The 57407-nt window shown below is 55.6% G+C and carries 53 protein-coding genes and 1 tRNA gene (2 of these 54 running past the window's edge); 22 read left to right on the top strand and 32 right to left on the bottom strand.

Annotation, left to right across the window (positions count from 1 at the left end; translation table 11 throughout):
- The 7 genes in view from C2U54_RS09365 to nqrM are tightly spaced (at most 11 nt apart) and all read left to right on the top strand, a layout consistent with a single transcriptional unit that may run on beyond the window.
- Positions 1–690: the 3' portion of a Na(+)-translocating NADH-quinone reductase subunit A gene (locus C2U54_RS09365; RefSeq protein WP_103178376.1), read on the top strand. Its footprint begins 654 nt before the window's first position; the window shows 690 of its 1344 coding nt (coding positions 655–1344); its start codon lies beyond the left edge, outside the window; the stop codon is at positions 688–690.
- 3 nt (positions 691–693) lie between these two features.
- Positions 694–1932: an NADH:ubiquinone reductase (Na(+)-transporting) subunit B gene (locus tag C2U54_RS09370; protein ID WP_103178377.1), complete on the top strand. Its 1239-nt coding sequence runs from the start codon at positions 694–696 to the stop codon at positions 1930–1932.
- Positions 1925–2719 (top strand): Na(+)-translocating NADH-quinone reductase subunit C, encoded by a 795-nt coding sequence (locus C2U54_RS09375; RefSeq protein WP_103178378.1) that lies wholly within the window; start codon positions 1925–1927, stop codon positions 2717–2719. Before C2U54_RS09370 ends, C2U54_RS09375 begins: the two co-directional genes overlap by 8 nt.
- Complete coding sequence (locus C2U54_RS09380; RefSeq protein WP_103178379.1) at positions 2712–3350, top strand: NADH:ubiquinone reductase (Na(+)-transporting) subunit D; 639 nt, start codon at positions 2712–2714, stop codon at positions 3348–3350. Before C2U54_RS09375 ends, C2U54_RS09380 begins: the two co-directional genes overlap by 8 nt.
- A 6-nt stretch (positions 3351–3356) precedes the next feature.
- Positions 3357–3953: an NADH:ubiquinone reductase (Na(+)-transporting) subunit E gene (nqrE, locus tag C2U54_RS09385; protein ID WP_103178380.1), complete on the top strand. Its 597-nt coding sequence runs from the start codon at positions 3357–3359 to the stop codon at positions 3951–3953.
- A gap of 11 nt (positions 3954–3964) precedes the next feature.
- The gene (nqrF, locus tag C2U54_RS09390; protein WP_103178381.1) at positions 3965–5188 is read left to right on the top strand and encodes an NADH:ubiquinone reductase (Na(+)-transporting) subunit F; all 1224 of its coding nucleotides are present in this window, start codon (positions 3965–3967) and stop codon (positions 5186–5188) included.
- On the top strand, positions 5188–5403 hold the full coding sequence (nqrM, locus tag C2U54_RS09395; RefSeq protein WP_168192001.1) for a (Na+)-NQR maturation NqrM: 216 nt from the start codon (positions 5188–5190) through the stop codon (positions 5401–5403). Before nqrF ends, nqrM begins: the two co-directional genes overlap by 1 nt.
- A gap of 32 nt (positions 5404–5435) precedes the next feature.
- On the opposite strand, the gene C2U54_RS09400 is transcribed toward nqrM, so the two are convergent.
- Positions 5436–6281, bottom strand: coding sequence for a glycerophosphodiester phosphodiesterase family protein (locus C2U54_RS09400; protein ID WP_103178383.1), 846 nt, complete (start codon positions 6279–6281; stop codon positions 5436–5438).
- Between the two features lie 159 nt (positions 6282–6440).
- Between C2U54_RS09400 and dinB the strand changes: the two genes are divergently transcribed.
- Complete coding sequence (gene dinB / locus C2U54_RS09405) at positions 6441–7499, top strand: DNA polymerase IV (RefSeq protein ID WP_103178384.1); 1059 nt, start codon at positions 6441–6443, stop codon at positions 7497–7499.
- Between the two features lie 139 nt (positions 7500–7638).
- Here dinB and pepD read toward each other — a convergent pair whose 3' ends face one another.
- Positions 7639–9096, bottom strand: coding sequence for a cytosol nonspecific dipeptidase (pepD, locus tag C2U54_RS09410; RefSeq protein ID WP_103178385.1), 1458 nt, complete (start codon positions 9094–9096; stop codon positions 7639–7641).
- Between the two features lie 260 nt (positions 9097–9356).
- On the opposite strand from pepD, the gene gpt reads away from it, so the two are divergent.
- The 3 genes from gpt to crl all read left to right on the top strand — a co-directional run bounded on the left by gpt (position 9357) and on the right by crl (position 11617).
- A complete protein-coding gene (gpt, locus tag C2U54_RS09415; protein ID WP_032616685.1) occupies positions 9357–9815 on the top strand; it encodes a xanthine phosphoribosyltransferase in 459 nt (152 codons plus the stop codon).
- Positions 9816–9913: 98 nt separating this feature from the next.
- Entirely contained in the window at positions 9914–11158 is a 1245-nt protein-coding gene (gene frsA / locus C2U54_RS09420) for an esterase FrsA (protein WP_103178386.1), read from the top strand.
- A 57-nt stretch (positions 11159–11215) separates the two neighbouring features.
- Positions 11216–11617, top strand: a complete 402-nt coding sequence (crl, locus tag C2U54_RS09425) for a sigma factor-binding protein Crl (protein ID WP_103178387.1) — start codon at positions 11216–11218, stop codon at positions 11615–11617.
- A 62-nt stretch (positions 11618–11679) separates the two neighbouring features.
- On the opposite strand, the gene phoE is transcribed toward crl, so the two are convergent.
- Entirely contained in the window at positions 11680–12732 is a 1053-nt protein-coding gene (phoE, locus tag C2U54_RS09430) for a phosphoporin PhoE (RefSeq protein WP_103178388.1), read from the bottom strand.
- Between the two features lie 302 nt (positions 12733–13034).
- Here phoE and proB point away from each other — a divergent pair, with 302 nt between their 5' ends.
- Positions 13035–14138, top strand: coding sequence for a glutamate 5-kinase (proB, locus tag C2U54_RS09435; protein ID WP_103178389.1), 1104 nt, complete (start codon positions 13035–13037; stop codon positions 14136–14138).
- A 10-nt stretch (positions 14139–14148) separates the two neighbouring features.
- Positions 14149–15402, top strand: coding sequence for a glutamate-5-semialdehyde dehydrogenase (gene proA, locus C2U54_RS09440; protein WP_103178390.1), 1254 nt, complete (start codon positions 14149–14151; stop codon positions 15400–15402).
- A gap of 18 nt (positions 15403–15420) precedes the next feature.
- Here the strand turns inward: proA and C2U54_RS09445 are convergent, their stop codons facing one another.
- The gene (locus C2U54_RS09445; protein ID WP_327059516.1) at positions 15421–18069 is read right to left on the bottom strand and encodes a bifunctional diguanylate cyclase/phosphodiesterase; all 2649 of its coding nucleotides are present in this window, start codon (positions 18067–18069) and stop codon (positions 15421–15423) included.
- Between the two features lie 295 nt (positions 18070–18364).
- On the opposite strand from C2U54_RS09445, the gene C2U54_RS09450 reads away from it, so the two are divergent.
- Positions 18365–18440 (top strand) — tRNA-Thr (locus tag C2U54_RS09450).
- A 205-nt stretch (positions 18441–18645) separates the two neighbouring features.
- Here the strand turns inward: C2U54_RS09450 and C2U54_RS09455 are convergent.
- The 7 genes from C2U54_RS09455 to C2U54_RS09485 form a co-directional block, all read right to left on the bottom strand.
- The gene (locus tag C2U54_RS09455; RefSeq protein WP_103178391.1) at positions 18646–19752 is read right to left on the bottom strand and encodes a PTS fructose transporter subunit IIC; all 1107 of its coding nucleotides are present in this window, start codon (positions 19750–19752) and stop codon (positions 18646–18648) included.
- A gap of 41 nt (positions 19753–19793) precedes the next feature.
- Positions 19794–20105, bottom strand: coding sequence for a PTS fructose transporter subunit IIB (locus C2U54_RS09460; RefSeq protein WP_103178392.1), 312 nt, complete (start codon positions 20103–20105; stop codon positions 19794–19796).
- A gap of 71 nt (positions 20106–20176) precedes the next feature.
- Positions 20177–20647, bottom strand: a complete 471-nt coding sequence (locus C2U54_RS09465) for a PTS sugar transporter subunit IIA (RefSeq protein ID WP_103178393.1) — start codon at positions 20645–20647, stop codon at positions 20177–20179.
- Between the two features lie 190 nt (positions 20648–20837).
- Positions 20838–21515, bottom strand: coding sequence for a D-allulose 6-phosphate 3-epimerase (gene alsE, locus C2U54_RS09470; RefSeq protein WP_103178394.1), 678 nt, complete (start codon positions 21513–21515; stop codon positions 20838–20840).
- 21 nt (positions 21516–21536) lie between these two features.
- Entirely contained in the window at positions 21537–22799 is a 1263-nt protein-coding gene (locus tag C2U54_RS09475) for a PTS ascorbate transporter subunit IIC (RefSeq protein ID WP_103178395.1), read from the bottom strand.
- 31 nt (positions 22800–22830) lie between these two features.
- A complete protein-coding gene (locus C2U54_RS09480) occupies positions 22831–23097 on the bottom strand; it encodes a PTS sugar transporter subunit IIB (protein WP_103178396.1) in 267 nt (88 codons plus the stop codon).
- A gap of 10 nt (positions 23098–23107) precedes the next feature.
- On the bottom strand, positions 23108–23548 hold the full coding sequence (locus C2U54_RS09485) for a PTS sugar transporter subunit IIA (protein WP_103178397.1): 441 nt from the start codon (positions 23546–23548) through the stop codon (positions 23108–23110).
- 222 nt (positions 23549–23770) lie between these two features.
- Here C2U54_RS09485 and C2U54_RS09490 point away from each other — a divergent pair, with 222 nt between their 5' ends.
- A complete protein-coding gene (locus tag C2U54_RS09490; protein ID WP_103178398.1) occupies positions 23771–24823 on the top strand; it encodes a LacI family DNA-binding transcriptional regulator in 1053 nt (350 codons plus the stop codon).
- 116 nt (positions 24824–24939) lie between these two features.
- Here the strand turns inward: C2U54_RS09490 and C2U54_RS09495 are convergent, their stop codons facing one another.
- The 6 genes from C2U54_RS09495 to uxaC form a co-directional block, all read right to left on the bottom strand.
- A complete protein-coding gene (locus tag C2U54_RS09495) occupies positions 24940–25851 on the bottom strand; it encodes an XdhC family protein (RefSeq protein ID WP_103178399.1) in 912 nt (303 codons plus the stop codon).
- A 9-nt stretch (positions 25852–25860) separates the two neighbouring features.
- Entirely contained in the window at positions 25861–28059 is a 2199-nt protein-coding gene (gene paoC, locus C2U54_RS09500; RefSeq protein ID WP_103178400.1) for an aldehyde oxidoreductase molybdenum-binding subunit PaoC, read from the bottom strand.
- Positions 28056–29012, bottom strand: a complete 957-nt coding sequence (locus tag C2U54_RS09505) for an FAD binding domain-containing protein (protein ID WP_103178401.1) — start codon at positions 29010–29012, stop codon at positions 28056–28058. Before C2U54_RS09505 ends, paoC begins: the two co-directional genes overlap by 4 nt.
- A complete protein-coding gene (paoA, locus tag C2U54_RS09510) occupies positions 29009–29698 on the bottom strand; it encodes an aldehyde dehydrogenase iron-sulfur subunit PaoA (protein WP_103178402.1) in 690 nt (229 codons plus the stop codon). The genes C2U54_RS09505 and paoA overlap by 4 nt, the downstream gene beginning before the upstream one ends.
- A 180-nt stretch (positions 29699–29878) precedes the next feature.
- A complete protein-coding gene (locus C2U54_RS09515; RefSeq protein WP_103178403.1) occupies positions 29879–31426 on the bottom strand; it encodes an MFS transporter in 1548 nt (515 codons plus the stop codon).
- Between the two features lie 14 nt (positions 31427–31440).
- A complete protein-coding gene (gene uxaC / locus C2U54_RS09520) occupies positions 31441–32856 on the bottom strand; it encodes a glucuronate isomerase (RefSeq protein WP_103178404.1) in 1416 nt (471 codons plus the stop codon).
- A 463-nt stretch (positions 32857–33319) separates the two neighbouring features.
- Between uxaC and uxuA the strand changes: the two genes are divergently transcribed.
- Entirely contained in the window at positions 33320–34393 is a 1074-nt protein-coding gene (gene uxuA, locus C2U54_RS09525; protein WP_103178405.1) for a mannonate dehydratase, read from the top strand.
- Positions 34394–34503: 110 nt separating this feature from the next.
- Here the strand turns inward: uxuA and C2U54_RS09530 are convergent, their stop codons facing one another.
- Positions 34504–36327: a glycoside hydrolase family 15 protein gene (locus C2U54_RS09530; RefSeq protein ID WP_442786156.1), complete on the bottom strand. Its 1824-nt coding sequence runs from the start codon at positions 36325–36327 to the stop codon at positions 34504–34506.
- Positions 36328–36477: 150 nt separating this feature from the next.
- Positions 36478–36816 carry a DUF1294 domain-containing protein gene (locus C2U54_RS09535; protein WP_103178406.1) on the bottom strand — a complete coding sequence of 113 codons (339 nt, stop codon included), beginning with the start codon at positions 36814–36816 and terminating at the stop codon, positions 36478–36480.
- Between the two features lie 446 nt (positions 36817–37262).
- Here C2U54_RS09535 and C2U54_RS09540 point away from each other — a divergent pair, with 446 nt between their 5' ends.
- On the top strand, positions 37263–37535 hold the full coding sequence (locus C2U54_RS09540) for a hypothetical protein (protein WP_103181033.1): 273 nt from the start codon (positions 37263–37265) through the stop codon (positions 37533–37535).
- A gap of 110 nt (positions 37536–37645) precedes the next feature.
- Here the strand turns inward: C2U54_RS09540 and C2U54_RS09545 are convergent, their stop codons facing one another.
- The 3 genes from C2U54_RS09545 to C2U54_RS09555 form a co-directional block, all read right to left on the bottom strand.
- Positions 37646–39331, bottom strand: a complete 1686-nt coding sequence (locus C2U54_RS09545; RefSeq protein WP_103178407.1) for a DUF262 domain-containing protein — start codon at positions 39329–39331, stop codon at positions 37646–37648.
- Between the two features lie 171 nt (positions 39332–39502).
- Positions 39503–41287: a diguanylate cyclase gene (locus C2U54_RS09550; RefSeq protein WP_103178408.1), complete on the bottom strand. Its 1785-nt coding sequence runs from the start codon at positions 41285–41287 to the stop codon at positions 39503–39505.
- 14 nt (positions 41288–41301) lie between these two features.
- Positions 41302–42411 (bottom strand): AI-2E family transporter, encoded by a 1110-nt coding sequence (locus C2U54_RS09555; RefSeq protein WP_103178409.1) that lies wholly within the window; start codon positions 42409–42411, stop codon positions 41302–41304.
- Between the two features lie 475 nt (positions 42412–42886).
- On the opposite strand from C2U54_RS09555, the gene mmuP reads away from it, so the two are divergent.
- Complete coding sequence (mmuP, locus tag C2U54_RS09560; protein WP_103178410.1) at positions 42887–44284, top strand: S-methylmethionine permease; 1398 nt, start codon at positions 42887–42889, stop codon at positions 44282–44284.
- Positions 44271–45203 (top strand): homocysteine S-methyltransferase, encoded by a 933-nt coding sequence (mmuM, locus tag C2U54_RS09565; protein WP_103178411.1) that lies wholly within the window; start codon positions 44271–44273, stop codon positions 45201–45203. The genes mmuP and mmuM overlap by 14 nt, the downstream gene beginning before the upstream one ends.
- Before the next feature lie 274 nt (positions 45204–45477).
- On the opposite strand, the gene C2U54_RS09570 is transcribed toward mmuM, so the two are convergent.
- From C2U54_RS09570 to C2U54_RS09610, 10 genes are all read right to left on the bottom strand, one after another.
- On the bottom strand, positions 45478–45978 hold the full coding sequence (locus C2U54_RS09570; RefSeq protein WP_103178412.1) for an Hcp family type VI secretion system effector: 501 nt from the start codon (positions 45976–45978) through the stop codon (positions 45478–45480).
- Positions 45979–45980: 2 nt separating this feature from the next.
- Positions 45981–46313 (bottom strand): putative T6SS immunity periplasmic lipoprotein, encoded by a 333-nt coding sequence (locus C2U54_RS27200; RefSeq protein WP_139156319.1) that lies wholly within the window; start codon positions 46311–46313, stop codon positions 45981–45983.
- Positions 46310–46873: a type IV secretion protein Rhs gene (locus tag C2U54_RS09575; RefSeq protein WP_103178413.1), complete on the bottom strand. Its 564-nt coding sequence runs from the start codon at positions 46871–46873 to the stop codon at positions 46310–46312. Before C2U54_RS09575 ends, C2U54_RS27200 begins: the two co-directional genes overlap by 4 nt.
- A gap of 166 nt (positions 46874–47039) precedes the next feature.
- Positions 47040–47354: a hypothetical protein gene (locus tag C2U54_RS09580; protein WP_139156320.1), complete on the bottom strand. Its 315-nt coding sequence runs from the start codon at positions 47352–47354 to the stop codon at positions 47040–47042.
- Positions 47355–47365: 11 nt separating this feature from the next.
- Complete coding sequence (gene fbpC, locus C2U54_RS09585; RefSeq protein ID WP_103178415.1) at positions 47366–48412, bottom strand: ferric ABC transporter ATP-binding protein; 1047 nt, start codon at positions 48410–48412, stop codon at positions 47366–47368.
- Between the two features lie 4 nt (positions 48413–48416).
- A complete protein-coding gene (locus C2U54_RS09590) occupies positions 48417–50495 on the bottom strand; it encodes an ABC transporter permease (RefSeq protein ID WP_103178416.1) in 2079 nt (692 codons plus the stop codon).
- A gap of 63 nt (positions 50496–50558) precedes the next feature.
- Entirely contained in the window at positions 50559–51590 is a 1032-nt protein-coding gene (locus C2U54_RS09595; protein ID WP_032616757.1) for an ABC transporter substrate-binding protein, read from the bottom strand.
- A gap of 13 nt (positions 51591–51603) precedes the next feature.
- Positions 51604–52905, bottom strand: coding sequence for an MFS transporter family glucose-6-phosphate receptor UhpC (uhpC, locus tag C2U54_RS09600; RefSeq protein ID WP_103178417.1), 1302 nt, complete (start codon positions 52903–52905; stop codon positions 51604–51606).
- A gap of 85 nt (positions 52906–52990) precedes the next feature.
- Positions 52991–54532: an MASE1 domain-containing sensor histidine kinase gene (locus C2U54_RS09605; protein WP_103178418.1), complete on the bottom strand. Its 1542-nt coding sequence runs from the start codon at positions 54530–54532 to the stop codon at positions 52991–52993.
- Positions 54532–55161, bottom strand: coding sequence for a response regulator transcription factor (locus tag C2U54_RS09610; RefSeq protein WP_103178419.1), 630 nt, complete (start codon positions 55159–55161; stop codon positions 54532–54534). The genes C2U54_RS09605 and C2U54_RS09610 overlap by 1 nt, the downstream gene beginning before the upstream one ends.
- Positions 55162–55558: 397 nt before the next feature.
- Between C2U54_RS09610 and tauA the strand changes: the two genes are divergently transcribed.
- The 3 genes in view from tauA to tauC are tightly spaced (at most 10 nt apart) and all read left to right on the top strand, a layout consistent with a single transcriptional unit that may run on beyond the window.
- Positions 55559–56521, top strand: coding sequence for a taurine ABC transporter substrate-binding protein (gene tauA / locus C2U54_RS09615; RefSeq protein ID WP_103178420.1), 963 nt, complete (start codon positions 55559–55561; stop codon positions 56519–56521).
- Between the two features lie 10 nt (positions 56522–56531).
- Entirely contained in the window at positions 56532–57299 is a 768-nt protein-coding gene (gene tauB, locus C2U54_RS09620; RefSeq protein WP_103178421.1) for a taurine ABC transporter ATP-binding subunit, read from the top strand.
- Positions 57296–57407, top strand: the 5' portion of a protein-coding gene (gene tauC / locus C2U54_RS09625; protein WP_103178422.1) for a taurine ABC transporter permease TauC. It continues 716 nt past the right edge of the window; the window shows 112 of its 828 coding nt (coding positions 1–112); it begins with the start codon at positions 57296–57298; the stop codon falls past the right edge of the window. The genes tauB and tauC overlap by 4 nt, the downstream gene beginning before the upstream one ends.

The raw sequence follows: 57407 nt of genomic DNA on the forward strand, positions 1-57407 counted from the left end.
GGGCTTGTGGGTACGCACATCCATTTCCTGGAGGCGGTGAGCCTGACCAAACAGGTCTGGCATCTGAACTATCAGGACGTTATCGCTATCGGCAAGCTGTTCACTACCGGCCAGCTTTGCACCGAGCGGGTTATCGCCCTGGGCGGCCCGCAGATGCGCCATCCGCGCCTGGTACGCACCTGCCTTGGCGCAGACATCAACGAGCTGCTGGTGGACGAAACCCTGGAAGGTGAAAACCGTCATATTTCGGGTTCTGTACTGAGCGGCAGACATGCCGTCGGGGTGCAGGCGTACCTCGGGCGCTTCCATTTGCAGGTCAGCGTGGTGAAGGAAGGGCGTGAGAAAGAGCTCTTTGGCTGGGTGATGCCGGGCAAAGAGAAGTTCTCTGTCACCCGTACGACGCTGGGCCATTTCCTGCGCAACAAGCTGTTCAACTTCTCCACCGATACCAACGGCGGCGAGCGGGCGATGGTGCCTATCGGCAACTACGAACGGGTGATGCCGCTCGACATCCTGCCGACCGTGCTGCTGCGCGATCTGCTGGCGGGTGATACTGACGGTGCTCAGGCGCTGGGCTGTCTGGAGCTGGATGAAGAAGATCTGGCGCTCTGCACCTACGTTTGCCCCGGCAAATATGAATACGGACCGGTGTTGCGCGAGGTGTTAACCCGCATTGAGCAGGAAGGATAACTGATGGGCCTGAAACATCTCATTGAAAAACTGGAGCCGCATTTTACTCAAGGCGGCAAGCTGGAAAAGTACTACCCGCTTTTTGAAGCGACCGCGACGCTCCTGTATACGCAAGGGCAGGTGACGAAAGGGGCCGCGCACGTGCGCGACGCCATCGATCTCAAACGTATGATGATCCTCGTCTGGTTCGCTGTGTTCCCGGCGATGTTCTGGGGCATGTACAACGTCGGTCTGCAAACCATCCCCGCGCTTAACCATCTGTACGATGCGCAGCAACTTCAGCAGGTTATCGCTGGCGACTGGCACTACCGGCTGGCGCAGACGCTGGGCGTGAGCTTTGCGCCTGATGCCGGCTGGATCAGCATGATGACGCTGGGGGCGGTCTACTTCCTGCCCATTTACATGACGGTCTTTCTGGTCGGCGGCTTCTGGGAAGTGCTGTTTGCCATCGTGCGTAAGCATGAAATCAACGAAGGCTTCTTTGTCACCTCCATTCTGTTTGCCCTGATTGTGCCACCGACGTTGCCACTGTGGCAGGCGGCGCTGGGGATCACCTTTGGTGTGGTGATGGCGAAGGAGATCTTCGGCGGTACCGGACGTAACTTCCTTAACCCGGCCCTCGCCGGGCGCGCGTTCCTGTTCTTTGCTTATCCGGCGCAAATCTCCGGCGATCTGGTCTGGACCGCCGCCGACGGGTTTTCCGGCGCAACGCCACTCTCCCAGTGGGCCGCTCGCGGCGGTGAGGCGCTGGTCAACAACGCCACCGGACAGCCGGTTAGCTGGTTCGATGCCTTTATCGGTACCATTCCTGGGTCAGTCGGCGAAGTTTCCACGCTGATGATCCTGATTGGCGGAGCCATCATTCTCTTTGGCCGTGTCGCCTCCTGGCGCATTGTGGCAGGCGTCATGCTTGGCATGATCCTCACCGCGACGCTGTTTAACCTGATCGGTTCGGCGACGAATCCGATGTTCGCCATGCCGTGGTACTGGCATCTGGTGCTGGGCGGGTTCGCCTTCGGCATGATGTTTATGGCGACAGATCCGGTTTCAGCATCCTTTACCAATAAAGGAAAATGGTATTACGGGGCGCTTATTGGTGCGATGTGCGTCCTTATCCGCGTGGTGAACCCGGCCTATCCGGAAGGGATGATGCTGGCGATCCTGTTCGCCAACCTGTTTGCGCCGCTGTTCGATTACCTGGTGGTGCGTGCCAACATCAAACGGAGGAAGGCGCGTGGCTGAGATTAGAAATAATGACACTATCGGCAAGACGCTGATGGTGGTGGTGGTGCTTTGCCTGGTCTGCTCCATTGTGGTAGCAGGATCTGCGGTGGGTCTTAAATCCCGTCAGCAGGAGCAACGCGCCCTGGATAAACAACGTAACATCCTGGCCGTCGCCGGGCTGATGAACGGCGAAATGAGGGCTGAGGATGTGGCGCAGACCTTTGCTTCACGCATCACGCCACGTCTGGTGGATCTCAATACTGGCGAGCTGCTGGAGACCGATCCATCCACTTACAATCAGGCCCAGGCGCTGAAAGATCCGCAGCGCAGCACGGTACTGGAGGCCAGTCAGGATCCGGCAGGCATCAAACGCCGCAGCAATACGGCGGAGATTTATCTGGTACGCGATGAACAAAACCGTGTCCAGGAGCTGGTTCTGCCGGTCTATGGCAATGGTCTGTGGTCGATGATGTATGCCTTCGTGGCGCTCAACACCGATGGACGCACCGTCAAGGGCATCACTTACTACGATCAGGGCGAAACCCCGGGGCTGGGCGGCGAAGTCGAAAACCCAGCCTGGCGGGCGCAGTTTGTCGGCAAAAAAGTGCTGGATGATAACGGCCAGCCGGCGCTTAAAGTGGTGAAAGGCGGGGCGCGTCCGGGTGATGAGTACGCCGTCGATGGCCTGTCGGGCGCCACGCTGACCTCAAACGGTGTGCAGCATAGCTTTGATTTCTGGATGGGCGAGATGGGTTTTGGTCCTTTTCTCAAAAAGGTACGTGAAGGAGAGCTGAACAATGGCTGATGTGGGCGAACTGAAAGAAGTTAAACGGGTGCTTATTGGGCCGCTCATCGCCAACAACCCGATTACCCTGCAGGTACTGGGCGTCTGTTCGGCGCTGGCGGTCACCACAAAACTGGAGACCGCCGTGGTGATGACCCTGGCGGTAACGCTGGTGACGGCGTTTTCCAGCTTGTTTATCTCAATGATCCGCCACCACATCCCGAACAGCGTGCGCATTATCGTGCAGATGGCGATCATCGCCTCGCTGGTCATTGTGGTGGATCAGCTGCTGCGGGCATTTGCCTACGAAATCTCAAAACAGCTGTCGGTCTTTGTTGGCCTGATCATCACCAACTGCATCGTGATGGGACGTGCAGAAGCCTATGCGATGAAAATGCCGCCGCTGGCCAGCTTTATGGACGGTATCGGCAACGGTCTTGGCTATGGCGTGATCCTACTGACGGTCGGTTTCCTGCGCGAGCTTCTTGGCAGCGGCAAACTGTTTGGTATTCCTGTCCTTGAAACCGTACAAAACGGTGGCTGGTATCTGCCAAACGGCTTGTTCCTGCTGGCGCCCAGCGCGTTCTTCATTATCGGTTTGTTGATCTGGGCGGTGAGAACCTGGCGCCCTGAACAGCAGGAAAAGGAGTAACCGACAATGGCTCATTACATTAGCTTGTTTGTGCGCGCGGTGTTTGTCGAAAACATGGCGCTCGCGTTTTTCCTCGGGATGTGTACTTTCCTCGCGGTCTCCAAAAAGGTATCGACCGCCTTCGGGCTGGGCATTGCCGTCACGGTGGTGCTGGGGCTGTCAGTCCCGATCAACAACCTGGTATTTAACCTGGTGCTACGCGACAGCGCGCTGGTTGAGGGGATTGACCTGAGCTTCCTCAACTTTATCACCTTCATTGGGGTGATTGCGGCACTGGTTCAGATCCTCGAGATGATCCTCGATAAATACTTCCCGTCACTGTATACGGCGCTGGGCATCTTCCTGCCGCTGATTGCGGTGAACTGCGCCATCTTCGGTGGCGTATCGTTTATGGTTCAGCGTGATTACAACTTTACCGAGTCGATAGTGTACGGTTTCGGCTCTGGTATTGGCTGGATGCTGGCTATTGTGGCGTTGGCGGGTCTGCGTGAAAAAATGAAGTATGCCAACGTGCCGGCCGGTCTGCGCGGCTTAGGGATCACCTTTATCACCACTGGTCTGATGGCGCTGGGCTTTATGTCCTTCTCCGGTGTGCAGCTGTAAGGGCAAAATCTATGGAAATTATTCTTGGCGTAGTGATGTTCACGCTGATCGTGCTGGTGCTCTCGGGGCTGATTCTGGTGGCGCGCTCAAAGCTGGTCAATTCCGGCGATGTGATCATTGAGATAAACGATGAGGCAGATAAGCAGATCCTGACGCCTGCGGGCGACAAGCTGCTGAACACCCTCTCTGGCAATGGCATTTTTATCTCCTCTGCCTGCGGTGGCGGTGGCTCGTGCGGACAATGCCGCGTGACCGTCAAAGAGGGTGGCGGCGATATTCTGCCAACGGAGCTGTCGCACATCAGCAAGCGCGAGGCGAAAGAGGGCTGTCGTCTGGCTTGCCAGGTGGCGGTTCGCCAGAACATGAAGATCGAACTGCCGGAGGAGATCTTCGGCATTAAGAAGTGGCAGTGTGAAGTTATCTCCAACGATAACAAAGCCACCTTCATTAAAGAGCTGAAGCTGCGGGTTCCCGACGGGGAAGACGTGCCGTTCCGTGCGGGCGGATACATTCAGATTGAATGCCCGGAACATACTGTCGCGTATAAAGATTTTGATGTGCCTGAGAAGTACCGCGGTGACTGGGATAAATTCAACCTGTTCCGTTTTGTCTCTGAGGTAAAAGAGCCGACGCTGCGCGCCTATTCAATGGCTAACTACCCGGAAGAGAAGGGCATTATCATGCTCAACGTGCGTATTGCCACGCCGCCACCAAACGTGCCGGACGCACCGCCGGGGATCATGTCTTCTTATATCTGGTCGCTGAAAGCGGGAGATAAAGTTACTATCTCCGGTCCATTTGGTGAGTTCTTTGCTAAAGATACCGACGCCGAAATGGTCTTTATCGGCGGGGGCGCCGGCATGGCGCCGATGCGCTCGCACATTTTTGACCAGCTTAAGCGCCTCGGCAGTAAGCGTAAAATCAGCTTCTGGTATGGTGCCCGTTCGCTGCGCGAAATGTTCTATCAGGATGAGTTTGAACAGCTTGCGCGGGACAACCCGAACTTTACCTTCCACATTGCGCTTTCCGATCCGCAGCCGGAAGACAACTGGACCGGCTATACCGGCTTTATTCATAACGTCCTGTATGAAAACTATCTGAAGCACCATGCCGCGCCGGAAGACTGTGAGTTCTATATGTGTGGTCCGCCGATGATGAACGCCGCAGTCATTAAAATGCTGCAGGATCTGGGCGTGGAAGATGAGAACATCATGCTGGATGATTTTGGAGGCTGATGATGATGACCTTCGTGCTGACCTTTGCCGTTTTTGTGCTGGTGATCTTCGGCATGTCCCTCGGCTGGCTGATTAAGCGCAAAAGCATTCAGGGCAGCTGTGGTGGCATCTCTTCCCTGGGGATGGAGAAAGTTTGCGATTGCCCTGAGCCGTGCGATGCGCGTAAAAAGCGTATGGCGCGTGAGGCGCAGCGCCAGCAAAACCGGATCCTCTGAAATAAACAGGCCGCATCAAGCGGCCTGTTTTTTTACTTAAGCCACTCCCGCGCCTGGGCTGGGGAATCGACCATCACCCCATCGGCCCCCAGCGCTTTTGCTTTCTGGTAATCCTCCGCGGAATTTACCCCCAGCAGGATAATGTGACCATTACCCTGCGAGCGGAAACAGTCCATCGCCTCTTTGTCCCATGTCAGGGTTGCCGGAGAGATCCCCTCGCCCAGGGTAAATTTCTCCACCACCTCGACCTTGCGGTTCAGCTCCAGCCCGTACCAGTATGCGTCCATTGTCTTTGCTGGTGCCTGGCACACGTGGTTCAGCGAGATATTTGCCAGCCGGGTACGCGTTTCACTGCGGGTGACAAAACGCGGTATTTCTGCAGGCAGCGCATCCAGATAGCGATCTTCGGTAGAGTACACGCGCACGCGGTTCAGGCTGTTGGTCTCTTTCAGCACGGTCAGCAGCTGCTTGCCCATCCCGACCGCATCAGCATCCGGGGATTTAATATCAATATAGAAGCGGGTCTCAGGCCAGCGTTCAAGCACGGCTTTCAGCGTTGGAATAGTGGCGCCGGTAACGCTCTCTTTCCATTTCGCACCTGCGTTAAATGTCGCCAGCTCTGCCTGGGTGTACTGGGACACTTTTCCCTGAGCGGGGGTTAACGCACTCAAATCGCTGGGACGATACAGAACGGGAACGCCGTCACGGCTGAGCTGCACGGTTATCCAGATAGCCTGAGCATGATTTTCCAGCGCCAGGGCGATGGCAGGCAGCGTATTCTCCGGCGCATCGGCGGTTCCGCCCCGGTGAGCAATAATTTGCGGGTCAGCCCAGGCGTTTGAGGCGATCAGCAGTGAAGCGACAATCATCTTTTTCATGAATAAATTTCCATTTTAAATGCATTAAATTGATGAATTTAAAGCGTTTATTGGCTCCATCTTGTACCACGATTTAATGACAGAAGTGAGACAGTAAAACTGCTGACGCATTTTTTGTACTTTGTTATACTGGATGTAATTACAGGTGTGGTGAAGACGATGCGCAAAATCATCCATGTCGATATGGACTGTTTTTTTGCTGCGGTGGAGATGCGGGATAACCCGGCGCTGCGGGATATCCCCATTGCCATTGGCGGCAGTCGCGAGCGGCGTGGCGTGATCAGTACCGCTAACTATCCGGCGCGTAAGTTCGGGGTGCGCAGCGCCATGCCAACCGCCATGGCGTTAAAACTCTGCCCGCATCTCACCTTACTGCCGGGGCGTTTCGATGCCTACAAAGAAGCCTCCAGCCATATCCGCGACATCTTTTCCCGCTACACCTCCCTGATTGAACCGCTGTCGCTGGATGAAGCCTATCTGGATGTCACCGACAGCCTGCACTGTCACGGCTCCGCCACGCTGATGGCGCAGGAGATCCGCCAGACGATTTTCAATGAGCTGCAGCTCACCGCCTCGGCGGGCGTCGCCCCGGTAAAATTTCTCGCCAAAATTGCCTCGGATCTCAATAAGCCCAACGGTCAGTATGTGATCACCCCCGACGAGGTCCCGGCATTTATCAAAACGTTGCCGCTCAGCAAGATCCCCGGCGTGGGTAAAGTCTCTGCGGCAAAGCTGGAGAAGATGGGACTGGGCACCTGCGAGGATGTGCAGAACAGCGATCTGGGCATGTTACTTAAGCGCTTTGGTAAGTTTGGCCGGGTGCTCTGGGAGCGAAGCCAGGGCATTGACGAGCGCAACGTTAACAGCGAGCGGCTGCGTAAATCGGTCGGTGTGGAACGGACCCTGGCTGAGGATATCCACGAGTGGGCAGCCTGTGAAACCATTATTGTCGAACAGCTTTATCCGGAACTGGAACGGCGGCTGGCGAAGGTCAAACCGGATCTGCTGATTGCCCGGCAGGGGGTAAAACTGAAGTTCAACGACTTTCAGCAAACTACGCAGGAGCACGTCTGGCCTCGGCTCAACAAGGAAGATCTGATCGCCACCGCGAAGAAAACCTGGGAAGAGCGTCGGGCAGGGCGCGGGGTGCGGCTGGTGGGATTACATGTCACGCTGCTGGATCCGCAGCTTGAGCGGCAGCTGGTGCTGGGGCTGTAAAAAAGCCCGGTGGCGCTCACGCTTACCGGGCCTACAAACTACTGCCCGGTGGCGCTTTGCTTACCGGGCCTACAAATGACAAACGATGTTGACCTTGTAGGCCCGGCAAACGCAGTGCCGCGGGGCAACAGTCGGCTGATTACTTCGCCGGGATCGCTTTCAGCAGTTCCGTCAGCAGGGTCCAGTAATGGCCCACGCTTTCAATATGAACCTGCTCATCCGGCGAGTGCGGACCGGTAATGGTTGGCCCGATAGACACCATATCCATATCCGGGTACGGTTTTTTGAACAGACCGCACTCCAGACCAGCGTGGATCACCTGAATGTTCGGCGTGCTGTTGAACAGACGCTGATAGGTTTCACGCACCAGCGCCATCACCGGCGAGCTCGCATCTGGCTGCCAGCCCGGGTAGCTGCCCTTGGCGACGGTCTGCGCGCCAGAGAGTTTGCCCAGAGATTCCAGCATGCTCACCACGTAATCTTTCCCGCTGTCGATCAGGGAGCGGATCAGGCAGATGATCTCTGCGCTGTCGTCAGCCATGGTCACCACGCCGACGTTCAGAGAGGTTTCCACCACGCCTTTCGCCACGTCAGAGTTGCGGATCACGCCGTTTGGCGTGGCGTTCAGCAGCTGAACAAAGCGGTCGCGGGACTGTTCAGTCAGCGCCGCTTTATCGCTGGTGCTCGCTTCCAGAACCACGGTCAGGTTCTTCTCTTTGGCGTCCAGTTCGTTTTTCAGGATATCCAGATAAACGGCGGAGAGCTTTTTCAGCGCATCGGCTTTGTCTGCGGCAACCGCCACGGTCGCGAACGCTTCACGCGGGATAGCGTTACGCAGCGTACCGCCATTGAAATCCACCAGACGCAGATCCAGCTCGGCAGCATGACCGGCCAGGAAACGGGCCAGCAGTTTGTTGGCGTTGCCTAACCCTAAGTGGATGTCACCGCCGGAGTGGCCGCCTTTCAGACCTTTCAGCGTCAGCTTAAAGGTCTGGAACCCTGCCGGGATCGCTTCACGGGTCAGTGGCAGCGTGGAGATAAAATCGATACCGCCTGCGCAACCCATATAGATTTCGCCTTCCTCTTCGGAGTCGGTATTGATCAGAATATCCGCCTGCAGCCAGTTCGGTTGCAGACCAAACGCGCCATCCATACCGGCTTCTTCGGTCATGGTCAGCAGCACTTCCAGCGGACCATGCTCAACGCTATCGTCGGCCAGCACCGCCAGCGCAGAGGCCATACCGATGCCGTTATCCGCACCCAGGGTGGTGCCGCGGGCTTTAACCCACTCGCCGTCGATGTACGGCTGAATCGGATCTTTGGTGAAGTCGTGAACGGTGTCGTTGTTCTTCTGTGGCACCATGTCCAGGTGCGCCTGCAGCACAACCGGTTTACGGTTTTCCATGCCTGCGGTGGCGGGTTTACGGATCAGAATGTTGCCAACCTGGTCGCGTTCGGCGTGCAGCCCTTTTTCCTTCGCCCAGCCCATGATGTGTTCGGCAAGCTGTTCTTCGTGATAGGACGGGTGAGGAATGGAGCAAATTTTGGCAAAAATATCCCACAGCGGCTGTGGCGATAGTTGAGACAGTTCAGACACAGTAAGTCTCCTTGTCGATCTCCTGCAGACAATCTTGCAGGTCACGGGGTTAGCAGGTTTAGAGTTACCACAAGTCAGACTTGCGAGGTGGGTTTGAGAATACCACTTTCTCTGTCGGCTGGTAGGGGTAAGCAAGTAAAAACTCCCGCTGTAACCGCTTAGCACTGGTTTTTAGTGCTTCAGATCTCTATAATCTCGCGCAACCATTTTCCCCCTCGAACACTTTTTAAGCCGTATAAACACAGGCTGGGACAATTCACATGAGCGAAAAATACATCGTCACCTGGGACATGTTGCAGATTCATGCACGTAAACTGGCTGCGCGCCTGATGCCATCCGAACAGTGGAAAGGCATCATCGCTGTCAGCCGCGGCGGCCTGGTACCAGGGGCACTGCTGGCACGTGAGCTGGGTATTCGTCATGTCGATACCGTGTGCATCTCCAGCTACGACCATGACAACCAGCGTGAGCTGAAAGTGCTGAAACGCGCTGAAGGCGATGGTGAAGGTTTCATCGTGATTGACGATCTGGTTGATACCGGCGGTACGGCAGTGGCTATCCGCGAAATGTATCCAAAAGCGCATTTCGTCACTATCTTCGCGAAACCGGCCGGCAAGCCGCTGGTTGACGATTATGTCATTGATATCCCACAGGATACCTGGATCGAGCAGCCATGGGATATGGGTGTTGTATTCGTTCCACCTATTTCTGGTCGCTAATCCATATTTTTTTAACGCCCGGTGATGCCGGGCGTTATTTTTTCGCCACTGGCGCGTTACAATGACCCTCTCTGACGTATCTATAGAGGCAGCGCGCAATGTCCCAGGCGAATCTCAGCGAAATTCTCTTCAAGCCCAAGTTCAAGCACCCGGAAACGTCGACGCTGGTTCGTCGTTTTAACGGCAGTACACAGCCGTCAGTGCAGTCCGCGCTCGATGGCAAAAATATCCCGCACTGGTATCGCATGGTTAACCGCCTGATGTGGATCTGGCGTGGTGTCGATCCCCGCGAAATTCTCGACGTGCAGGCGCGTATTGTCATGAGCCAGGCCGAGCGCACCGACGGTGAACTGTACGACACGGTGGTGGGCTATCGCGGCGGCAACTGGATCTATGAATGGGCAAAACAGGCGATGATCTGGCAGCAGAAGGCCAGTCAGGAGGAGGATCCTCTGTTAAGCGGCCAGCACTGGCTGCACGCCTCTAACCTCTACAGCATTGCGGCTTACCCGCACCTGAAAGGCGACGAGCTGGCAGAGCAGGCCCAGGCGCTGGCAAACCGCGCCTACCAGGAGGCGGCCCAGCACCTGCCTGGCCGGATGCGGGAAATCAGCTTTACCATCCCCGGCGGCCCGGCGGTCACCGGCTTCCTCCATATGCCCGCGGGCGACGGCCCCTTCCCGACGGTGATGATGTGCGGCGGCCTCGACTCCCTGCAGACCGATTACTACAGCCTGTATGAGCGCTACCTGGCGCCGAAAGGGCTGGCGATGCTGACCCTCGACATGCCCTCTATTGGCTTTTCGTCAAAATGGAAACTGACCCAGGATTCCAGCTTGCTCCACCAGCATGCGCTGAGAGCGCTGGAGCAAAACCCGTGGGTGGATCACACCCGCGTAGCGGCGTTTGGTTTCCGCTTTGGCGCCAATGTCGCTGTCCGTCTGGCTTATCTCGAATCTTCACGTCTGAAGGCGGTGGCCTGTCTGGGGCCGGTGGTTCACGCCCTGTTAAGCGAACCTGCCCGCCAGAGCAGCGTGCCGGAAATGTACCTTGATGTGCTGGCCAGCCGGCTGGGTATGCACGATGCCTCGGACGAGGCGCTGCGCGTAGAGCTCAACCGCTACTCTTTGAAAATGCAGGGGCTGCTGGGGCGTCGTTGCCCTACGCCAATGCTCTCTGGTTTCTGGAAAAACGATCCCTTCAGCCCGGAAGAGGAGTCCCGCTTAATCACCTCGTCATCTGTGGATGGCAAGCTGCTGGAGGTGCCGTTCAGCCCGGTGTATGAGAATTTTGACAAAGCACTGCAGCAGATCACGCGCTGGATCCATCAGAGATTGAGTTAAGAGATTGCTAATTTTTTTGGGTTTGGTAAAACAGTGGCTTCACAAAAGGAGATCGCAATGACGTTACCGAGTGGACATCCGAAAAGTAGGATGATCAAGAAGTTTATGGCTCTTGGCCCCTACATCCGCGAAGAGCAGTGCGAAGAGAATCGCTTCTTTTTCGATTGCCTGGCAGTTTGCGTTAACGTAAAGCCAGCGCCGGAGAAGCGCGAATTCTGGGGATGGTGGATGGAAATGGAAGCAGAAGCGTCACGCTTCACCTACAACTATCAGTTTGGCCTGTTCAATAAAGAGGGTCACTGGCAGGAGATGGCCATTAAGGATCCAGAAGTGATCCAGCGCCTTGAGCATACCTTGCGTGAATTCCACGAAAAAGCCCGTACGCTGCTGGCAACGTTCGATCTGAAACTCGAGCCTGCTGATGATTTCACCAATGAGCCGGTGAAGCTGACAGCATAAGCCCGGCATCAAAAAGACAATAAAAAAACCCGGCGCTTAGCCGGGTTTTTGATCGTCATAAATCAGAACTGGTAGGTCATACCCAGCGCAACGATGTCATCGCTGCTCACACCCAGTTTATTGTTGTCATCAATCTGGTTGATTTTATAATCAACAAACGCGGACATATTTTTGTTGAAATAGTAGGTCGCGCCGACGTCGATATATTTCACGATATCTTCATCACCGATGCCTTCAATATCCTTGCCTTTTGACTGGACATAACCCAGGGATGGACGCAGACCAAAGTCAAACTGATATTGCGCAACGGCTTCGAAGTTTTGCGCTTTATTGGCAAAGCCACCGGAGATTGGCGTCATATTACGCGTTTCGGTGTACATGGTTGCCAGATAAATGTTGTTGGCGTCATATTTCAGACCGATACCCCAGGCTTCGGCTTTTTTACCTTCGCCGCGCGCCAGCAGGTTCTGGGCATTGGTTCGGTCAGAGTTGGTGTAGGCGCCGCTGATGGCGAAGTCGCTGCCGCCGAAATCATAGGTCAGAGCGGTACCAAAGCCGTCGCCGTTCTGTTTTTTAGCTTCGCGGCCTTCGTTTTTACCCTGATATTGCAGCGTCAGATCCAGGCCATCGATGGCGCCGAAGAAGTCACTATTACGGTAAGTTGCCAGGCCGCTGGAGCGCTTGGTCATGAAGTTGTCGGTCTGCGCAGAAGAGTCACCGCCGAATTCCGGGAACATATCGGTCCAGGCTTCAACGTCATACAGCGCACCGAGGTTACGACCGTAATCGAATGAGCCGAAATCCTTCAGCTTAATACCGGCAAAGGCCAGACGGGTTTTCTGTGAAGAGTCGCTTTCAGCTTTATTGCCGGAGAACTCAGCTTCCCAGCGGCCATAACCGGTGAGCTGATCGTTAATCTGGGTTTCGCCCTTAAAGCCGAAACGCACATAAGTCTGGTCACCATCTTTGGCATCATCATCGCTGATATAACGCATCGCTTTCACTTTTCCGTAAACGTCCAGTTTATTGCCGTTTTTATTAAACACTTCGGCTGCCTGTACAGATGCGGAAGCAACAACGCCCATTACCACTAATGCCAGAGTACTCTTTTTCATTTTCAATCCTGGTTTTATATACGCGCTAATATTCGCTGAACAGTAAGCTCATGCTTTTGTTCCGTGAAAAAACAGGAAGGGTTTTAACGTTCTGTAATGAACGTTTTATGACAATCTCAGAATAATTTTAAATAATTGTATTTTTCTGTTTCAGTAATAAAACCGTCAAATTCTGCCGCTACGCTTCCTGATCCCGCGCAACAAAGTGGTTGCCTCTGCGTTATGGCGGTTGGCAACGGACCCCAGTCCTGATAAAAAGTCTGATTAATATCATTTCCCTTATTGTTGAACGGCAGAGAACTATGAGTGACAGCCAGACGCTGGTGGTAAAACTCGGTACCAGTGTGTTAACAGGCGGATCGCGCCGCCTTAATCGCGCCCATATTGTTGAGCTGGTGCGCCAGTGCGCGCAGTTGCACGCCGCAGGGCACCGTATTGTGATTGTCACCTCCGGGGCGATTGCTGCCGGGCGTGAACACCTGGGCTACCCCGAACTTCCGGCCACTATTGCCTCCAAGCAGCTGCTGGCGGCGGTGGGGCAAAGCCGTCTGATTCAGCTCTGGGAACAGCTGTTCTCCATCTATGGCATCCATGTCGGGCAGATGCTGTTGACCCGCGCCGATATGGAAGACCGGGAGCGTTTCCTGAACGCCCGCGACACCCTGCGCGCGCTGCTGGATAACAACATCGTTCCGGTCATTAACGAAAACGACGCGGTCGCCACCGCAGAAATCAAAGTCGGCGATAACGATAACCTTTCGGCGCTGGCCGCCATTCTGGCGGGCGCAGACAAGCTGCTGCTGCTGACCGACCAGCAAGGTCTCTTCACCGCCGATCCGCGTACCAACCCGCAGGCTGAACTTATCACCGATGTAAAAGGTATCGACGATGCGTTGCGCGCCATCGCGGGCGATAGCGTCTCTGGCCTCGGCACCGGCGGCATGGGGACCAAACTGCAGGCCGCCGATGTGGCCTGCCGCGCCGGGATCGACACCATCATCGCCGCGGGCAGCCGTCCGGGGGTTATCGGCGATGTCATGGAAGGCATCTCGGTGGGCACTCGTTTCCATGCCGAAGCGACCCCGCTGGAAAATCGCAAACGCTGGATCTTCGGCGCGCCACCCGCCGGACAGCTCACCGTGGATGAGGGCGCCACCGCCGCTATTCTGGAAAGAGGCAGTTCATTGCTTCCAAAAGGAATTAAAAGCGTGACAGGTAACTTCTCCCGTGGTGAAGTGATTCGTATCTGTAATCTGGAAGGGCGCGACATTGCCCACGGCGTCTCCCGCTACAACAGCGATGCGCTGCGCCGCATTGCAGGCCACCATTCACAGCAGATCGATGCCATTCTCGGCTATGAGTACGGCCCGGTTGCTGTCCATCGCGACGATATGATCACCCGTTAAGGAGCAGGACATGCTGGAACAAATGGGCGCCGCTGCCAAAGCCGCCTCGTACAAATTGGCGCTCCTTTCCAGCCGCGAGAAAAACCGCGTGCTGGAAAAAATCGCTGACTATCTGGAAGCCCAGTCCCACGAGATTTTGCTCGCTAACGAGCAGGATCTGCTGGAAGCCCGCCGCAACGGTCTGAGCGAGGCGATGCTCGATCGCCTGGCATTAAACCCCGCGCGTCTGAAAAGCATTGCTGACGATGTGCGTCAGGTATGCAGTCTGGCCGATCCGGTAGGGCAGGTGATTGACGGCGGACTGCTGGACAGCGGCCTGCGCATCGAACGTCGCCGCGTGCCGCTGGGGGTGATTGGCGTGATCTACGAAGCCCGCCCGAACGTCACCGTTGATGTCGCCTCGCTGTGCCTGAAAACCGGCAATGCCGCCATCCTGCGCGGTGGAAAAGAGACCTGGCGCACCAACGCCGCCACGGTAAAGGTGATCCAGCAGGCGCTGGAAGAGTGCGGCCTGCCAGCTGGTGCGGTACAGGCGATTGAAAGCCCGGATCGTGCCCTGGTCAACGAGATGCTGCGCATGGACAAATATATCGACATGCTGATCCCACGCGGTGGCGCAGGCTTACATAAGCTGTGCCGCGAGCAGTCGACGATCCCGGTGATCACCGGTGGTATCGGCGTGTGCCATATTTTTGTAGATGACACTGCCGAGCTCGAACCGGCCCTGAAGATCATCGTCAACGCCAAAACCCAGCGCCCAAGCACCTGTAACACGGTGGAGACGCTGCTGGTACACCAGGGCATCGCCGAGACCTTCCTGCCGGCACTGAGCAAGCAGATGGCGGAAAGCGGCGTGACTCTGCATGCCGATGCCAACGCGCTGACGCAGCTGCAGAACGGCCCGGCGAAGGTTGAGCCGGTGAAAGCGGAGCAGTACGACGACGAGTTTCTGTCGCTGGATCTGAACGTGAAGGTGGTGGCCGATCTCGACGATGCTATCGCGCACATTCGTGAACACGGCACCCAGCATTCAGATGCGATCCTCACCCGCACCCTGAGCAATGCCGGTCGCTTTATCAACGAGGTGGACTCATCTGCGGTTTACGTCAACGCCTCCACCCGCTTCACCGACGGCGGCCAGTTTGGTCTGGGCGCAGAAGTGGCGGTCAGCACCCAGAAGCTGCATGCCCGCGGCCCGATGGGTCTTGAAGCGCTCACCACCTACAAATGGATTGGCTTCGGCGACGATACCATTCGCGCCTGATTGCCTGCGTGGGCAGCCTCAGCGGTTGCCCGCGCTCGCTCTGGTGTTGAGACCTGCCCGATTCTGCGCCGCCAGGTCCAGCACGGCGATTTGCTGTTTTAGCGCTGTCAGGCTGAGTGGCCTGCTGATGTAATAGCCCTGGGTTTCATCGCACTCCATCATCATCAGTTTTTGCAGTTGTCCTTCGTTCTCTACGCCTTCAGCCGTAATACTCAGCGAGAACGCTTTACCCAGGCCGATAATATTTTCGACGATGGTATTGGCGCTGTCGTTCTCTGGCATACCGTCGATAAACGATTTATCCAGCTTGATGCCATCGAACGGGAAATTGCGCAGGTAGCTCAGGGAGGAGTAGCCGGTGCCGAAGTCGTCCATCAGCAGCTTCACGCCCAGTTTCTTGAGCGCCAGCATGATTTCGAGACTGTTTTCAGGATTCCACAGGGTGGCGTTTTCGGTGATTTCAATCTCCAGCCGGGATGGATCTAACTGCGATATCTCTAGCGCCTCTTTGATGCGCTCCACGACCTGCCAGGACTGGAACTCGACGGCAGAGATATTCACCGACACGGAGAGGCCGTGCAGCGACTGCTGCGCGTCCCGACAGGCGGTTTTCAGCACCCAGTCGCTCAGCGGAACGATCAGCCCGGTCTCTTCGGCCAGGGAGATAAACTGATCCGGCATGATCAGGCCGAGCTCAGGGTGATCCCAGCGAACCAGCGCCTCCACGGCGATAATGCGCGAGGAGTCATGACCATAGCGCGGCTGATAGACCAGATGGAACTGCTCTTTTTTAATCCCGTCGCGCAGGCTCTCTTCCATCTCGCGACGCTGCACCATCTGTTCAGCCATTTCAGGCGTATAAAATACCCACTTGTTACGGCCGGTGCTTTTGGCTTTGTACAAGGCGATGTCTGAGAAGCGCAGGAGCTCGCTCGCGTCGACCCCATCATGCGGTGCGATAGCCACGCCGATACTGGCACCGATTACGATCTCATTCCCGTTGATCAGGAAGGGGCGCGTAAGTTCGGCAATGATACGTTCGCACAGGGTATCAACGTACTTCCTGTCATGAATGTCGGAGATAATCAGGATAAATTCGTCCCCGCCCTGGCGCGCCACCAGATCGTAATCGCGGATACAGTCTCGTAGCCTGGTCGAAACTTCATGCAGTACGCTATCGCCGGCACTGTGACCAAACAGATCGTTGACCGGTTTGAACTTATCGAGATCGAGGCTGAGCATCGCCAGCGGATGCATCTGCGTAGGCTGCGCCCGCAGCTTGCCCTCAAGGAACTCGCGCATCCGCACCCGGTTGGGCAGCCCGGTGAGATCGTCGTGCCGGGAGAGATACTCCACGCGCGCCTGGGCCTCCACTTCAAGAGTGACATCCGTGGCGGTGCCACGGTAGCCGGTGATCCCCTCCGGCGCGATAACCGGTTTAATCGCAATATGGCAGTAGCGCTGGTGGCCCATCGCCGAAAGATAACGGCAGTGCAGCAAGCGGCGATGACCCGTCTGGCCGGGAAGGGTGATCCACTCCGCCAGCGACTGGTTTTCGGCCTCCATCAGCTCGCTGAGCGGACGGCCAATCCAGGCCGATATGCTGTGCCCGGTGATCCCGGGAAAACGCTCCGAAAGCCAGGTAAAACGCAGCTCGGTGTCCGTCTCCCAGATCCAGTCCGTGGTCGCCTCGGCAACGTCACGAAAACGCCGTTCGCTGGCGGTGAGCGCCAGACGGTTCTGCGCCAGCAGCCAGGTATTTTCATCATACATGCGCGCCTTTTTCAGCGCGTTACGCCCCAGCATCACGCCGGGAATAGCGGTGCACAGCGCCAGCAGGATCAGCAGCGGCAGGATATAGCGCAGCAGCTCCCGACCCGGATTTTCGCTTTTCCATTCGAACGTAACCTGCTGACCATCAACGGGAAGGGTGGCTACCCCGCGTCGTCCTGCCAGCGTTGAGGTGCCCGTATGCTGCACGCGAGTCTGGGCGATACCATACTCTTCACCCAGCGCGGCGAGTTTACGCTCATCCAGCACGTCCACAAACACCAGCACCGAGGCTGGGCCGGGGGCAGCTGTAATGCTTGAGTCATCGCCCGTAGTGATGTTGGCTACTGCTACCAGTGCCGGATGACCTCCCTTCAGTACCACCGTGTTAGATACGGGGACGGCGTCCGGTTTGCTTATTTTCTGAATCAGGTCGGGCATGGGATCGTCGCCCAGCCAGGCTTGCAGAGAGCGTGTCACCAGCTTGCCGTTGATGACGCTATAACGGGTCTGCCCGTTGACATCCAGCACGAAGACCCCTTCGTACTCAAAATCGCGCCAGAGGGTCGCGCCCATATTCTGGCGGGTATAGGCCCAGTCGATATCCACCTTCGGATGCAGGTGCTGGTAGGCTTCTCCCCACCAGGCATAGTCTTTAATGTGGGTCGCGAGGGTATCGACACGGTTATGAATGGCCTTTTGCAGCAGCATGGCGCTGTGCTTATCGCTGTCTTCATTGATATTTCGCACAATCGTCAGCAGCGCGATGATGGCGATAATAAACAGCACCATTAGCAGAGAGACCATCAGCAGCAGGGCGCGTTTGATAAAGCTGGCGGTTCTTTTTGGCTCAAGGTCCGTGCCAGCTATGTCATTGGTGACAAAAAATTTATTCATTATGTACCCACTCTCTCAGGCATTTCTGTGTTCCGATTAGAATTGTTATCGACCTGTTCTGGCGGGGCTTGATGCCAAAATGAAAACTGAAGATAGCCGATCCTGTTGGGAAATGGGGTAAGATGGCATCGCCGATGCAGGCAAATAACCACAAAATGTGAAGAAAGGCGAAAATAGCCCTTTTTTCTGCATGGTTTTTGCGCGAGTTGGTGTAAAAATCAACGACTAAAAGAGGAGGGGTTGACGAGGTGGGCTCTTTTTCTTACCCTTTTACACCGCAGTACCTCTCCTGAAAGCCGATATAGCTCAGTTGGTAGAGCAGCGCATTCGTAATGCGAAGGTCGTAGGTTCGACTCCTATTATCGGCACCATCTAAGTCAACGCGTTACCTCTGATATTCACCAGTCAGGAATGTGAGTCCCAAGTATTATCAACAGAACATATTCTTTGCATAATTTTTAGCCTGCACCGTTTACATAAGCCTGAGAAGGTGTTCGGGCAGCACCAGTAGTCTGGATGCCGCCCGGCGAAACATAGAATGTTGCCAATCTACCCTGCGTTTTCTTACGTCCAGACTTAGCTTATTTTAATGTCATCCAGATTAATATCTTCCTCTTCATCATCGTGGTTTATAACCACGTCGCGAGGAACATCCTTTTTGATGACGGCATAGACAGTAGCCGTGACAACGATATTCACCAGTAACGCCATAATACCCGCCATGGGGTGTGACATGGTTGGAATCATCAACACGCCGCCGAAAGGTACGGTTGCGTCAGCACCATATACCATGGTAACGGCACCACCACAGGCGCCACCGATTGCCGCAGCGGTGATACCACGAATGATATCGTTCATCACGATAGGTATAGAGCCTTCGACGATATTCACCACTCCCATCGGCACCGCCGATTTCAACATCTCGATCTCTTCGTTGTTATAGATGTTTTTGCGAAGAAGTTTGGCGATAAAAAATGCCAGCCCCAGGCCGATAGGGGTTGCCGTATTCACTAGCTGAAGTGCAGTAATGGGTTCATTTATGCCCTGCGCCTGAAGCGTTAAGACGAATGCGAAGCAGGTTTTATTGATCGGCCCGCCGAAATCAACAATACACAACGCGCCAATCACAGCCCCTAAGACTAGATTGGAAGAGGTACCCATACTTCTCAGGAAAGAGGTAAGCGCATCGGTAAAAATACCGATAGGCGTACCGATGATGTAGACCATGATCAGGGCGCTGATGATAGAGGCAAAAAATGGCACAATCAGTGTAGGCATTAAGCCCCGAGCCCAGCCAGGTACCTTCACATTTTTAATGATAGCAAGCGCAATATACCCAGAAATGTAGCCGCCGATCATGCCGCCGATGAAACCTGCACCAATAGCATTAGCCGCCAGGCCCACAATAAAACCCGGCGCAATACCGGGTTTGCCAGCGATCGAGCCGGAAATCCCGATAGCGATTACGACGGGCAAAAGTCCAAGGGCCTTTGCGCCCATCGTTGCTAAGGCCTGCCACAGATCAAACTGGCCCGGCACTAACGCGTCCTGAACCGTACCCCCCAGGCCCATGCCGATGGCAATAATAAATCCAGCACCACAGACAATGGGAATTAAGAACGAGATAGCAGTAAGCAGATGACCTTTAGGGTTGGCTGCTTTCCATATTTCTTTTATATTCATAAATTACGCCCTTTAATTTATAGGATACGCACAGGTAAAAGTTATGAATTCACTAATTCACTGAGCTTTTCAATAAGCTTATTAGGAGATTTAACCGCCATTTCTGTTGGAACTTTAACTACTCGCTTTCCGGCGAACCGTTCTTCTCCAGATACCTTTACATCAGCGGCCAGCAGAACAATATCGGCCTGTGCAATTTCTTCAGCGGTTAAGGCGTTCTCGATACCAATTGTGCCTTGCGTTTCAATTTTGACATTGTGACCTGCTTTTTTTGCTGCTGTTTCAATTTTCTTCTGCGCAATGTATGTATGTGCAATACCTACAGTACAGGCTGTAATTCCAACGATATTCATGGGTATTCTCCATAATTTGCTTTGAGATGTTCAAACTTATCAGATAATGGCAGAGGTAATAATTTCCGGAATTAAACGGTCTGGTCTTCAGCTTCTGAATTTAATAGCTCAATGAGCTTCTGAGGATCAGTTTCTACCAGCAACTTAGCGATAATATCCTCGTCGGCTAATGAGCCTGAGACATGTGATAATAAACGGATGTGAGTGGTATTCTGATCTGCCAGACGAACAGCAAATAAAATAATACAGCGGACATCGCTCCCATCCATCGTTTCCCAGGGAATGTCGTGTTGGGTACGCCCAATAGCCAATGCCGTATGGGCGACAGCCGAGGATTTACCGTGCGGGATCGCAATATGATTTTCGAATCCCGTTGATCCCTGCTCCTCGCGCAGCCAGACATCCCGAATAAATTCATCTTTATTAATGACCGCGCCATCCTGCACCAGTAAATCCGCTAATTCTTCAATGGCATCTTCCTTACTTCTCGCACTCATGCTTAACTTGATATTTTTGACGTTAAGAACTTCCGAAATATCCATAATTCACCTTCGATAATAAAAAAGCATTGATATAAGTGGGGATACAAAATGCTTCTTGCTTTGGCAACTATGTGCTAAAAGGTACAGCGCCCTCAACCGTACTAATCAGAAGCGCGGATAAAGAGACAGACCGGTTAAAAAGACCTTTATCCTGCGCGATGGCTTAATAGGGCTGAGCGCACTGCAATTTTCAGGCAGCGACTTCGCGCTGGTAAATATCGACCATTTTATCCCAGGCATCACTCACATTATCCGCCAGGGAGAACAGGCCAGAGGTTCCTACAATAAAGACGTCAACACCGGACTGAGCGATCACATTAAAGGTTTTCTCGTTGCAGGAGCCGTCAATCTCGGTCAGATAGTGGTAACCATGTGCTTCACGCATCGCAATCAATTCTCTGATTTTATTGAGTGATTCCGGAATAAACTTCTGCCCGGCGTAGCCTGGGTCAACCGACATGACGGTCACTTTGTCCAGCAGATGCGCGTACTCTTTAATGGCATCAGCCGGGGTAGCCGGGTTCAACACCACGCCACAGCGACGGCCCGCATCTTTAATCTGGTTCAGCAGACGGAATATTTTGTTATTCGCCGTCTCCGGATGGAAGCTGATAATATCGGCCCCTGCATCAATACACATCGGAATAATATCTTCCGGGTGGTTCACCATAAGGTGCACATCGATTGGCACATCGGTGATTTTCTTCAGGTTTTCGATAAAGAACGGTGATAGCGTAATATTTTTCACATAGCTGCCATCCATAATATCAACGTGATAAAAATCCGCCCGCCCGTTCATTGCCGTAATTTGTTCTCTGAATTGCGTTAAATCCATACACATTAACGAGGGCGAAAATTTAGCCGCCATACTTACCTCCAAAAGAATCAATTAGTTAAACAGTGATACGACATGCCCAAGAATGATGCCAACCACCCCGAAGTCCGCATCGCCAAAGGTGGTGGATGCAAAGCCAAGGTCGCCCATCAGAGGCAGCAAAATTGCCGGCAAAAATGAAATCAGCAGACCGTGAGCAAATGCACCCACCACCGCGCCGCGGCGACCTCCGCAGATGTTGCCGTAAACGCCCGCCGTCGCGCCGCAGAAGAAGTGCGGCACCAGGCCAGGAACGATGACGCTTAAACCAAAGAGCGGGCACAGGAACATACTCACCAGACCGGCGGCAAAGCTTGACAGGAATCCGACGATCACCGCGTTTGGAGCGAATGGAAAGACGGTAGGGCAGTCGAGAGCCGGTTTGGCGTCTTTCACCAGTTTGTCGGCGATGCCTTTAAAGGCCGGAACAATTTCGGCAATAATCATGCGCACGCCCGCCAGGATGATCCACACGCCTGCCGCGAAGGTCAGCGACTGGATAATGGCGAAGATGATAAAGTTCTGACCACCGCTGATACTGGTTTCGACAAACTCTTTGCCTGCTACCAGCACCAGAATCACGAACAGGATCATCATCGTCAGCGAGATGGCGACCGAGGAGTCACGCAGGAAGTTCAGTGATTTCGGTACCTTCAGCTCTTCAATCGACGGGCTGCCCTTACCGATCGCTTTTCCCACCAGCGCCGACAGCAGATAGCCAGTTGAACCAAAGTGGCCCAGTGCCAGGTCATCAGTACCAGTTATTTTGCGTGTGAACGGCTGCAGAATGGCCGGCGAGACCACCATCATGATGCCGAGGATCACCGCTCCCACCAGCACCACCCACAGGGGTGACAGACCGCCGACTGAGAGGATAACGGCCAGCATCGCCGACATATAGAGCGTGTGGTGTCCCGTCAGGAAAATGTACTTCAGCGGTGTAATACGGGCCAGGACAATGTTAAACAACATCCCCAGGACCATGATCATTGCCGTTGCGGTACCGTAGTTTTTCTGGGCCAGCGCCGCCATAGCATCCGTATTGGGCACTACTCCCTGAATATGGAATGAGTGCTCAAACAGCTGGCTAAAGGTCGTTAATGTCGTGGCGATAATCGCCGCTCCGGATGTTAATATCACAAAACCCATAATGGTTTTGAGGGTTCCGGAAATAACATCGGAAAAAGCTTTTTTCTGCAATAATAAGCCGATCAGGGAAAAGAGACCGACCAGGATTGCTGGTGTGCCCAACACATCATGAATAATAAACTGCAGCATAGAATAACTCCGTAAGGCCGCAAATAATTAATCAGAGATTTTCGGAAAGAATTTCTTTGATTTTATTGTTATCCAGCAGGTTAGATAAGCCAAAGACCTGGGCAGAATGGCTGGAAAGATGTTCGGCAATATCCTTAGCGCTAAGAATAATATCGGCAGTTTCACTTTTTGCCGAAGTCAGATCGGTATGAGAAACCTCTGCTTCTTTATTCAGCTCTTTAATTATTTTTTTTACGTTCATTTCGACGATAAAACTGCTGCCTAAACCGTTACCGCAAACAATCAGAACCTTTTTCATCTTCACCTCTTTATCCGTTGATAACAGTTTGAATTGTTTCCAATGTTGATGCTTTCAGCAGTGCTGAGAGTCGTTCATCATTGCTAAAAATCTCCGCCAGGGCGGTAATCATATTGATATGCTCATCTCCTGAAAGTGCACACAACATAATCACAACATAAATAGGGTCATTCTCGTCGGCGTTAAAAGAAACCCCTTGTTTAATATGTAAAAGCGACAGTCCGTTTTTAATCGCCCCTTGCTCCGGGCGAGCATGTGGCATCGCCAGGCCGGGAGCTAATACATAATAAGGACCCAGCTCCTGATGGCTCTTAAAAATGGCTTCAACATATTCTTCGGTAATCGTCTCTTTCGCTAATAAGGGCTGAGCCGATAACCTAATGGCCTGTTTCCAGTCGCTGACTGAATCCACGATCTGGATATTTTCTACAGGTAGCCAGGTTGTAATCATAAATACCCCGATAGCGTTGAAAGTGAACTTACTATAGTGGAATGACTTCGCGGCTTACCGTGATCTGTATCGCAAAGTTAGCGCTAACACGGCAATAATGTTAAAATCCTTGTTACCGCTAACTTTATTATCGATACTTGTAATTACTTTGCAGTTGGGCAATGCGAAAAACGCTAAACATCATTTACAATGGTTGCCCAGTCAGGCGAAAGGAGGAGATCAGTGCAGACGTTAGAAGCGGACGATAGCGCGAGAGAAAAACGCAGGAAAAACACCGGTAAAATTACGCTCGCTGAAGTTGCAAAACTGGTCGGCGTTAGCACGATGACCGTGTCGCGCGCGTTACGTATGCCTGAAAAAGTGAATCCTGAACTCCGTAACCGCATCGAAGCGGCAGTGAGTGAGCTGGGCTATGTGCCCAATCTCCAGGCCCGTAGCCTCGCCTCCGCTGACTCCAGCCTGGTGATGGGCGTGGTGCCCTCATTTTCTTCTCCGGGCTTTCTTGCCGTCTCCGAAACCCTGCAGACCGTGCTCGCGACTCAGGGCTATAGCATGATGTTTATTGAGTCCAGTCAGGGAGGGCAGAGCGAAGAGCGCGCTTTTGCGCAAATGCTCGCCTATAACCCGGCGGCGATTGTTCAGTTCAACATTGATAACATCAGCAGTTGTTCGCAAATGATCAGTAACACCGGCGTGCCGGTGGTTGAAATTGGTGCCATCAATCGCGATGCGAGCTGGGTCAGTATTGGCGTTGACTATGCTGCTGCCATCAAAAAGCTGGTCACATCGCTTGTGCAGGCCGGATATAAGAATATCGGCCTGCTTTGCACGGCGTCCAATAACATTATGTTTCGCCAGGTACTGAGCGGCTGGAACAGCGCCATGCTCTCCGTTAACCACTCGCCCCACCGTGTGGTGACTTCTCATCTGCCCGCAGGTATTACGACCGGTTTAAACCTGCTGGGCGATATTCGTATTACCTGGCCAGAGCTGGATGCGCTGATTTGCACCTCTGATGAAATTGCCTGCGGCTGCATTATGGCCTGCCACGGTGCAGGGCAAAAAGTGCCTGACGCCCTGGCTCTGGCAAGCCTGAGCGGGGGGACCCTTGCCGCAGTCTGTTCCCCGGCGCTGACGGCGGTTGAATTCCCATGGAGTGAGACGGGAACGGTCGCAGGGAAAACGTTGCTTGATCTACTGGCTGGCAAATCGACAGATAAAGCCATCGAATTACCCTCAACGTTACAAGTTCGCGCCAGCACCAGAAAGCAGTAAGGCCGGTACCCTGGTTATGCCGCCGCATACGACAGGATGACGGGTGGTCACTGGCATTCCCGCCATGCTTATTCGCCGCTCACGACCAGCAGCATTTGACGCCAGATCCTGGTGGATCACCGCGTGTGGGCCCTTACCGCCGCCACGTCCGCCACCACCGACAGCGCCAGCGTGTTAGCATCCCGCGCCTGGGGGAAGATGCCAATCGGGGCCTTAATCCGCGCGATATCCGCATCTTTCCAGCCCAGCTCACGCAGTTTGCCCACCCGCCGCTGGTGGGTGCGCTGGCTGCCAAGGGCACCGATATAAAACGGCGCCGCTCCCAGCGCGGCCTGTAACACCGGCAGCTCCTTGTGCTGATCGTGCCAGAGCAAAATCACCGCCGTGTCCGCATCCATCAGCTCAACCGTGGGGGGATTGCAATACACCTCGTATCCCGCCGCCTGCGCCACATTGGCTGTCGCCTGCGCCTCCACCGACCCGCCATAGATCAGTAGCCGCGGGCAGGGGCGATAGCCCTGCTCGAAGCGATCGTCCTTCCAGCCTGTCCTGGGTGTCCAGGGCGCCGACTGCAATGATTGGGAAGAGGGGAGGTAATGCAGTCCCACCGGTTTACGCTGGGCGAGGCTGTTCAGCACCGCCAGCAGCGGCTGTACCGTGCGCACTTTATGGATGTTCAGCGTGATCCCGCCGCCGCAGGGGAGCACAATATCGAACCACGGCGATCCCTCGCCATACTTCACCTGACGGTCCGTGCCGCAGGCGAGGGTCTCCAGTGCCTCGTACGCGGCAGCGGCCTCCACGCAGCCGCCGGAGACATAGCCGCAATAGAGCCCGTCCTCGCGAACGGCCATCTGCGCCCCCAGCGGCCTTGCTGCGCCGCCGCGGATCTCCACCAGGGTCACCAGCGCCACCGCCATGCCTGCCGTAAACGCCTCCGCCGCGAAGCGCAGCACCGCCACGCTGTCGTCGGTAGCAAAAGCCTGCTCGGGGATAATCTGTTCACTCAGCGCAGCGCCTTGCAGCATGCTCTCTCCTTACACCACATCGGGTAGCGCATCGATCAGTTTATCCAGGGTGATGGGATACTCCCGCACCCGCACCCCCGTGGCGTTATAGATCGCATTGGCGATGGCCGCCCCGACGCCACACAGCCCCAGTTCACCCACCCCTTTGGCCTTCATCGGCGAGGAGATGGGGTCGGTATCGTCGAGGAAAATCACCTTCTGTTCCGGGATATCGGCATGGACCGGGACTTCATACGCCGCCATATCGTGATTAACGAAGTAGCCAAGACGGGTATCCACCGCCAGCTCTTCCATCAGCGCCGCGCCGAGCCCCATGGTCATCGCGCCAATTACCTGGCTGCGGGCGGTTTTCGGGTTGAGGATCCGGCCTGCGGCACAGACCGCCAGCATGCGGCGGACCCGGACTTCACCTGTCGCCATATCGACCGCCACTTCGATAAAGTGACCGGCAAAGGTCGACTGCTGATACTGTTTATCCAGATCGCCAAACTCGATATTGTCTTCGGCGGTCAGCGTGCCGTTGGCTGCGGCCTCGCGAATGTCCGCGCTGCGGGTATCAAGAACGATCTTCCCGTCGCTGAACTGCGCCTGGTCCGGATCAAAACCGAGGTTCGTGGCAATGGTATGGCGTAACTTCACGCAGGCGGCGTAAACCCCCGAAGTGGAGGTGTTCGCCCCCCACTGGCCGCCTGAACCGGCCGATACCGGGAAGTTCGAATCACCGAGATGCACCGTCACCTTGTCCAGCGGCACGCCCAGCATCTCTGCCGCCGTCTGGGCAATGATGGTATAGCTCCCGGTGCCGATGTCCGTCATGTCGGTTTCCACCGTCACGTTTCCGTCCGCGTCCAGATGTACCCGGGCACCCGATTTTTCTAACAGGTTATTGCGAAAACCGGCCGCCATGCCGTAGCCCACCAGCCAGCGTCCGTCGCGGACCTGGCCGGGCTTTGCGTTGCGCTGCTTCCAGCCGAACTCTTCGGCGCCGGTACGCAGGCACTCGATAAGCTGACGGCGGGAGAAAGGGCGGTTGGGATCGGCCGGATCGACCTGAGTATCATTGAGAATGCGAAATTCGACAGGATCGATGCCCGCTTTCTCCGCCATCTCATCAATGGCGATCTCAAGCGCCATCATGCCCGGCGCTTCGCCGGGGGCGCGCATGGCGTTGCCCTCGGGCAGATCCAGTTTTGCCAGCCGCAGGCCGGTATGACGATTGGCGCCCGCATAAAGCAGTTCGGTCTGCTGCACCGCCGTCTCCGGCGTGCCGCCGGGCAGATTGCCGGACCAGCTGTCATGGGCGATGGCGGTAATCTTGCCCTCCTTGTCGGTCCCGATGCGAATATGCTGGATGGTCGCCGGGCGGTGAGTGGTGTTGTTGGGAATTGTCGGGCGCGACAGCATGACCTTTACAGGGCGCTTCAGGGTGCGGGCCGCCAGCGCGGCCAGCAGCGCATCGCTCCTAAGGAACAGCTTGCCGCCAAAGCCTCCGCCGATATAGGGGGAGATGATGCGCACGTTCTCCTCGGGGATCTTCAGCGTCGCCGCCAGATCGGTGCGGCACCAGGCGACCATCTGATTGGAGGTCCAGACGGTCACCTTGTCGCCGTCCCAGACCGCCATAGAGGCATGCGGCTCCATCGCCATATGGCTCTGATCGGGGGTGGTATAGGTCAAATCTATCTTCACCTCGGCGGCGGCAAAGGCGGCGTCAACATCGCCGACGTTTTTGTCAGGTGTCTTCTCCGGGGGCTGGTTGACGGCGGGTTTTTCCTCTGCCAGCGACCAGGCGCCCTTTTCACGGCGGTACTGGACCTGCACCAGCGACGCCGCGGCCCGGGCCTGCTCGAACGTCTCTGCCACCACCAGCGCAACGGCCTGATGGTAGTGCTCTATTTTCGGGCCGCCCAGCAGAGTGGCCGTATTTCTCTCGCCTTTGCCGAGCTCGCCAGCACTGCTGGCCGTGACGACCGTCAGCACGCCTGGCGCGTTTTTCGCGGCCAGGGTGTCGATGGCGGCAATCTCGCCTTTGGCAATCGCCGATCCGACCACATAGCCATAGGCCGCATTGGGCGCGGTGTCGTGCCATTCGTAGGCATAGTGCGCCTTGCCGGTGGTTTTTAGCGGGCCGTCGATACGGTCATGGGGCTGTCCAACCACCTGTAACCGATCGATTGGGTTTTCCCCTGCCGGTTTCTCAAATTTCATACCTGAGCCCTCGCTTCTGTCAGCACGGAGGCAAGCGTTCGCTTCGCCAGGGTGAGTTTGAACCTGTTTTCAGCCGTCGGATGCGCGTCGGCAAACAGCGCGTCATACACCGCCTGTGCCCCCTGGGGGAGTTGCGCATCGGCCTGCGCCATCCGCCAGGGTTTATGGGCGACACCGCCCAGCGCGACGCGGCCGGTGCCATCGGGCTGGACAATCGCAGCCACCGAGACCAGCGCAAAGGCGTAGGAGGCGCGATCGCGAACCTTACGGTAGATGTGTTGCCCGCCCACGGGCGGCGGCAGGGTGACGGCGGTAATCAGCTCGCCGGGCGTCAGCACGGTCTCAATATGGGGCGTTTTTCCCGGCGCACGATAGAAGTCGGCGAGGGGGATGTTGAGCGTTTTTCCGTCTGCATTGATGGTTTCTACCACCGCGTCCAGCAGGCGCATCGCGACGGGCATATCGCCGGGATGGGTGGCAATGCAGGCTTCGCTCCCCCCGACGACCGCATGCTGACGACTAAAACCTTCCAGCGCCGCGCAACCGCTGCCGGGAAGGCGTTTATTGCAGGGTTGGTTCGTATCGTAAAAGTAGGGGCATCGCGTGCGCTGCAGAAGATTGCCCGCCGTGGTGGCCTGGTTGCGCAACTGACCAGATGCCCCGGCCAGCAGCGCTCTGGAGAGCACGGCATAGTCGCGGCGCACGCGCTCATCTGCAGCCAGATCGGTGTTACGCACCAGGGCGCCGATGCGCAGACCGCCCTCGTCAGTGGCATCAATCTTATCCAGCCCCAGACCGTTCACGTCGATCAAATGCCCAGGGGTCTCGATTTCCAGCTTCATCAGATCCAGCAGATTGGTGCCGCCCGCGATAAATTTGGCGCCAGGTGTGCGCTGGGCGCTGGCGGCGGCTTCAGCTGGGGTTTTTACCCGCTCATAGGTGAAGGCTTTCATGATTTTTCCCCTCCGGCGACATCCTCAATGGCAGCGAGTATGTTGGCGTATGCGCCGCAGCGGCAGATGTTGCCGCTCATGCGCTCGCGGATCTCCTGGGCATTCATTTCGGGAGGAGAGACCAGATCGAGGGTCACATGGCTGGGAATGCCCTCTTCAATCTCTTTCAGCACCGCCACCGAAGAGCAAATTTGCCCCGGCGTACAGTAGCCGCACTGATAGCTATCGTGTTTAACAAACGCCGCCTGCATAGGGTGCAGATTGTCAGGAGTGCCCAGCCCCTCGATGGTAGTGATATCGGCGTTCTGGTGCATCACGGCCAGGGTGAGGCAGGAATTGATCCTGCGCCCGTCAACGATGACGGTGCAGGCGCCGCACTGTCCGTGATCGCAGCCTTTTTTGGTGCCGGTCAGGTGCAGGTTCTCGCGCAGGGCATCCAGCAGGGTGGTGCGGGTATCCACCTCCAGCTGCTGCGCCTCGCCATTGACGCGAAACGTTACCGGCATTTTCTCCGGTGCGGGTGTGACGGCGGATTCGCCCTCGGCCAGGGCGGAACAGGGATAGACCGCCGCGGTCGCCGCCGCGGCGGCGCTGGCTTTTAAAAGGTCCCGTCGGGACAGGCTAAAATCGTGTTGTTCGTGCTTCCCGAACTCACCATCTTCGGGGTATTCGCCTTGGTTGCTCATGCCAGGCCTCCGGTATGCAAAGGGGAAATAACGGTCAAAGAGGGCGCGACGTTGTCGTCTTTTTTTAAACGTTAAGCATAGACGGCGATGTTGGTGGGATTATTCTTAAATCCAGCAGGGGGTTAAACAGGGCAGGAAAGGGTCGGCAGCGGGCGGGGCAAAGCCTGCTGCCGACGGGGGTTAGCCGTTCAGCGCGGAACCGGGCGTCGCAGAGGTCACATACTCTGCGGACACGGGATTCCACAGCTCGTCATAGGAATAGCCCGTGAGGTCTTCCACGACATGGCGAGCCTCGGGCGTGACATCCTGTTTGCGGCCATGTGCCTTCAGGCGTTCAATTTCATCTACAAAGATCTTGTGCGTGCGCTTGTTCAGATGGAAGGTGAGCGCCTGCCACAGGGCAATAATCAGCAGACCGGCGGTACCCACAAACAGCAGCAGGGCGATGGTGTTGATGGCTTCCTGTGGCTGAACCTGGCTCCCTTTCACGAAGCCGCCGCTCTGCAGGAACAGACCCACCGCAAAGGTCGCAATGGCGACCGTAGTCTTACGGGAGAAGGTCATTACCGCCGCAAACAGCCCTTCACGACGCTGACGCGTGATCATTTCGTCGATATCCGGAATAAACGGGAAGACGTTCCACGGGGTAAATTCCAGCACGCAGCGGCCCACCTGATAAACCCCGGCGAGGATCACCAGCAGCATCACTTTGTGGTCTGTCGGGAACTGATAGACCAGGAAGAACCCGCCGAGACAGAGCAGCATGACAGAGTAAGCAAAGACATAAAGACGTGACGGGCCATATTTGATGATTGCCACGCCTGCCGCCAGCGTAACCGGCAACCCGACGATGCTCATAGAGAGCAGGGAGCCCGCCAGCGAGGAGGAAACGCTCAGACAGTAGACGCAGAAGAAGACGAAAACCGTGTTGTAAACATCCTTGGCGGTAAAGGAGAAAAGATAGATGGCGAGGTGTTTACGGAACGCGCGAACCTTCAGCGTTGAAGCGTACTCCTTAAACAGATTGCCTACGGCGGCGAGTTGCTCAGCGGCTGTTTTTGCCTGTGGCGCTTTTTTCATTTCTGCCAGCATTTCTGGGGTTAACTCTCGTTCCCATGTAACTTTCCAGGAGATAAACACGCAGACGGTGAACAGCACGGCAAACACCACGCCGTTGATCAGATAAGCATCGGCATTGTGATCGCCCAGCCAGCCAATCAGCAGGCCTGGAATAAAGGTCGCGAGGAACGTTCCGGAGGCTGACAGGAACATACGGCAGGTGGAAAGTTTGGTACGGTCGTTAAAGTCTTTGGTCATTTCCGACGGCAGCGTTTCCCATGGGATCAGCACCATTGCAGCAATGATTTCAAAGGCCAGATAGACGGCGAGATAGAACCAGAAATTCATCCCGTTCAGCCAGAGCAGAATATAAACCAGCATCAGCGGCGCACCGATCAGCAGAAAGAACCGCCGGCGACCAAATTTTTTGCCCAGGTAATTTTTATAAAAATGATCCGTAAAACTGCCCATAAACAGGCTGACGATCGCGTCGACAATACGGGCGATAGCGACGATAGAGGCTGCTTCAATCGGCGACAGACCGACAAAGGTGGTATAGAAGAAAAGCAGCCAGGCACCAATAACGGTAAAAGCCCCGCCACCCATGATATCTGTCAGACCATAGCCGATACTGACAGGAATAGTGACTTTTCTCTTCTTAAGCGACATAGGTTATTCCTGCCTCAGGCTTGAGCAAAACAAAAATAGCGGCGTGCGTTTTCAACACAGATGCCGCGAATCATGGAAGCAAGGATCGCTTCATCTTTCGGGACTTCCCCTCTCTCTACCCAGCCGCCAATCAGATCGCAGAGGATCCGGCGGAAGTAATCGTGACGGGTATAGGAGACGAAGCTGCGGGAGTCGGTGAGCATGCCGATAAAATTGGCCAGTAAACCCTGATCGGCCAGGGTGTTAAGCTGGCTAACCATGCCGCGGCGCGTATCGTTAAACCACCAGCCGGAACCAAATTGCAGCGGGGACTTCACGCCCTCTTCACCGCTCTGGAAATTGGCGAGGGTGGAGGCGACCACGTCGTTGTAGCTGGCGTTAAGGTTATAGAGGATCGTTTTTGGCAGACCGTCGTTTTCAGCCATGGCATTGAGCAGGGCGTTCAGGCTCCCGGCGAGATGGGGCTGATCGCCAATTGAATCAAAACCGCTGTTAATGCCGACTTTGCGGAACATCGGCATGTTGTTGTTACGGATCGCACCGAAGTGAATCTGCATCGCCCAGCCGCGCTGTTTGTACATTCTGGCAAGCGCGACAAAAATGAGGCTATCCCACGCCTGGCGTTCATTTTCCGTCAGCGTTTCACCCGCCAGTCGGCGTTGGAACAGCGCGGCTTGCGCGGTTTCATCGAGACAGCAATAGTGCACTGCCAGCGGCCCGTGATCGGAAATTCGGCAGCCCACGGAGTGGAAGAAATCAATGCGTGACGCCAGTGCAGCCAGGAAGTGTTCGAGTGACGCGATCGATATGTCTGTTTTCTGCGCCAGCCGTTCGACAAAGGTCAGGAAGCGATCCGGGTCCGTATCGAACAGTTCATCCGGGCGGAAGGTGGGCAGGACGAGAGTGGCAAAATCGCTCTGCGCTGCCAGTTGCTGATGGTAGTGCAGATCGTCAAGCGGGCCATCGGTAGTGCACAGCGCTTCAACGTTAGAGCGGCGAATTAATGCCTGGGGTAAAAAATCACTGCCACGTAACTGTTCATTACAGCGGCGCATAATTTCACGCCAGTTTTTGCTGTTGAGGGTGTCGTCGATATTAAAATAGTGCTTCAGTTCGAGATGGGTCCAGTGGTAAAGCGGATTGCCAAAACTGGCTTCAACGGTTTGCGCCCAGGCTTCGAATTTTTCTTCCGCACTGGCATTACCGGTAATTTTCCGTTCAGGGATCCCATTCGTGCGCATGGCACGCCATTTGTAATGATCGCCCTCCAGCCATAGCTGAGTCATATCGGTAAAGGGTTTATTTTCCCATATCGCTTTTGCATCAAGATGACAATGATAATCAATAATGGGTAGCGATTTTGCCAGTTCAGAATATAGCTTCTGCCCTGTGATGTTGTTGATCATAAAGATATTATTAATCAGTGACATAAAGTCTCCGTGAGCGCAGTTTTTTATAACCTAAACACCGCCCTTTTTGGCCGAAGCAGGCCAACGGCGCATGTTTTATGCCATAAACATTAAACCTCTCACGGATTACAAGTCTACTGCCATACAAGTATAAATAAAAAAGTGTGACTCATATCATAGTCATCAAATGTTATTTATTTGTTCTTTTTGGAGAGGGTTGTGTTTATTTGTGCATTACTGAATGTAAATAGCAGAATATATATTACATAATGCTTTTCTTATTAAAATCTTTCACAAAATAACAACCTTTCCTGCAAGGGTTATTTCTTCTAACGGGGAGGCAGGCTTCCACCGCGTTGCAGGGTAAAAGAGACGTTATTTTTCCGGCGAGGCTTGATCTCATAAAAATTACTGAATATGCTTTTTCATACTAGTATGGTACTTATTCAGAACGCGAAAACGTAACGACACAGGTGGAAGCAAAATGCAGATGACAATGCGCTGGTTTGGGCCTCAGGAGGATAAAATTCCCCTTGAGTATATTCGACAGGTGCCCGGGGTTGAGGGTGTCGTGGGGGCATTGTATGACGTTGCGCCCGGAGAGATCTGGCCGGTGGAAAAAATTAAGGCTCTGGTAGAGCAGGCTCATGCCGCAGGGTTAACGATGGAGGTGATCGAAAGCGTCAACATCCACGATGACATCAAAATCGGCACCCCCGAGCGCGACCGTTACATTGAGAACTACAAACAAACCATCCGTAATCTGGCGGGTTTTGGCGTAAAGGTTATCTGTTATAACTTCATGCCGGTCTTTGACTGGATGAAAACAGACATGAACTACCGCCTTCCGGATGGCTCCCTGACCATGGCATTCGAAAAACAGGGGATAGATAAGACCCTGGAGGAGGTGGTGAAGGAGGTTCTGGATAATTCGAATGGTTTCGCGTTGCCAGGATGGGAACCGGAGCGTCTGGCAAAAGTGCAGGAATTATTTGCTCGCTATAACGGCGTGGATGACGACAAGCTGCGTGAAAACCTGTTTTACTTTCTGCGTGAAATTATTCCTGTTTGTGAAGAAGTTGGCGTGAAAATGGCGATCCATCCCGATGATCCTCCGTACTCTATTTTCGGACTGCCGCGAGTGGTGAAAAATTACACCGATCTGGCAATGATTTGCGATGCGGTTGACTCCCCCTCTAATGGGATAACGCTGTGTACCGGCTCTATTGCTGAAGATCCGGACAATGACGTGTACGAAATTCTGGCCGAATTCACCCGCCGTAAGCGTCTCCATTTTGCCCATGTGCGTAATATTAAGTTAATTAAGGATAAAGACTTCTACGAGTCTGCTCATCCTTCCCGGTATGGTTCACTGGATATGTATCGCGTTATGCAGGCTCTGCATGATAACGGTTTCGATGGCTATATCCGTCCGGATCATGGCCGCTTTATCTGGGGTGAAGAGGGCCGCCCGGGCTACGGTCTGTACGATCGTGCATTGGGTGTCACTTACCTGATGGGGCTGTGGGAAGCGCTGGAAAAGAAAAACAAAAATTAACTGAAAAGCGTGCTCACCTGGTGACGGCATTTCATGCTTGTCTGTTTTTGAACAGACAAGCATGATGACAGACCGTTATCCAGGGCGCTGGCGTACCACTTCCGCTCTCGCTATTTATCCTTCCGGCGATCGCTGATGGCCTGCGCCGCGCAGATCAGCGCCAGATGGCTTAACCCCTGGGGCATGTTGCCAACCCATTCGCCGGTGCGGGTATCGAACATCTCATTAAAGGTTTCGACATTGCCGCGATGGCACAGGGTATTGAGAATTTCATCCATGTTCGCTTCCGCCAGCGCCGGTTCACCCATGGAGGCCCAGGCTTCAGCCAGCCAGAAGGCGCAGGCGATAAAGGTGCTCTCCTCCTGCTCAACGCCGCTGTAGCGGTAGATCATTGCGCTGTTATGGCCCAGTTCGCGATAGATCGCCTCATAGGTGAGCTTCATGCGCTTCGGGTTGACCTTCACACCGTAGCGTGACACCAGGGTGAGTGACGCATCAAGCAGTCCACCATCGCCGCTGTAAAAGCAGTAAGACTGATGGGTTTCGGACCAGCAGTGCTCTTCAATCCAGTCGCGGATCCTGTCCCGCTCCCGCGCCCAGCGCGCTTTCCATGTGGGTTCGATATGGCTGCCCTCCGCCAGTACCACGGCGCAGTCCAGCGCCAGCCAGCAGGACATTTTTGAGTGGGTATAGTGCCGCTCTTCCGGCAGTTCCCAGATCCCCGAATCCTTCATGCGCCAGCGATCGGCGCACTGATTGGCAAGATGGCCTAAAAAGCGCGACGTGCCCGTATCCAGAATATGGCCCGCCTCGACGAACAGTTTTGCCACCCCCAGCATATCGCCATACATGCTCAGCTGGCGCTGGGTTCGGGCGTTATTGCCCAGGCGTACCGGCTGCGAATCCCGGTAGCCCTGGAGCTCCGCGTACTTCTCTTCCGGCACCAGCTCGCCGTCGAGGGTGTAGCAGGCCCGCATCTCCGGGCCGTGTTTGATGATGGTTTTCGACAGCCAGGAGAAGGCCGCCTTACACTCTTCAAGGGTGCCAAGATAGGTAAAGGCTTTGATGATCAGGCAGGCATCGCGCACCCAGGCAAAACGGTAATCATAGTTTTTACTGCCACCGGGCCCCTCCGGCAGAGAGGTGGTGGCCGCCGCCGCCAGCGCGCCGGTAGGAGAGTACCAGAGGAACTTCAGCGCCAGCGCGGAGCGGATAACGTGATCTTTGTACAGGCCATCATATTTCAGCCCCTTCACCCAGTCCTGCCACGCGGTGTGGCTGGTCTCAATGCGATTATCAATCGCCTGGATGTCCGGCACCGCCAGCGGCTCATTCAGGGTCACCAGCAGGGCGACCACCTCCCGGCTCCCTTTCTTCAGGACGATTTCCGCCTCGATCTCTTCATCATCGGCATGGGTAATGACCACGTTTTCACTGGTGTGCAGCATCGCCATCAGGTCGCCAATATGATAAACGCTGCCCTTAAAGGTATCGGAGCGCCAGGGCGAGCGGGTTTCGATCATCGTTCCGAACCGCAGATGAAGCCTGAACGTCACGGTGCCGCGCAGGCCTTCCAGACGGCGTGCCAGCTCACTCCAGGGCAGGCGGCCCGCCAGAGTACTGTTAATGGATTCGGTTAACAGAACCGTGCCGCCTTTCGTCTTATAGCGAGTTTCCAGAATGTTGCTGTCATCGCGATAGGCGCGCGAGACGGTGTATTCATCCGCAGGTGTCAGGCTGAAAAAACCACCGATGTTGGGATCCAGTAACCGGTCGAAGAGAGGCGGGGAATCGAGATTGGGCGCGCCCCACCAGTCGATCGAGCCATCCGGGGCGATGAGCGCTACCGAGCGTCCTTCGCCGATAGCAGCATAGTCCCCGAGGCCAACGAACCCGTTATCACGTTGGGGCATGTCGTATTTCGCATTTTTCAAATGAGCGATCCCTTTTCTTTGATGAACATAAAGCCTGGCATAATGCGATGAAAATCGCGCTTTCACCGATGCAGTATGTCCCTCTTCGCGTACACCTCTTTCACCAAGGCACTCCGCCATGATCTCAGGCCGTTAGCATTCATCGTCCTCTCAATAATAGTGGAGTCGCCATGCCGCCAGGACCAGCACCACGAGGTTGAGGATCACGCTTAACATAAACCAGGTTTTGAAAGGCTGCTTTTGGGTTTTATGGCGAAACAGCTGCTGGCCAAAGATCGCTCCCGGCCACCCTCCGACTACCCCGCAGATCAGCAAGGTCGACTCCGGAACCCGGCGCCAGGCTTTGCGGGCCGCGATTTTGTCGGCGCCGTAGATCATAAACGTCAGCGCGCTGGCGAGCAGAAACCACATCGCAAAAGGGTGAGGGGACAAGGCGCTGCCCGCAGCGACCAGGGCCAAAAGGAGATAACAGAGGACATTGAGGTTCATGGGAGGCAGTATCAGTCATCAATCCGAAGGGCGATGATACGCGATCCTGCCGGGAGTGTAACCGGGCTAGCCGGTTAACCGTTTGGCAAAACAGATGGCCTCGTCGCGCCCGATATAGGGGCCAAAGTGGCTTTTCCACTGCTGCCGGTATCGCTGCAAGCTCCGCGGAGAGCTGTTCAATAAGCGTCTGAGAGTCGGTAGAGGCGTACAGGATTTTTCTTTTGTTATCATTTTGCAGTAGCGGCAACAGGCTCGGCGAATAACCGTCAAACTATGTTTGAGCGCAGGTAAATTTAATTTGTGATGAGAATATCTTATTTGCAATAAATTCATTTTATTTATACATAACCTTGTTTTATATCAAACTCTTTGAAATATGCGTGAATTATTTTAGCTAAATACATAATCGCAACTTGAATAATATGAAAAATAAAAAATTACTAATAATGATGTTTACTGCATGTGCTTTTTTTATGGCGGGTAATGCAGTAGCAAAAGGTAATGCGATCTCTGATACTTCGGTTAAAAAAAAGATTATTGCTGAATCAATCGCTTCGTATCCTGGGGTATGTGCCTGTCCTTTTAATCAGGCGAGAAATGGAAGTGCATGCGGCAGACGCAGTGCGTGGAGCAAAGCAGGAGGGTATTCACCGATTTGCTACGAAAAAGAAGTCACTGCCGATATGGTTAAGCGTTGGCGTGAACAAAATCAGATCTAACGTTGCTTCCTGAATTTAAATCACTGTTCTTGATACGCTTAGACATTCGAATGCCTGTTTCCCCTTAAACTGAAATGGCGGCGGCATTATGCCACCGCCTTCCACACTGCTTACTCTTCGTCCTCCAGTAATCCCATTTCGGCGATACGTTCCTGGATCAACTGTTTGCGTTTCTCAATAAAGCGCCGGTAATTTTCCAGCTTCCATAAGGTCCTGGGGCTGCGGGGGATACAGTGCAGATCCAAAAATTCCGGGGATTGATCTTTTAGCCATGTATCGAGGGACTGGGCTCCTTTGTCGCCTGCGCCATTCTGATGGGCAGGTAACAGCATACAGTTCGCCAACTGGTCGATTTCCCAGTTTTCGTAGACACGTACCATACGGCCAGTTTCTTCATTTAAAATCTTCTCTTCTTTTAGCAGGCTACGGGCAAAAATGTGGTCAATCTGCGGTTCATGCTGAAAGCCTGAAGATTTGTATTCTCCGCCATACCACAAGTTAAACAGCAGGTGGATGTGCCCGCTACCGTAGCCGCACCAACCGAAGAGGCGCTCTTCGGTTAAATGCAGGCTACGATTGGCCGAAACGATCGCCGCACGGATCTTTTTCAGATCGAAGCTCTCCTGGTCGTCGATCACTTTTACCAGCTTATCTATAATGCCATCTGGCTGACCAGAAAAAACGCCATTCAGCAGAGCAGGCACCAGATACTGCTTTAATGCTTGCGATCTCGCTAATTTCCCCGGGAAGTGATATTGCAGATATACTAAGGGAATCAGTGCATTATAAGAGGTGAGTGCTTTGCCGGATCGAATATAGGTTTTACTGACAATCTCATCTTTCACAAACATAAGCGCTTTGGCGATAGCTGGCCAGTTTTCACTGATCTGGTTACGCACATTATCATCACGCAGTTTATCCACATCATATTTGGCACCAAAGCCCAGCAGCGTGGTGCTAAGTTTAATCAGAAAATCGCGGGAGAAGTTGAAGCGGCCGCTATCATTAATCTTCTCCAGAAAGTCTTCAAAGATAACGTCAGCGTCAGACCACTCGGTGGAGAGCAGCGTAAACATTAGATCTGATTTGCTTAACCTTGTACCGCCTGAGTTCGCCCGAATAAAGACCTCAACCACATCGTCAAAATCAAGTTCGCTGTCGTCTTCGCTGCTGTCAATCACGTGATAAAGCAACTTACCTTCATTACTAAACTCTTTACCTGCACGACTAATATTGATTGTCGCCTGTTCTCGCTCTTTCGCGCTTAGTTCCAGCTTTTCTTCTTCAATGCGCTGGCTGAGAATCTGTTCGGGTAATTTTTTGGTGTAGACAATGTCTGACATGACCATCCATGGCCAGGAGCTTGTGGCGGCATCCTGAAACTCAAACTGATAGCGAATTTCTTCATTGCTTGTCGATGTACCACTCAGCACATTGAAATGGAGTACTTTACCGTCAATGCTACCTTTCAACGCCAGATAAAAACTTTGTAAGCGCTGCTGGCCGTCCAGAACCAGCCATTTCGACTTCGTTTTGCCGTGATGATAGTGATCTTTTAAATCGACCTTGCCGTCGTTGAAATTCTCTATAAATTTACGGTGCTTAATTTCTTCGCGGGTTTTCCAGAACAGCAGGGAGGAGAGGGGATATTGCCGCATGACAGAGTCGAACAGGCGGGCTATTTGATCGGTATTCCAGACAAACTGTCGCTGAATATTTGGCAACCAAAGCCCGCCACCATCGGCTTCGTTATTATTAATTTCCTGAATCATCGCCTTGATTGATTTACTGGGCATTGCACTCTTCCTTGTCGTTGCGCACACGAATGCGGCATTGAATTTGGCTTAAGGGTATCAAGGGGCATTATCGGCAACGGGAAGATAATATTTAGCGTGAAGGCAGAAAAACGTTCTCAGTGTCAGAGGGCAAGCAATAATTTATCTGCATCTTTTACTTTGAGCAAACCGTTAACCCCCCTCCAGCATCCCAAAGCTGACGATCCTTGAACGCCCCAGCTCTTTCGCCCGGTAGAGCGCCACGTCGGCGGCACGCAGCAGGTTATCGCCCTGAGCGTGCTGCGGATAGCTGGCAATACCGATCGATACATCAACCGGGCCGATCTCCGAGAGCTCATAACGCAGCGTCAGGTTATGCACAGCGGTATGAATTTCACTGGCGCAGGTAAACGCCGTCTCTTCATCCGCGCCCGGCAGCAGGGCCAGAAACTCCTCGCCGCCATAGCGGAACGCCATGCCTTTGTCGCTTACTGCACGCTGGACAATGGTCGCCACGCTTTTAATCACCAGGTCTCCCGCGTCGTGGCCCAGTCTGTCGTTGATGGCTTTAAAGTAATCGATATCGATCATCAGGCAGCTTAATGGCGTACCGCTGTGCATCGCCTGGTTTATCTGGGTGCGCAGAGCATCTTCCAGATGGTGGCGGTTACGCAAGCCAGTCAGCGGGTCGAACAACGCTTTCTCCAGCAGGGCATCACGCAGGCGCTGGTTGGCCAGCGCCAGACCGAGCGCCTCGGCCATCAGCTCCAGATAGGCGCGGGATGGAGCCATCGCCGGGGTCACGTTCTGGAACGAGAGCAGGCCGATGGTTTCGCCCTGGGCAATCAGGGGAACGCAGAGCGCATGGCTGGCACAGGCGTCGGGGAGGTGGTAACAGGTAATATCCGGCTCGCCGGTCACTGGCGGATGACTCTGCCCGCGGCGCACGGCCCAGCACTGGTCCGGATGGAAGGGATCGGACTCACCCTGCGGGTCGAGCCATTCGGCGGCACAGTGCATCTGCCACGGCTCCCTTTCGAGAAGCCAGAGCTGTCCGGGAATGCCCGGCGCTATGCCGGGCGCGAACAGTTGCGCCACGTTCAGGACATCCTCGACGGACTCGCACCCTTGCAGCCGCTGCGTCATTCGCGCCAGCAGCTCGCGGATCGCCCAGTCGGCATCACGCTCTTTTTCCAGCCGCTGCCGTACCAGACCGTTTTCACGAAAGATACGGATCGCCTGGGCCATATCGCCAATCTCGTCGATCTGCCGGTAATCCGGGGCTTCGACCCCATAATCCTGAGACGCCAGTCGGTTGACCACATCACTCAGGCGCACCACCGGGCGCAGCACCCGGCGTTTGAGGATAAAACCGAGCACAAACAAAAACATTAGTGCGGTCAGGCCGACCATCACCTCGGAGAGGGTACGCAGCGCGCGGGATTTTGCCGTGGCATCCTCAATTGCCACATTGGTGCGGCGGTCCAGCATCTGACGAAAATGATCGAGCTGATTCTGGACCTGCTCCAGCTCGCTCTCGTAACGCTCGTTATAAAGCAGTTCAATGGCCTGAGGCTGCTGCCCGCGACCGACGCTGGCGATAGCACTCTGTTGCTCATCCTGCAGCGCATCGGCCATCTGCAAACCTTCGTGCAGCAGCGCCAGCTCTTCATCACTGGCACCCGCATCTTTCAGCTTTTGCAGGCGATGCTCAATTCTGACCATCGTTTCCGCTTTCTGGCGGTACTCCTCTGCCACCGCGGGATCCTGTTTTATGACGTACAACCGCGCCAGGTCGGAGAGCGCCCAGGCGTCAACTTCCACCTCTTCGGTGAGCTGATCGAAGACGTAGCGCTGTTCAACGGCCTGCCGCTCAACGCTTTCGGCGCTGGAGGCCATCAACATAGCCACGCCGGAAGCGATAGTCAGACAAACCGTGGCACCGTATGCCCAGTTAGTGATAGTGGCGATACGCACGTCTTATTCCTTCTTCATAAATCAGGCGAATTTTTCCCTTCCTCGATAATCGCATCGTCAATCTCTTCGGCATTACCGGCATGATCGCGACCCGAAAGCAGGTTCCAGCAGGCGATAAACAGGGCGGCGATTAACGGACCAATCACAAAACCGTTGATGCCGTAAATCTCCATCCCGCCGAGGGTAGTGATGAGGATAAGATAATCGGGCATTTTGGTGTCTTTTCCCACCAGCAGCGGGCGCAGCAGGTTATCCACCAGCCCCACCACCAGCACAAAGAAGCCGACGATAAACAGGCCCTGCCATAGCTGATGGGTGGCGAAGAGGAAAATAGCTGCCGGTACCCAGACGATGGCCGAGCCGACCGCCGGGATCAGCGACAGGAACGCAATCAGCGCCCCCCACAAGATACTGCCATTAATACCGACTATCCAGAAGGCGATACCGCCCAGCACACCCTGGACCAGGGCCACCACGGCCGTGCCTTTTACCGTCGCTCGGGCAACCCCAGCAAATTTGGCAAACAGATGGTGTTTGGCGAAATTCGACAGCGGCAGGCTGTCGAGGATCTGGCGCACCAGCCACGGGCCATCTTTCAACAGGAAAAAGAGCAGATAGACCATCACGCCAAAGCTGATGGCGAAGCCAAAGGTGCCTTTACCAATCAGGAAGGCGCTGCCGGCAAGATATTGCCCGCCGCGTAACGCCGCTTCAGAGAGCTTTTGCTGGATCTGCGCGGCAGTGTCGAGATCATGCTCGATCATCAGCGCGCGCAGCCAGTCTGGCAGGTGAGAGAAGAGACCAGCGAACACCCCGGAAAATTGGGTGTCGTTCTGCTGCAGGCGCGTGTAAACAATATTGAGTTCAAAGGCTAATGAGGAAAAGATCACCATCAGCGGAATAAAGACGATGAGGCAGATAAGCAGCACGCTCAGCAGCGCCGCCAGCCCGTTGCGATCCCCCAGTTTGATACGCAGGGTGTTTTTGACCGGGTAGAAAATCACCGCCAGGATAGCAGCCCACAGAATGGCCGAGAAGTAGGGCGACAGCACATCAAAAAACGCCCATGAGACCATCAGCAGTATCAGTATGAAGAAACCTTTGGTCAGTCCGTTAAATCGCATCAGCTCATCCTTTTTTAATGAAACACTACGACTATAGAGTGTTTTACGTAATTTAACATATTGCGATCTTCTGCCGGGTGGCGGCTGCGCCTTACCCGGCCTACGTGAATGAGTAGGCCCGCGCAAGCGCAGCGCCGCCGGGCAAGGCCCGCACACCCGCCAGTCCGTAGGCCCGTGCAAGCGCAGCGCCGCCGGGCGACAGGCCGCACCACTCGCCAGTTTAGCGGCTAATAAACAGATACCACTTTCGCCTGACCGACGTGGGGCCCGGTGCGGTACATGCTGTAAGTAGCGATTTGCAGGAGGTGTCCTATGGCATGGCGACCCTATCTCTACGTGATTTATACGGTGCGGCCCCGTTTAAGCGCCCGTCGCGCGCGTCTTCGTCTGGTGCATGGCTAGCAATTTGTTAAGAATCGCGGTATAAACACACCTTCTTTTGGATGTTTAGATGTCCATACGTATAGAAGGTGATATGCAAACAGAACAAAACGGACAGCTACAGCGCACCATGAAGACTCGCCACCTGATCATGCTGTCGCTTGGCGGCGTGATTGGCACCGGGCTCTTTTTTAATACGGGTTACATTATTTCCACCACCGGAGCGGCGGGCACGCTGCTGGCCTATCTGATTGGCGCGCTGGTGGTCTGGCTGGTGATGCAGTGCCTCGGCGAACTCTCCGTGGCGATGCCGGAGACCGGCGCCTTTCACGTCTATGCCGCACGCTATCTCGGCCCGGCAACCGGCTACACCGTGGCGTGGCTCTACTGGCTCACCTGGACGGTAGCGCTGGGATCGAGCTTTACCGCCGCCGGATTCTGCATGCAGTACTGGTTCCCGCAGGTGCCGGTCTGGGTGTGGTGCGTACTCTTCTGCGCGGTCATTTTTGCCCTCAACGTCATCTCGACCCGCTTCTTTGCCGAAGGGGAGTTCTGGTTCTCGCTGGTCAAAGTGATCACCATCATCGCCTTTATTGTTCTGGGCGGCGCGGCCATCTTTGGCTTTATCCCGATGCAGGACGGTTCTCCCGCGCCGGGGCTCAGCAACCTTACCGCCGAAGGCTGGTTCCCGCACGGCGGCCTGCCGATCCTGATGACCATGGTGGCGGTTAACTTTGCCTTCTCCGGCACCGAGCTAATCGGCATTGCGGCGGGTGAAACCGAAAACCCGCACAAGGTGATTCCTGTCGCCATTCGCACCACCATTGCGCGGCTGATCATCTTCTTTATTGGCACCGTATTTGTGCTGGCGGCGCTGATCCCGATGCAGCAGGCCGGGGTGGAAAAAAGCCCGTTCGTGCTGGTGTTTGAGAAGGTGGGCATTCCGTATGCCGCGGATATCGTTAACTTTGTGATCCTGACGGCGATCCTCTCGGCGGCCAACTCCGGACTCTACGCTTCCGGGCGGATGCTGTGGTCCCTGTCGAATGAAAACACCCTGCCGCGCTGCTTTGCCCGGCTGAATAAAAACGGCGTGCCGCTAACGGCGCTGTCGGTGTCGATGCTCGGCGGCGTGCTGGCGCTCTTCTCAAGCGTAGTGGCCCCGGATACGGTGTTTGTCGCGCTGTCGGCGATTTCCGGTTTTGCGGTGGTGGCAGTGTGGATCAGCATCTGCGCCTCGCACTTTGTCTTCCGCCGTCGCCATCTGCAGGCGGGCAAACCGCTTGGCGATCTGCACTACCGCGCCCCGTGGTATCCGCTGGTGCCGGTGCTGGGCTTTATCCTCTGCCTGGTGGCCTGCGTCGGCCTGGCCTTTGACCCGAGCCAGCGCATTGCCCTTTACTGTGGTTTGCCGTTTGTGGCGCTCTGCTATGGCGCGTACTACCTTACTCAAAATCTGAAAACCCAGGAGCCTGAACATGTCGCAGAATAATCCGCTTACCGCCCTCCTTGAAAGCCAGCCCTTTGTGGTGCTGGACGGTGCGATGGCAACGGAGCTGGAAGCGCGCGGCTGTAACCTGGCCGACAGCCTGTGGTCGGCGAAGGTATTAATGGAGGACCCGGAGCTGATCCGCGACGTACACCTCGACTACTTCCGTGCCGGGGCGCAGGTGGCGATCACCGCCAGCTATCAGGCCACGCCGGAGGGGTTTGCCGCCCGCGGGCTGGACGAGGCGCACTCCCGGGCGCTGATTAGCAAAAGCGTTGAGCTGGCGCGCAAGGCGCGGGAAGCGTATCTGGCGGAAAACCCGCAGGCCGGCACGCGGCTGGTGGCCGGTTCGGTCGGGCCCTATGGCGCATTCCTGGCGGACGGGTCGGAATACCGCGGCGATTATGTACGCAGCGCAGAGGTCTTTACCGCCTTTCATCGTCCGCGGGTAGAGGCGTTGCTGGATGCCGGGGCGGATCTGCTGGCCTGCGAAACCCTGCCATCGTTTGCTGAAATTAAGGCTCTGGCGGATCTGCTGACGGCCTACCCGCGCGCCCGGGCGTGGTTCTCGTTTACGCTGCGCGACAGCGAGCACCTGAGCGACGGCACGCCGCTGCGCGAGGTGGTGTCGGTGCTGGCGACTTATCCGCAGGTGATTGCGCTAGGGATTAACTGTATCGCGCTGGAGAAGACCACTAGCGCGCTGCAACACCTGCAAAGCCTGACCGCGTTACCGCTGGTGGTCTATCCGAACTCGGGCGAGCATTACGATGCGGTGAGCAAAACCTGGCATCATCACGGGGAAGCGTGCGAGACGCTGGCGGGGTATTTGCCGCAGTGGCTGGCGGCGGGGGCGAAGCTGATTGGGGGGTGTTGCAGGACGACGCCGAAGGATATTGCTGAGATTACTGCCCGGCGCTGAGAATAGCGCTGCACTATCGGTTTCGGTTGAAGAACTTTCGTTAAAAATTCATTGCTCGGGCGGCTCTCTCTTCATTGATGGAGAGGGCTGGAGTGATGAGGGAACGTTCGACTGAAGAGGGGGCCTTTCACCATACGTTGCTTGCTTTAAGGACCTAAGAAATATTGTGGAGCCTTTGTCCCTATGGGAGAGGCAGCAAATACGAAAACGGCAACCAAATTTGTAATGCCAGTCATTTAAGCCACTGACTGGCTCTACGATTGCCCCATTTACTTTATTTTTGCGTCTCATTCGGTTTTGCTGGCTTCATCCATGCATCATCATATTTAATATTTCCTCTTACATAATTCCATTCAATACCTCGGAATCTAAGTCCCACTACTTCATGCATGTTCGGGGTAGTACTACCAGGATAATAAACATGAGTGAAATCTACAGAAGAAACGACAACACCCTCTAGCTTAATATTATAAATCTCCGTCTCTATTCCTGCTTCTACGATTTCATAATATTTAAGCACCGCTTTTTGAAATCTCTTTTGCTCACACACAGCGATAGCAAAGAAAGGGCTGGTTTTATCAAGTTGTTTATGAATTACTACAGGACTATGTTGTCTACATCCTGTCATGTTTCCTGTATTGCTGTCTACTGGCTGCCTTACGCCGTAACTACTATTCATAACTTCTATTGCACCCTCACGGCCTAAAGCCATGCAATCTCCTGGAATTTGCATTCCATTTTCATCATACAGAAATAAATAAGCTGGTAGTGACATAATTATCTGTTCCCATCGTTGTCGATAAAGAATGAATCAGAATAACTGACTCCATTTAAATTATATGCAATATTGTAGTTATATCCCTTTGGCAATTTAACGTTTACACATGTGTCAGGATAGGATAAAGATATATTATCTTTTGCTTCTATAACTGTGTATTTTTTATTTGGCCAATAGTAAATGCTATAACGTTTTAGAATATCACTCTTGTTTATAGTAAAGCAGATGGTGTTATTTTGCATATACACGCTACGATGTATTGATGCTGGTTTTCCTCCACCAGGGCAACCCGTAAGGATAACAATAAAAGGTAATGTGAGTAATCTCTTCATCCCGGAAATCCTTTCAGGACTGATTTGTATTTTCTAATGAGTTCATAAGTGGATACATTCGGATGATAATCTCTATATTCTGTTAAATATAACGTATCACTATTAAATCCATAGGTAAGAAGTAGCCAATAATCGCTGGCAATTGATGCTTGTTGTTCTAGCCCATAATGGAGGAAGTCAGCTTTGTCTAAACTGTAACTATAATCAGCCAGGCGAGAGAATAACCCTCTGGTTCTCACAAACATTCCCTTTTGTGCTTGCCATGCATGAACCATTTCATGCATAAATCTGTGTTTCTTCTGCAGGTCTCTTTCTAAAGAAAAATCCGGTGAATAGGTTCCCTCTCTAAACCATAATTCGCCGTCAGGAGCCATTGCAACATCTACAGGTTGCAGGTTGAATGGTAAATACCCTTCACGATGTACCCAAATGCGGCTATAGATCAGACTTCCACCAAATAAAGTCCTGGCTAATGCAATTTCACCTATCGTTAGTTGTCTGACGCCACCAGGTACAATCGGTGTTCCTGATGTGGGTTTTATACTTTCATCAACTGGCATTTAGTATCCCTCTAATTGCTGTTGGTTTTGTATGTTAATCGTACAGTATGCGACAGGCGAGAGGAAGCGTGGTTTACAGAAAAGTGCTTAAAATTAAAAGGCTTTAAGTGAAACAGGTAATGGCAACCGTAGGCCCGGCAAGCGCAGCGCCGCCGGGCATTAATCATTACGCCAGGAGTTCAATTACCCCCTCATCGGTTCTGAGCCAGCGCGGCATCTTGAGCGTATCGGCGTAGAAACTGACCCGTTCTCCGGGCAGATTCTGGATGACTCTTTCCACGTCCGTGGTGAGCGAGCCACTGATCAACTGCTGGGTCAGTACCTGGCAGTAGCGCCCGAGGTGATCGGCCTCGGGCTCAAACACAGGGAGACGGGTCGGGAAATCCTTTACCGTCAGGCTTTCTTTTAACGCCTCCGGAACCACCACCGGAGCCGCACGCTCCCCCTCACCCCAGCCCTCTCCCACAGGAAGAGGGAACAAAACGGTGCCGTTTACGCCGCATCTGCCAGCACAAACATCCCATACGGATGGATCTCCAGGAAATACGCTTCCCCCACGTCCGGCTGCAGCCTTGTCGCGTTCACCTGCAACAAAATCTCCTGGCCGTGCCACTCCACAATCACCTCATACTGCGGCCCCATATAGGCGACGTGGCGGATCACGCAGCGCTGACTCGTCTCGCCGTGCTGGCTCAGGGTGATCGCCTCCGGGCGTACCCCAACGGTGCCAGCCCCCTGGGCGGCAAAGTGGAGCGGGCGCGGCAGGCGATAGCCGTGGATCGCCACGTAATCCTGGGTGAAGGTGGCCGGGAACAGGTTGGCATCGCCCATAAAGCTCGCCATAAAGCGCGACGCGGGCTGGCGATAGAGATCCTGCGGGGAGCCAATCTGCATGATGTTGCCCTTGTTCATCACCAGCACGGTGTCCGAGACCGCAAAGGCCTCGCTCTGGTCGTGGGTCACATACAGCGAGGTGATGTTGAACTGCTTTTGCAGCTCGCGGATCTTATCCCGCATGCTGCGCCGCAGGTTGGCGTCGAGGTTACTCAGCGGCTCATCAAACAGCAGCACTTTCGGTTTGAGGATCAGGGCGCGGGCGAGCGCCACGCGCTGCTGCTGGCCGCCGGAGATCTGATCCACATAGCGGTCTTCGAAGCCCTCCAGATCCACCATCGCCAGCGCCTCTTTGACGCGGGATTTGATCTCCGCGCGCGACACGCCGAGCATCTTCAGGCCGTAGCCGACGTTCTCCCCCAGCGACATGTGCGGGAAGAGGGCGTAAGACTGGAATACCATGCAGATATCACGCTGCTGAATGGAGCGGTGGGTCACGTCTTCGCCGTCGATGAGGATCTGCCCGTCGGTGGGTTTTTCCAGCCCCGCCACCAGACGCAGCACCGTGGTTTTGCCGCAGCCGGAGGGGCCGAGCAGGGTCACCATCTGCCCCTGGGGGATCGCCAAGTTGATGTTTTCAATCACCGTGTTGGCGCCAAAGCGCTTGGTCACGTTACGCAGTTCAACGAAATGTTTCTGAGTCATAGTGTTACGCCTGGTTTTTGGCTTTTGAACGGGAGATACGCGCCTCACCGATGAGCCAGTCAAAGAGGAAAATGATCGCCAGCATGACCACAATCAGGATCGAGCCGTAGGCAATCGCCACGCCGTATTCACCGTCTTCCACGCGGTTCAGAATGTAGGCCGTTGCCACCCGGGTATCCGGCGTGACGAGGAACACAATGGCGCTGACGGTGGTAATGGCGCGCACAAAGCTGTAGATCAGCGCCGACAGAATGGCCGGGCGCAGCAGCGGCAGCAGAATATGCGTAATGGTGCGCAGGCTCCCGGCGCGCAGGCTCAGCGAGGCTTCGTCCAGCGATTTATCGATCTGGCCCAAACCCGCGATCCCGGCGCGAATGCCCACCGGCACGTTACGCATCACCATGGAGATAATGACGATGGCGGCGGTGCCGGTCAGGTAGACCGGGGCGCTGTTAAAGGCGAGGATGTATGACACCCCCGCCACGGTACCCGGTACCGCAAAGCAGAGCATGGTAGTGAACTCGATGGTCTTTTTACCCCTGAACTGCTGGCGCACCACCACCCAGGCGATCAGCAGACCGAAGGCGGCGGTGATCGGTGCCGCAATCCCGGCGTAGAGCAGGGTATCGAGCAGTGAAGGCCATGCCCCGTCGCTCATCCCCTGGCCGAAGAGCTTGATAAAGTTATCCAGCGTCAGGGTGTAATCCACCCCCCAGTTGACGGTAAAGCTGCCGTAGAAAATGCTGCCGTAAAGCAGGGCGTTAAAGGCGATCCACACCGCCAGCAGGGCAACCACGCTCCACACCAGGGTGACCGGCAGGGGCTGGACGTCGCCGCGGTAGGACTTGCCGGAGACGGTGACGTAGGAGCGCTTGCCGATCCACATATACTGAATGCAGAACACCAGCAGGGAGAAGAGCAGCAGAAAGGCGCCGAGGGTGCTGGCGGCCTGATAGTCGAGCTGAGAGCCGGTGATGTAGAAGTAGATCTGCGTCGCCAGCACGTCGAAGTTACCCCCCAGCACCAGCGGGTTACTGAAGTCGGCCAGCGACTGGACGATGACAATCAAAAAGGCGTTGGCCAGCGCGGGCTTGAGCAGCGGGACAAAGACGCCGTTAAAGGTCTGCCAGCGGCTGGCGCGCAGGGTGTACGACGCCTCCTCCAGCGACGGATGAATGGTCTTGATCGCCCCGTCGAGGATCATAAAGGCCATCGGCGTAAAGGCCAGCACTTGCGCCAGCCAGATACCGGTGAAGCCATACAGCCAGTTGGTATTGGTCAGCCCAAACCAGTCCACCATCAGCTCCGTAATATAGCCGGAGCGACCCATCATCAGCGTCACGCCGAGACCTACCACGAACGGCGGGGTAACAATCGGCAGAATGGAGAAAATACGGCCAATAATGGCGCTGCGTCTGGCGATGCGGGTGGTGTAGATCGCCAGCACCAGGCCGAAGAAGGTGCAGCCGATGCCGACGGCGATCGAGAGCAGGATCGAGTTGATGATCACCTGGATGATATGCGCCTGGGAGAGCACATTCATAAACGCCAGCGGCGCGAACTCCCCGGCGTCGTTGGTGAACATCGGAATAAAGATGGCGATGCTCGGCCAGACGATAAAGATGCCGATCAGGGCGACAATGGTAATCAGCGAGCCGATGACAAAGCGGTCGCCGCCCAGCCACTCGAGGCGGGTGAGGGCCAGGGTCATGATCGCCCCCAGCGCTACAAACAGCACGATGGTGGCGTAGCCCAGGCCGCGTCCTTCGAGGGTGGCGCTGATGACCACAAAGGCCATGCACAGCAGTGCCCAGCCGGCGTCCAGGTAGTGACGGCTACGCTGCTCGCGCTTCGCCTCGGTGAACGGGCGCACCAGCAGCAGGGTGGGGAGCAGATACCACAGCCAGCTGATGTTGAAGTGAGACCAACTGTAGGCGTCGAGGATCTCGTCGCCGGTGGACTCCAGCAGGCCGTAATCCAGGCTCCAGCTCGGCAGAAGGGCAAACGCCAGCCAGCTAACAAAAACCCAAAGGAAGACCGCATCCCGTTTTTTTACGGGATGGAGAGCGAGTGTCTGTGACATAGGTATTCCGGTGTTGTAGGCCGGGTAAGCGTAGCGCCACCCGGCAAAGGAGCAATAGCGGGCTTATTTACCCATCTTCACGTCGCTGACCCACTTGTTGATCAACGCTTTACGCACGTCCGTCGATCCGTACTTATCCATGTCGTAGCTGATGAGCTTCAGGTCATCGAGCTTCAGCGAGTTCGGCGAGGTCTCTGCGGTGGTGTTGGTCAGGATCTGATAGGACTTGCCCTGCTTCCACGCCAGCTCCTGGGCCTCTTTCGACAGCACCCAATCCACGAAGAGCTTCGCGTTCTCTTCGTTGCGCGCCCCCTTCAGGATGCTGACGCCGCCAATCTCATACCCGGTGCCTTCGCACGGGGAGATCAGCTCCAGCGGTGCGCCCTGCTCTTTTTCCAGCGAGTAGTCGTGCAGGAAGCCGATGCCGATGGCCGTTTCACCGCGGGCGGCGTTACGCGCCGGGGCGATGCCCGATTTGGTGTACTGGGAGACGTTGCCGTTCAGCTGTTTGAGGTAGTCGAAAGCCTGGTCTTCCCCCCACAGCTGGACGAAGGTCGCCAGCGCGGTATAGGCGGTGCCGGAGCTTTGCGGATCGGCAATCTGGATCTCGCCCTTGTACTCCGGTTTGGTCAGATCTTTCCAGCACTGCGGTACCGGCAGGTTTTTCTCTTTCAGGCGCTGGGTGTTGACGCCAAAGCCCAGAATGCCCACGTACACCGCAGAGGAGAGGTTGCCTTTCACCTTGGCCGGATCGCGGAATTTCTCCATGATCTGCTCCAGGTTTTTCGATTTGTACGGCTGCAGCAGCCCCATCTCACCGGCCTGAGACTGCGGGTCCAGGGTGCCGCCGTACCAGACGTCAGCCTGCGGGTTTTTCTTCTCGGCATCCACTTTCGCCAGCGTACTGCCGGAGCCGTTGCGGATAAACGAGGTTTTGACGTCGTACTTGTCGCCAAACGCTTTGGTTTCGGCCTCGCACATTTCGTTGGTGGCGCTGCAGTAGACCACCAGGCGGCCTTTGGCCTGTGCGGCACCGGTTAAGGTTGCCAGCGCGATCCCGGAAGCAATGAGGGTAGAGAGAAGCGTTGTTTTCATTATTCAGCCCTTTTTATGACGTTATGTGACTGCGAGAAGCGGTGATGCCCGCCATCAGCAGCGGCATCAGGAGTAAACCCATCAGTACGGCGGCGATGGAGAGCAAACTGAACATTCCCGACCAGCCGTAGCGTTCGATAACCTGCGACAGCGGCCACCCGGCCAGCGCCGCCCCCAGATAGGCAAACACGCCAAGAAAACCGGTAATCGAGCCTGCTGCTTGCTTGTGCCCGCACTCCACGGCGGCAAGGCCGATGAGCATCTGCGGACCAAAGACAAAAAATCCCACCGTAAAAAAGCACATCGCCAGCAGGGCGTAGTGGTGAACCGGGGCCAGCCACAGGGCGGCGACCGACACCATCAGCCCCAGCGTGAACAGCAAAATCATCGGCGCCCGCTGGCCGCTGAACAGCAGATCCGACCCCCATCCGGCGAAGAGTGCCCCCAGCAGGCCGCTCACCTCGAACAGCATCACCGTGGCGTTGGCGCTCAGCAGGTTTACCCCGTGGCTCTCCGCCAGCCAGATGTTGCCCCAGTCGTTGAGGGCGATGCGGATCAGATAGACCAGCACATAGGAGGCCCCGAGCAGCCAGATCATCGGGTTTTGCAGCATGGTGGTGCGTAACATCTGCCACAGCCCCATCGGCGGGCTCTGCTGCTCCTGGCGCAACTCCAGCGGATCGTTGCGCCACTCCCCGACCGTCGGCAGACCCTCTTCCTGCGGTGTGCCCCGCAGTTGTGTGGTCAGCCACAGGCCGAGCACGATACTGATGATCCCCGGTGTCAGCATCGCCGCCTGCCAGCCCCAGCGATGGGCGGCGAAGGCGCAGATCAGCGGAATAATCGCCCCGCCGATGTTGATGGAGGTGTTCCAGCACCCCCACCAGAAGCCGCGCTCGTTGCGCGAATACCAGTGGGTGAGCAACCTGGCGCAGGGCGGCCATCCCCATCCCTGAAAGAAGCCGTTCAGCGTCCAGATAAACAGCAGCAGGGGCAGGGAGTCGCCGAAGGCGAACAGCACGTTCAGCACGCCGGTCGCCATCAGGCCGATGCCCATAAACGCCCGCTGGCCCTTGCTGTCGTGCCACAGTCCGGCGGCAAATTTCGACAGGCCGTAGCTGAGGTAGAACAGCGATCCGATCAGGCCGATATCGCTCTTGCTTAACCCCAGATCCAACTGCAATGCGGGCAGCACGTAGTTGAGGCTTTTACGCGTCAGGTAAAACGCGGCGTAGCCAGTGACCATGCAGAGCAGCAGTCGCGGGCGCAGCCGGCGGTAGCGTTGTGTAACCTGTTCAGCTGACAGTGCGGGCATGGCGTTCTCCATTTGCAATGACTGTATGAAAGCGCGACGAAAAAGGGATGAGAGAAAGTCTGGCGTGACTAAGACTTTTTCCTGGTTAGCGGTGTGTTTGTTGCAAAACTGTGGGCAGGTTAACAATTACGCGTGTGCCGCCCTGGGACTCCAGGGTGAACTCGCCGCCCAGGGCATGCACCCGCTCGCGCATCCCCTGGATGCCGAAGCCGGGGATCGGCTGCATGCTGATACCGTTGCCGTTATCCTTAACCTCCAGCCGCAGCTGGTTATCCTGCTCACAGAGCAGGACGCTGACCTCGCTGGCATCGGCATGTTTGCTGACGTTATTCAGCAGCTCCTGGAGTAAGCGATAGAGGGTGAAGACCAGGGTTTCACTCTGCGGCGGAGCGGTGAGCCGGTAGTCAAACTGACACTGAATGCCGCGCTCGGCAAAGGCGAACTCGTTCACCAGGTGGTGCAGCGCCTCGTTCAGGGAGAGCTCGTCCAGCACCGGGGGGCGAAGCTGGCGCAGCAGCTGGCGGGTGGAGTGGTGAATGCGGCGGGCCAGCTCGTTGATCTGCCCGGCGGCCTCTAACGCCTGCGGATTATCCCCCGCCCGTTTTACCAGCTGGGACTGGATCTGAATGGCGGTGATGTTCTGCCCAATCTCGTCGTGCAGCTCCCGGGCCAGGTGCTTGCGGGTATCTTCTTCGGTATGGATCAGCTTTTCGGTCAGCTCGCGTCGGGCCTGCAATTCTGCCTCCAGCCGACGACGATAGTGATCGAGGTTCATCGCCAGATGTTGCTGGCGGCTGATAGCGATCCCCAGCCCAATCCCCAGCAGCGACTGGGTGGCGAGAAAAATTTCCAGCTCCAGCAGATCGCTGAACCCTACGCCGACCTGACGGGCAATGGTGATCATCATGCTGCCCAGCAGCCCGGAGAGCACGCCTCCCTGCCAGCCGAACTTCCACGCCATCACCACGTTGGGCAGAAACACCACAATCAGCAGCAGTCGCTCCAGGGAGGGTGAGAGCACCATCTGGGTGCCGATACCGATGATAAAAAAGAGGCTACACCAGATGATAAGCGAGGTGCGCAGTGGCGGGTTGCTGGTATCGAGCCCCAGCAGATGGTAGCGATGCTGCTGGCGCAAAAACTCAAACACGAGGTAGACGAACGGCGTCAGCAGCACCCCGCCGGTAAAGGAGGCCAGCACCAGCAGGGTGGCCGGGCTTTCAAGGAATGGCGCCAGGATCAGGGTCTGGAGCAGGGCATTGAGGGTCACTGCCGCGATCAGCAGCGACAGACGCTGCCAGTAGAGGGGATAGCGGTGCCAGTAGTGCTGCGCCAGCCACGCACAGACGGTGCCCACCAGCGGCACCACCAGCATCAGGTGATGAGTCAGCAGCTGTTCGCCGTGCAGCCAGAACATCGCCGCCAGCGGAGGGAGGATCAGCGCCGGCCAGAAGCGGCGCGAAAGCACAATCAGCAGCGCCAGATAGACGCCCTGAGGCAAAAACAGGGCCGCCTGCTGCCCGTTGCGGGTGAGGTAAAAGCTCAGCGTCCACAGCATCAGCCAGCCGGTGCCCCAGGCCAGCATAATAAACAGCGAGAGGATGATGTGCCGCAGGGCGCGCCGCATTAGTGGCCCGTCAGCAGCTGGTGATCGAGGGCAAAGTGCACCAGCTCAATGGTGCTGCTGCACTGCAGTTTGCCCAGCACGTTGGCACGATGAACATGGACAGTTTTGTGGCTGAGCTTAAGCTGGAAGGCAATCTCCTTCACGCTTTTGCCCTGGACCAGCAGCTCGAACACCTCTTTCTCGCGCGGGGTCAGTACCGCCAGCGCCTGTGATACCGGCTCACCGCCGCGCAGGGCTTTAACCGCATCGGCACACAGATAATGGCCGCCCATGCCGACGGATCGGACCGCCTGGACCAGCTCCTCCGGGCCGCAGCGCTTGGTGAGATAGCCGCTGGCCCCGGCGTCCAGCGCGCTCTGCACAAAGGCGGGGGTGTCGTAGATGCTGAGGATAATGGCGCGAAATCCCGGGCGCTGCTGGCGCAGGCGTTTGAGCAGGCTCAGGCCGTTCTCATCGGGCATGGCGACGTCGAGCACCGCCACATCGATGGCCTCGCGGCTAAGGGCGGCCCAGGCCTCTGCGGCGCTGCTGTACTGGCCTTCCACCACCAGATCGTCTTCCAGATTTAACAGCTGGGCGAACCCGGAACGCACCACCACATGGTCGTCCACCAGCACCACTTTGATCATCTCAGATACCTTTACGAAGTCATTCGCCTATGATGCCTGTCAATGGTTGGCTGGCAATTGTGCAGCTGCGGTTATGTAACGGATGTAACAAAATTGCAATAAAGGTTTGGGTAGTAAAGTAGACCGGGTAAGGCGTAGCCGCCACCCCCCTGGCACGTTCACCGGTTCTGGTATACCAGAGCAGCACGGACCGTGAAGTGAACGGAACTACCTCTACCGTTACATATTTCTTTGCCCACACGAGTCAAATAGCCCTCACCCCAATCCCTAAAATCCAACTATCTATTGCCGCTTTTTTTCTAAAAACGATTCGGCATTAACGATGCTTTTTAATTCCTTTATCAAAATTCTCGCCGCGGAAATACTGCCTCCATAACAACAGAGGGGAGCAGACACCATGGCAATTTCATCGCGTATCACCTTACTCGGCGCCCTGGCGCTGTGGGTATTCCAGGCGCAGGCGGTAGATGTCACCGTTGCGTATCAAACTTCCGCTGAGCCCGCGAAAGTGGCCCAGGCGGATAAAACCTTTGAGAAAACGAGCGGCGCCAACGTGGACTGGCGTAAGTTCGACAGCGGCGCGGCCATCGTGCGGGCGCTGGCTTCCGGCGACGTGCAGATTGGCAATCTCGGCTCCAGCCCGCTGGCGGTGGCCGCCAGTCAGCAGGTGCCGATTGAAGTTTTCCTGCTGGCCTCGCAGCTCGGTAATTCCGAAGCGCTGGTGGTGAAGAAAAACATCACGAAGCCAGACGATCTGATCGGCAAACGCATCGCGGTGCCCTTTATCTCCACCACCCATTACAGCCTGCTCGCCGCCCTGAAACACTGGGGGATCAAACCGGGCCAGGTGGAGATCATCAACCTGCAACCTCCGGCGATCATCGCCGCCTGGCAGCGTGGCGATATCGACGGGGCTTATGTCTGGTCCCCGGCGGTAAACGAACTGCAAAAGGACGGCAGCGTGCTGACCGACTCCGCCCAGGTGGGCCAGTGGGGATCGCCAACCCTCGACGTGTGGGTGGTGCGTAAAGACTTTGCCGAGAAACACCCGGAGGTGGTGAAAGCCTTCGCCAGAAGCGCCATCGACGCTCAGCAGCCCTACATTGCCAACCCGGATGAATGGCTGAAACAGCCCGCCAATATCGAAAAACTGGCCCGCCTGAGCGGGGTGCCGGAAGCCGACGTGCCGGGTCTGGTGAAAGGCAATACCTACCTGACGCCTGCCCAGCAGTTGCAGCAGCTGTCAGGCCCGGTGAATAAAGCGATTGTTGATACCGCAGGCTTCCTGAAAGAGCAGGGCAAAGTGCCCGCGGTGGCGGCGGACTACAGCCAGTACGTCACCGATCGCTTTGTGAAGTAAGGGGGGCCGGATGCTGAATATTACAAATCTCTACGCCGATTACGCTGGCAAGCCTGCGCTGGAGGATATCAACCTGACGCTGGACAGCGGCGAGCTGCTGGTGGTGCTCGGTCCGTCCGGCTGCGGGAAGACCACGCTGCTGAATCTGATCGCCGGGTTTGTAGCTTATCAGCATGGCGCTATCCAGCTGGCAGGGAAAAAGGTGGTGGGACCCGGTGCCGAGCGCGGTGTGGTCTTTCAGAACGAAGGGTTGCTGCCCTGGCGTAACGTGCAGGAGAACGTCGCCTTCGGGCTACAACTGGCGGGCACGTCGCGTGATGAGCGGCTGGCAACCGCACGGGAGATGCTGAAAAAAGTCGGGCTGGAAGGGGCGGAAAAACGCTTTATCTGGCAGCTCTCCGGCGGCCAGCGTCAGCGCGTCGGCATCGCCCGGGCGCTGGCGGCCAATCCGCAACTGTTGCTGCTGGATGAACCTTTCGGTGCGCTGGACGCCTTTACCCGCGAGCAGATGCAAACTCTGCTGCTACGCCTGTGGCATGAGACCGGCAAGCAGGTGCTACTCATCACTCACGACATCGAAGAAGCGGTGTTTATGGCCACCGGGCTGGTGCTGCTCTCGCCGGGACCGGGGCGGGTGCTGGAGCGTCTGCCGCTCAACTTTGCCCGCCGCTTCGTGGCGGGCGAGCCGGTGCGCAGCATCAAGTCCGACCCCGATTTTATTGCCCGGCGCGAATATGTGCTGAGCCGCGTGTTTGAACAGCGGGAGGCCTTCTCATGAGCATTGTGGTCAATGACAAAACGGCGCGCAAACGGCTGACCCTGCGCTGGCCCTTTTCCCGTTCGTTGACGCTCAGCGTCACCACCCTGCTGGTGCTGCTTGCGGTGT

The organism is Leclercia sp. LSNIH1 (assembly GCF_002902985.1).
Taxonomy (GTDB): Bacteria; Pseudomonadota; Gammaproteobacteria; order Enterobacterales; family Enterobacteriaceae; genus Enterobacter.

Excerpts from the sequence above, each read along its gene's own strand:
- mmuM (WP_103178411.1), top strand. The coding sequence starts at position 44,271 with ATGTCGCAGAATAATCCGCTTACCGCCCTCCTTGAAAGCCAGCCCTTT.
- C2U54_RS09505 (WP_103178401.1), bottom strand. The coding sequence starts at position 29,012 with ATGAAAGCCTTCACCTATGAGCGGGTAAAAACCCCAGCTGAAGCCGCC.
- nqrE (WP_103178380.1), top strand. The coding sequence starts at position 3,357 with ATGGCTCATTACATTAGCTTGTTTGTGCGCGCGGTGTTTGTCGAAAAC.
- uxuA (WP_103178405.1), top strand. The coding sequence starts at position 33,320 with ATGCAGATGACAATGCGCTGGTTTGGGCCTCAGGAGGATAAAATTCCC.
- paoA (WP_103178402.1), bottom strand. The coding sequence starts at position 29,698 with ATGAGCAACCAAGGCGAATACCCCGAAGATGGTGAGTTCGGGAAGCAC.
- tauB (WP_103178421.1), top strand. The coding sequence starts at position 56,532 with ATGCTGAATATTACAAATCTCTACGCCGATTACGCTGGCAAGCCTGCG.
- C2U54_RS09590 (WP_103178416.1), bottom strand. The coding sequence starts at position 50,495 with ATGTCACAGACACTCGCTCTCCATCCCGTAAAAAAACGGGATGCGGTC.
- nqrM (WP_168192001.1), top strand. The coding sequence starts at position 5,188 with ATGATGATGACCTTCGTGCTGACCTTTGCCGTTTTTGTGCTGGTGATC.
- C2U54_RS09595 (WP_032616757.1), bottom strand. The coding sequence starts at position 51,590 with ATGAAAACAACGCTTCTCTCTACCCTCATTGCTTCCGGGATCGCGCTG.
- C2U54_RS09380 (WP_103178379.1), top strand. The coding sequence starts at position 2,712 with ATGGCTGATGTGGGCGAACTGAAAGAAGTTAAACGGGTGCTTATTGGG.
- C2U54_RS09535 (WP_103178406.1), bottom strand. The coding sequence starts at position 36,816 with ATGAACCTCAATGTCCTCTGTTATCTCCTTTTGGCCCTGGTCGCTGCG.
- C2U54_RS09400 (WP_103178383.1), bottom strand. The coding sequence starts at position 6,281 with ATGAAAAAGATGATTGTCGCTTCACTGCTGATCGCCTCAAACGCCTGG.
- C2U54_RS09540 (WP_103181033.1), top strand. The coding sequence starts at position 37,263 with ATGATGTTTACTGCATGTGCTTTTTTTATGGCGGGTAATGCAGTAGCA.
- C2U54_RS09460 (WP_103178392.1), bottom strand. The coding sequence starts at position 20,105 with ATGAATATCGTTGGAATTACAGCCTGTACTGTAGGTATTGCACATACA.
- uxaC (WP_103178404.1), bottom strand. The coding sequence starts at position 32,856 with ATGTCACTGATTAATAATATCTTTATGATCAACAACATCACAGGGCAG.
- proB (WP_103178389.1), top strand. The coding sequence starts at position 13,035 with ATGAGTGACAGCCAGACGCTGGTGGTAAAACTCGGTACCAGTGTGTTA.
- C2U54_RS09545 (WP_103178407.1), bottom strand. The coding sequence starts at position 39,331 with ATGCCCAGTAAATCAATCAAGGCGATGATTCAGGAAATTAATAATAAC.
- C2U54_RS09570 (WP_103178412.1), bottom strand. The coding sequence starts at position 45,978 with ATGTCACTACCAGCTTATTTATTTCTGTATGATGAAAATGGAATGCAA.
- C2U54_RS09475 (WP_103178395.1), bottom strand. The coding sequence starts at position 22,799 with ATGCTGCAGTTTATTATTCATGATGTGTTGGGCACACCAGCAATCCTG.
- C2U54_RS09610 (WP_103178419.1), bottom strand. The coding sequence starts at position 55,161 with ATGATCAAAGTGGTGCTGGTGGACGACCATGTGGTGGTGCGTTCCGGG.
- tauA (WP_103178420.1), top strand. The coding sequence starts at position 55,559 with ATGGCAATTTCATCGCGTATCACCTTACTCGGCGCCCTGGCGCTGTGG.
- C2U54_RS09485 (WP_103178397.1), bottom strand. The coding sequence starts at position 23,548 with ATGATTACAACCTGGCTACCTGTAGAAAATATCCAGATCGTGGATTCA.
- C2U54_RS09575 (WP_103178413.1), bottom strand. The coding sequence starts at position 46,873 with ATGCCAGTTGATGAAAGTATAAAACCCACATCAGGAACACCGATTGTA.
- nqrF (WP_103178381.1), top strand. The coding sequence starts at position 3,965 with ATGGAAATTATTCTTGGCGTAGTGATGTTCACGCTGATCGTGCTGGTG.
- C2U54_RS09445 (WP_327059516.1), bottom strand. The coding sequence starts at position 18,069 with ATGAATAAATTTTTTGTCACCAATGACATAGCTGGCACGGACCTTGAG.
- C2U54_RS09495 (WP_103178399.1), bottom strand. The coding sequence starts at position 25,851 with ATGCTGCAAGGCGCTGCGCTGAGTGAACAGATTATCCCCGAGCAGGCT.
- proA (WP_103178390.1), top strand. The coding sequence starts at position 14,149 with ATGCTGGAACAAATGGGCGCCGCTGCCAAAGCCGCCTCGTACAAATTG.
- gpt (WP_032616685.1), top strand. The coding sequence starts at position 9,357 with ATGAGCGAAAAATACATCGTCACCTGGGACATGTTGCAGATTCATGCA.
- C2U54_RS09455 (WP_103178391.1), bottom strand. The coding sequence starts at position 19,752 with ATGAATATAAAAGAAATATGGAAAGCAGCCAACCCTAAAGGTCATCTG.
- C2U54_RS09370 (WP_103178377.1), top strand. The coding sequence starts at position 694 with ATGGGCCTGAAACATCTCATTGAAAAACTGGAGCCGCATTTTACTCAA.
- crl (WP_103178387.1), top strand. The coding sequence starts at position 11,216 with ATGACGTTACCGAGTGGACATCCGAAAAGTAGGATGATCAAGAAGTTT.
- C2U54_RS09605 (WP_103178418.1), bottom strand. The coding sequence starts at position 54,532 with ATGCGGCGCGCCCTGCGGCACATCATCCTCTCGCTGTTTATTATGCTG.
- alsE (WP_103178394.1), bottom strand. The coding sequence starts at position 21,515 with ATGGCGGCTAAATTTTCGCCCTCGTTAATGTGTATGGATTTAACGCAA.
- C2U54_RS09515 (WP_103178403.1), bottom strand. The coding sequence starts at position 31,426 with ATGTCGCTTAAGAAGAGAAAAGTCACTATTCCTGTCAGTATCGGCTAT.
- fbpC (WP_103178415.1), bottom strand. The coding sequence starts at position 48,412 with ATGACTCAGAAACATTTCGTTGAACTGCGTAACGTGACCAAGCGCTTT.
- C2U54_RS09480 (WP_103178396.1), bottom strand. The coding sequence starts at position 23,097 with ATGAAAAAGGTTCTGATTGTTTGCGGTAACGGTTTAGGCAGCAGTTTT.
- dinB (WP_103178384.1), top strand. The coding sequence starts at position 6,441 with ATGCGCAAAATCATCCATGTCGATATGGACTGTTTTTTTGCTGCGGTG.
- phoE (WP_103178388.1), bottom strand. The coding sequence starts at position 12,732 with ATGAAAAAGAGTACTCTGGCATTAGTGGTAATGGGCGTTGTTGCTTCC.
- C2U54_RS09465 (WP_103178393.1), bottom strand. The coding sequence starts at position 20,647 with ATGGATATTTCGGAAGTTCTTAACGTCAAAAATATCAAGTTAAGCATG.
- uhpC (WP_103178417.1), bottom strand. The coding sequence starts at position 52,905 with ATGCCCGCACTGTCAGCTGAACAGGTTACACAACGCTACCGCCGGCTG.
- paoC (WP_103178400.1), bottom strand. The coding sequence starts at position 28,059 with ATGAAATTTGAGAAACCGGCAGGGGAAAACCCAATCGATCGGTTACAG.
- C2U54_RS09555 (WP_103178409.1), bottom strand. The coding sequence starts at position 42,411 with ATGCGATTTAACGGACTGACCAAAGGTTTCTTCATACTGATACTGCTG.
- mmuP (WP_103178410.1), top strand. The coding sequence starts at position 42,887 with ATGCAAACAGAACAAAACGGACAGCTACAGCGCACCATGAAGACTCGC.
- frsA (WP_103178386.1), top strand. The coding sequence starts at position 9,914 with ATGTCCCAGGCGAATCTCAGCGAAATTCTCTTCAAGCCCAAGTTCAAG.
- C2U54_RS27200 (WP_139156319.1), bottom strand. The coding sequence starts at position 46,313 with ATGAAGAGATTACTCACATTACCTTTTATTGTTATCCTTACGGGTTGC.